The sequence below is a fragment of the Roseibium marinum genome, assembly GCF_002906165.1.
Lineage (GTDB): Bacteria > Pseudomonadota > Alphaproteobacteria > Rhizobiales > Stappiaceae > Roseibium > Roseibium marinum.
On record NZ_PPCN01000010.1, the window covers coordinates 173,015 to 229,397 of the forward strand.

At 59.5% G+C, this 56,383-nt stretch carries 52 protein-coding genes (2 of these 52 cut by a window edge); 22 read left to right on the forward strand and 30 right to left on the reverse strand.

Annotated elements, in window-relative coordinates; genetic code table 11:
* A protein-coding gene (locus CLV41_RS20485) for a GH36-type glycosyl hydrolase domain-containing protein (protein ID WP_103224289.1) crosses the window boundary here: on the reverse strand, positions 1 to 3,227 show its beginning. It extends 5,371 nt beyond the left edge of the window; 3,227 of the gene's 8,598 nt are visible here — the first part of the coding sequence; its start codon is at positions 3,225 to 3,227; its stop codon lies beyond the left edge, outside the window.
* Between the two features lie 429 nt (positions 3,228 to 3,656).
* Here CLV41_RS20485 and CLV41_RS27615 point away from each other — a divergent pair, with 429 nt between their 5' ends.
* Positions 3,657 to 3,851, forward strand: a complete 195-nt coding sequence (locus tag CLV41_RS27615; RefSeq protein WP_146048616.1) for a hypothetical protein — start codon at positions 3,657 to 3,659, stop codon at positions 3,849 to 3,851.
* 243 nt (positions 3,852 to 4,094) lie between these two features.
* Positions 4,095 to 5,093, forward strand: coding sequence for a tRNA dihydrouridine(20/20a) synthase DusA (gene dusA / locus CLV41_RS20495; RefSeq protein ID WP_103224291.1), 999 nt, complete (start codon positions 4,095 to 4,097; stop codon positions 5,091 to 5,093).
* Positions 5,094 to 5,118: 25 nt separating this feature from the next.
* Here the strand turns inward: dusA and CLV41_RS20500 are convergent, their stop codons facing one another.
* From CLV41_RS20500 to CLV41_RS20515, 4 genes are all read right to left on the reverse strand, one after another.
* A complete protein-coding gene (locus tag CLV41_RS20500) occupies positions 5,119 to 5,832 on the reverse strand; it encodes a retropepsin-like aspartic protease family protein (protein ID WP_103224292.1) in 714 nt (237 codons plus the stop codon).
* Positions 5,829 to 6,011: a DUF1289 domain-containing protein gene (locus tag CLV41_RS20505; RefSeq protein WP_103224293.1), complete on the reverse strand. Its 183-nt coding sequence runs from the start codon at positions 6,009 to 6,011 to the stop codon at positions 5,829 to 5,831. Before CLV41_RS20505 ends, CLV41_RS20500 begins: the two co-directional genes overlap by 4 nt.
* Before the next feature lie 71 nt (positions 6,012 to 6,082).
* A complete protein-coding gene (locus tag CLV41_RS20510; protein ID WP_103224294.1) occupies positions 6,083 to 7,270 on the reverse strand; it encodes an alpha/beta hydrolase in 1,188 nt (395 codons plus the stop codon).
* A gap of 34 nt (positions 7,271 to 7,304) precedes the next feature.
* Positions 7,305 to 8,177: an adenosylcobinamide-GDP ribazoletransferase gene (locus CLV41_RS20515; RefSeq protein WP_103224295.1), complete on the reverse strand. Its 873-nt coding sequence runs from the start codon at positions 8,175 to 8,177 to the stop codon at positions 7,305 to 7,307.
* Positions 8,178 to 8,309: 132 nt separating this feature from the next.
* Between CLV41_RS20515 and cobT the strand changes: the two genes are divergently transcribed.
* Positions 8,310 to 9,335: a nicotinate-nucleotide--dimethylbenzimidazole phosphoribosyltransferase gene (gene cobT, locus CLV41_RS20520; RefSeq protein ID WP_103224296.1), complete on the forward strand. Its 1,026-nt coding sequence runs from the start codon at positions 8,310 to 8,312 to the stop codon at positions 9,333 to 9,335.
* Between the two features lie 20 nt (positions 9,336 to 9,355).
* Here the strand turns inward: cobT and CLV41_RS20525 are convergent, their stop codons facing one another.
* Positions 9,356 to 10,912, reverse strand: a complete 1,557-nt coding sequence (locus CLV41_RS20525) for a sensor histidine kinase (protein ID WP_103224297.1) — start codon at positions 10,910 to 10,912, stop codon at positions 9,356 to 9,358.
* Positions 10,913 to 11,043: 131 nt separating this feature from the next.
* On the opposite strand from CLV41_RS20525, the gene CLV41_RS20530 reads away from it, so the two are divergent.
* The 4 genes from CLV41_RS20530 to CLV41_RS20545 all read left to right on the forward strand — a co-directional run bounded on the left by CLV41_RS20530 (position 11,044) and on the right by CLV41_RS20545 (position 13,445).
* The gene (locus tag CLV41_RS20530; RefSeq protein ID WP_103224298.1) at positions 11,044 to 11,682 is read left to right on the forward strand and encodes a uracil-DNA glycosylase family protein; all 639 of its coding nucleotides are present in this window, start codon (positions 11,044 to 11,046) and stop codon (positions 11,680 to 11,682) included.
* Positions 11,683 to 11,852: 170 nt separating this feature from the next.
* Positions 11,853 to 12,341, forward strand: a complete 489-nt coding sequence (locus CLV41_RS20535; protein ID WP_103224299.1) for an Lrp/AsnC family transcriptional regulator — start codon at positions 11,853 to 11,855, stop codon at positions 12,339 to 12,341.
* Positions 12,342 to 12,498: 157 nt separating this feature from the next.
* The gene (locus CLV41_RS20540) at positions 12,499 to 12,903 is read left to right on the forward strand and encodes a hypothetical protein (RefSeq protein WP_103224300.1); all 405 of its coding nucleotides are present in this window, start codon (positions 12,499 to 12,501) and stop codon (positions 12,901 to 12,903) included.
* 2 nt (positions 12,904 to 12,905) lie between these two features.
* Positions 12,906 to 13,445: a hypothetical protein gene (locus tag CLV41_RS20545; protein WP_103224301.1), complete on the forward strand. Its 540-nt coding sequence runs from the start codon at positions 12,906 to 12,908 to the stop codon at positions 13,443 to 13,445.
* A 73-nt stretch (positions 13,446 to 13,518) separates the two neighbouring features.
* Here the strand turns inward: CLV41_RS20545 and CLV41_RS20550 are convergent, their stop codons facing one another.
* On the reverse strand, positions 13,519 to 14,169 hold the full coding sequence (locus CLV41_RS20550; RefSeq protein ID WP_103224386.1) for a TetR/AcrR family transcriptional regulator: 651 nt from the start codon (positions 14,167 to 14,169) through the stop codon (positions 13,519 to 13,521).
* A gap of 170 nt (positions 14,170 to 14,339) precedes the next feature.
* Between CLV41_RS20550 and CLV41_RS20555 the strand changes: the two genes are divergently transcribed.
* The 4 genes from CLV41_RS20555 to CLV41_RS20570 all read left to right on the forward strand — a co-directional run bounded on the left by CLV41_RS20555 (position 14,340) and on the right by CLV41_RS20570 (position 19,470).
* A complete protein-coding gene (locus CLV41_RS20555) occupies positions 14,340 to 16,376 on the forward strand; it encodes an NADH:flavin oxidoreductase (protein ID WP_103224302.1) in 2,037 nt (678 codons plus the stop codon).
* Between the two features lie 145 nt (positions 16,377 to 16,521).
* On the forward strand, positions 16,522 to 17,757 hold the full coding sequence (locus tag CLV41_RS20560; protein WP_103224303.1) for an aromatic ring-hydroxylating oxygenase subunit alpha: 1,236 nt from the start codon (positions 16,522 to 16,524) through the stop codon (positions 17,755 to 17,757).
* Between the two features lie 4 nt (positions 17,758 to 17,761).
* The gene (locus tag CLV41_RS20565) at positions 17,762 to 18,835 is read left to right on the forward strand and encodes a hybrid-cluster NAD(P)-dependent oxidoreductase (protein WP_103224304.1); all 1,074 of its coding nucleotides are present in this window, start codon (positions 17,762 to 17,764) and stop codon (positions 18,833 to 18,835) included.
* Positions 18,836 to 18,969: 134 nt separating this feature from the next.
* Positions 18,970 to 19,470, forward strand: a complete 501-nt coding sequence (locus CLV41_RS20570) for a DUF302 domain-containing protein (protein ID WP_103224305.1) — start codon at positions 18,970 to 18,972, stop codon at positions 19,468 to 19,470.
* 31 nt (positions 19,471 to 19,501) lie between these two features.
* Here the strand turns inward: CLV41_RS20570 and CLV41_RS20575 are convergent, their stop codons facing one another.
* Positions 19,502 to 20,383, reverse strand: a complete 882-nt coding sequence (locus tag CLV41_RS20575) for an NAD(P)-dependent oxidoreductase (protein ID WP_103224306.1) — start codon at positions 20,381 to 20,383, stop codon at positions 19,502 to 19,504.
* 116 nt (positions 20,384 to 20,499) lie between these two features.
* Positions 20,500 to 20,667, reverse strand: coding sequence for a hypothetical protein (locus CLV41_RS27850; RefSeq protein ID WP_170107268.1), 168 nt, complete (start codon positions 20,665 to 20,667; stop codon positions 20,500 to 20,502).
* 99 nt (positions 20,668 to 20,766) lie between these two features.
* Between CLV41_RS27850 and CLV41_RS20580 the strand changes: the two genes are divergently transcribed.
* A complete protein-coding gene (locus CLV41_RS20580; protein ID WP_103224307.1) occupies positions 20,767 to 21,657 on the forward strand; it encodes a LysR family transcriptional regulator in 891 nt (296 codons plus the stop codon).
* A gap of 7 nt (positions 21,658 to 21,664) precedes the next feature.
* On the opposite strand, the gene CLV41_RS20585 is transcribed toward CLV41_RS20580, so the two are convergent.
* From CLV41_RS20585 to CLV41_RS20600, 4 genes are all read right to left on the reverse strand, one after another.
* Complete coding sequence (locus CLV41_RS20585; RefSeq protein WP_103224308.1) at positions 21,665 to 22,831, reverse strand: trans-sulfuration enzyme family protein; 1,167 nt, start codon at positions 22,829 to 22,831, stop codon at positions 21,665 to 21,667.
* 50 nt (positions 22,832 to 22,881) lie between these two features.
* On the reverse strand, positions 22,882 to 23,793 hold the full coding sequence (locus CLV41_RS20590; RefSeq protein WP_103224309.1) for an ABC transporter permease: 912 nt from the start codon (positions 23,791 to 23,793) through the stop codon (positions 22,882 to 22,884).
* Complete coding sequence (locus CLV41_RS20595) at positions 23,790 to 24,503, reverse strand: ABC transporter permease (protein WP_103224310.1); 714 nt, start codon at positions 24,501 to 24,503, stop codon at positions 23,790 to 23,792. Before CLV41_RS20595 ends, CLV41_RS20590 begins: the two co-directional genes overlap by 4 nt.
* A gap of 179 nt (positions 24,504 to 24,682) precedes the next feature.
* Entirely contained in the window at positions 24,683 to 25,459 is a 777-nt protein-coding gene (locus tag CLV41_RS20600; RefSeq protein WP_103224311.1) for an ABC transporter substrate-binding protein, read from the reverse strand.
* 502 nt (positions 25,460 to 25,961) lie between these two features.
* Here CLV41_RS20600 and CLV41_RS20605 point away from each other — a divergent pair.
* Complete coding sequence (locus tag CLV41_RS20605; protein ID WP_103224312.1) at positions 25,962 to 26,609, forward strand: glutathione S-transferase family protein; 648 nt, start codon at positions 25,962 to 25,964, stop codon at positions 26,607 to 26,609.
* A 38-nt stretch (positions 26,610 to 26,647) separates the two neighbouring features.
* Here the strand turns inward: CLV41_RS20605 and CLV41_RS20610 are convergent, their stop codons facing one another.
* The 7 genes from CLV41_RS20610 to CLV41_RS20640 all read right to left on the reverse strand — a co-directional run bounded on the left by CLV41_RS20610 (position 26,648) and on the right by CLV41_RS20640 (position 32,836).
* Positions 26,648 to 27,925, reverse strand: a complete 1,278-nt coding sequence (locus tag CLV41_RS20610; RefSeq protein ID WP_103224313.1) for a molybdopterin molybdotransferase MoeA — start codon at positions 27,923 to 27,925, stop codon at positions 26,648 to 26,650.
* Entirely contained in the window at positions 27,922 to 28,443 is a 522-nt protein-coding gene (gene mobB, locus CLV41_RS20615; RefSeq protein ID WP_103224314.1) for a molybdopterin-guanine dinucleotide biosynthesis protein B, read from the reverse strand. The genes CLV41_RS20610 and mobB overlap by 4 nt, the downstream gene beginning before the upstream one ends.
* 2 nt (positions 28,444 to 28,445) lie before the next feature.
* Positions 28,446 to 29,093 (reverse strand): molybdenum cofactor guanylyltransferase MobA, encoded by a 648-nt coding sequence (mobA, locus tag CLV41_RS20620; protein WP_103224315.1) that lies wholly within the window; start codon positions 29,091 to 29,093, stop codon positions 28,446 to 28,448.
* A 393-nt stretch (positions 29,094 to 29,486) separates the two neighbouring features.
* Positions 29,487 to 30,656: a benzoate/H(+) symporter BenE family transporter gene (locus CLV41_RS20625; protein ID WP_103224316.1), complete on the reverse strand. Its 1,170-nt coding sequence runs from the start codon at positions 30,654 to 30,656 to the stop codon at positions 29,487 to 29,489.
* A 148-nt stretch (positions 30,657 to 30,804) separates the two neighbouring features.
* A complete protein-coding gene (locus tag CLV41_RS20630) occupies positions 30,805 to 31,263 on the reverse strand; it encodes a BLUF domain-containing protein (protein WP_103224317.1) in 459 nt (152 codons plus the stop codon).
* A gap of 204 nt (positions 31,264 to 31,467) precedes the next feature.
* Complete coding sequence (locus CLV41_RS20635; RefSeq protein ID WP_103224318.1) at positions 31,468 to 32,058, reverse strand: GNAT family N-acetyltransferase; 591 nt, start codon at positions 32,056 to 32,058, stop codon at positions 31,468 to 31,470.
* 97 nt (positions 32,059 to 32,155) lie between these two features.
* Positions 32,156 to 32,836: an SDR family NAD(P)-dependent oxidoreductase gene (locus tag CLV41_RS20640; RefSeq protein WP_103224319.1), complete on the reverse strand. Its 681-nt coding sequence runs from the start codon at positions 32,834 to 32,836 to the stop codon at positions 32,156 to 32,158.
* A gap of 364 nt (positions 32,837 to 33,200) precedes the next feature.
* Between CLV41_RS20640 and apbC the strand changes: the two genes are divergently transcribed.
* Positions 33,201 to 34,349, forward strand: coding sequence for an iron-sulfur cluster carrier protein ApbC (gene apbC / locus CLV41_RS20645; RefSeq protein ID WP_103224320.1), 1,149 nt, complete (start codon positions 33,201 to 33,203; stop codon positions 34,347 to 34,349).
* A gap of 356 nt (positions 34,350 to 34,705) precedes the next feature.
* Positions 34,706 to 35,944: a multidrug effflux MFS transporter gene (locus tag CLV41_RS20650; RefSeq protein WP_103224321.1), complete on the forward strand. Its 1,239-nt coding sequence runs from the start codon at positions 34,706 to 34,708 to the stop codon at positions 35,942 to 35,944.
* Positions 35,945 to 36,001: 57 nt separating this feature from the next.
* On the opposite strand, the gene moaA is transcribed toward CLV41_RS20650, so the two are convergent.
* On the reverse strand, positions 36,002 to 36,991 hold the full coding sequence (moaA, locus tag CLV41_RS20655) for a GTP 3',8-cyclase MoaA (RefSeq protein WP_103224387.1): 990 nt from the start codon (positions 36,989 to 36,991) through the stop codon (positions 36,002 to 36,004).
* Between the two features lie 292 nt (positions 36,992 to 37,283).
* Between moaA and CLV41_RS20660 the strand changes: the two genes are divergently transcribed.
* Together CLV41_RS20660 and CLV41_RS20665 are read left to right on the forward strand one after the other, a co-directional pair.
* Positions 37,284 to 38,720, forward strand: coding sequence for a cryptochrome/photolyase family protein (locus tag CLV41_RS20660; RefSeq protein WP_103224322.1), 1,437 nt, complete (start codon positions 37,284 to 37,286; stop codon positions 38,718 to 38,720).
* Positions 38,721 to 38,783: 63 nt separating this feature from the next.
* Complete coding sequence (locus CLV41_RS20665) at positions 38,784 to 39,149, forward strand: gamma-butyrobetaine hydroxylase-like domain-containing protein (protein WP_103224390.1); 366 nt, start codon at positions 38,784 to 38,786, stop codon at positions 39,147 to 39,149.
* 291 nt (positions 39,150 to 39,440) lie between these two features.
* On the opposite strand, the gene CLV41_RS20670 is transcribed toward CLV41_RS20665, so the two are convergent.
* The 5 genes from CLV41_RS20670 to CLV41_RS20690 form a co-directional block, all read right to left on the reverse strand.
* Positions 39,441 to 40,034, reverse strand: coding sequence for a L,D-transpeptidase (locus tag CLV41_RS20670; protein WP_103224323.1), 594 nt, complete (start codon positions 40,032 to 40,034; stop codon positions 39,441 to 39,443).
* Positions 40,035 to 40,411: 377 nt separating this feature from the next.
* Positions 40,412 to 42,049, reverse strand: a complete 1,638-nt coding sequence (locus tag CLV41_RS20675) for a fumarate hydratase (protein WP_103224324.1) — start codon at positions 42,047 to 42,049, stop codon at positions 40,412 to 40,414.
* 182 nt (positions 42,050 to 42,231) lie between these two features.
* On the reverse strand, positions 42,232 to 42,789 hold the full coding sequence (locus CLV41_RS20680) for a YceI family protein (RefSeq protein ID WP_103224325.1): 558 nt from the start codon (positions 42,787 to 42,789) through the stop codon (positions 42,232 to 42,234).
* 24 nt (positions 42,790 to 42,813) lie between these two features.
* Positions 42,814 to 43,398, reverse strand: a complete 585-nt coding sequence (locus CLV41_RS20685; RefSeq protein WP_103224326.1) for a cytochrome b — start codon at positions 43,396 to 43,398, stop codon at positions 42,814 to 42,816.
* A 68-nt stretch (positions 43,399 to 43,466) separates the two neighbouring features.
* Positions 43,467 to 44,051: a YceI family protein gene (locus CLV41_RS20690; protein WP_103224327.1), complete on the reverse strand. Its 585-nt coding sequence runs from the start codon at positions 44,049 to 44,051 to the stop codon at positions 43,467 to 43,469.
* A 530-nt stretch (positions 44,052 to 44,581) separates the two neighbouring features.
* On the opposite strand from CLV41_RS20690, the gene CLV41_RS20695 reads away from it, so the two are divergent.
* From CLV41_RS20695 to CLV41_RS20705, 3 genes are all read left to right on the forward strand, one after another.
* A complete protein-coding gene (locus CLV41_RS20695) occupies positions 44,582 to 45,301 on the forward strand; it encodes a glycerophosphodiester phosphodiesterase (RefSeq protein WP_103224328.1) in 720 nt (239 codons plus the stop codon).
* Positions 45,302 to 45,657: 356 nt separating this feature from the next.
* Entirely contained in the window at positions 45,658 to 46,743 is a 1,086-nt protein-coding gene (locus tag CLV41_RS20700) for a FecR family protein (RefSeq protein ID WP_103224329.1), read from the forward strand.
* Positions 46,744 to 46,981: 238 nt separating this feature from the next.
* Positions 46,982 to 49,693, forward strand: a complete 2,712-nt coding sequence (locus tag CLV41_RS20705) for an EAL domain-containing protein (protein WP_103224393.1) — start codon at positions 46,982 to 46,984, stop codon at positions 49,691 to 49,693.
* 7 nt (positions 49,694 to 49,700) lie between these two features.
* On the opposite strand, the gene CLV41_RS20710 is transcribed toward CLV41_RS20705, so the two are convergent.
* Both CLV41_RS20710 and CLV41_RS20715 read right to left on the reverse strand, forming a co-directional pair.
* Positions 49,701 to 51,158, reverse strand: coding sequence for an NAD-dependent succinate-semialdehyde dehydrogenase (locus CLV41_RS20710; RefSeq protein WP_103224330.1), 1,458 nt, complete (start codon positions 51,156 to 51,158; stop codon positions 49,701 to 49,703).
* Positions 51,159 to 51,373: 215 nt separating this feature from the next.
* Positions 51,374 to 51,781, reverse strand: coding sequence for a winged helix-turn-helix transcriptional regulator (locus CLV41_RS20715; RefSeq protein WP_103224331.1), 408 nt, complete (start codon positions 51,779 to 51,781; stop codon positions 51,374 to 51,376).
* Between the two features lie 70 nt (positions 51,782 to 51,851).
* Between CLV41_RS20715 and CLV41_RS20720 the strand changes: the two genes are divergently transcribed.
* Both CLV41_RS20720 and CLV41_RS20725 read left to right on the forward strand, forming a co-directional pair.
* Positions 51,852 to 52,652 (forward strand): Rossmann-fold NAD(P)-binding domain-containing protein, encoded by an 801-nt coding sequence (locus tag CLV41_RS20720; protein ID WP_103224332.1) that lies wholly within the window; start codon positions 51,852 to 51,854, stop codon positions 52,650 to 52,652.
* Positions 52,653 to 52,775: 123 nt separating this feature from the next.
* A complete protein-coding gene (locus CLV41_RS20725; protein WP_103224333.1) occupies positions 52,776 to 53,795 on the forward strand; it encodes an Ldh family oxidoreductase in 1,020 nt (339 codons plus the stop codon).
* 40 nt (positions 53,796 to 53,835) lie between these two features.
* On the opposite strand, the gene CLV41_RS20730 is transcribed toward CLV41_RS20725, so the two are convergent.
* Both CLV41_RS20730 and CLV41_RS20735 read right to left on the reverse strand, forming a co-directional pair.
* Positions 53,836 to 54,189: a helix-turn-helix domain-containing protein gene (locus tag CLV41_RS20730; protein ID WP_208987634.1), complete on the reverse strand. Its 354-nt coding sequence runs from the start codon at positions 54,187 to 54,189 to the stop codon at positions 53,836 to 53,838.
* A 218-nt stretch (positions 54,190 to 54,407) separates the two neighbouring features.
* Positions 54,408 to 56,383: the final stretch of a translocation/assembly module TamB domain-containing protein gene (locus CLV41_RS20735; RefSeq protein ID WP_103224335.1), read on the reverse strand. It continues 2,371 nt past the right edge of the window; 1,976 of the gene's 4,347 nt are visible here — the last part of the coding sequence; its start codon lies off the right edge, out of view — the gene reads right to left on this strand; its stop codon occupies positions 54,408 to 54,410.

The window sequence follows — 56,383 nt, forward strand, 5'->3', positions numbered from 1 at the left end:
CCGGCGGCCTGTCTGCGCCCGATCCAGCCGAAATCGCGGGCGGTGACCGTCGCCAGCAGATAGAGCCCGATATTGGTCGGAGATGTACGGTGGGCAATTGACGGGCGCGGCTCTTCCTGAAAATTGTCGGGCGGCAGGTGACTGTCACCGGCGGTGACGAAACTTTCGAAATAGCGCCAGGTCCGGCGGGCGATCAGCCGCAGCGCCTGCGCATCCTGCGGGGTCAGCGCCGCGTCGGGCCGGGGCTTCGGCCTCTGACTGACGCGAAAGGCGATGAATGGCGCGGCAAGCCAGAGCAGGGCAAAGGGCAGTATCATCGGCAACGAAGCGGGGGAGGCCATGCCGGCCAGTCCGGCTGCGGCCAGCCCCAGCAGGATGCCGGGCGTCATGGTTCGGGCGAAACCGCGCAGGTCGGGGCGCGGCGCCTTGGAGGTGGCGGCGGCCGTTGTCCATTCCAGCAGATGCCGCCGGGAAACCGCCAGCCGCCAGAGCGTGCGCACGATGGCATCGAGCGAGCGCCAGGCGGCATCGGAAAGAAATGCCGTCGCGAGTGCGGTCTGCAGCAGTGCCAGCATCAGATCTTCGCGCACCAGCCTCAGATGCGTGCGCAGGTGCAGCCCCGCCCGGTGCGGCACAGCCGCCACCGCCGCATGCATGAACGCCGGAAGCATCAGAACCACCAAGACCAGCCCGGTCGCCAGCGCGGCGGCCTGCCCGGGCTGCAGCCAGCCCAGGATCAGCGCCACCAGGGTTGCCGGCGCCAGCAACGAGCGCCGCAGCGTATCCAGTACCTTGAGCTGTCCCAGCGCGCCCAGACCGGCCTGCGGCCGGAGCCAGGGCAGAAGCTGCCAGTCACCCCGGCACCAGCGGTGGATGCGGCGGGCGGCAAGGTCCTGCCGGTCGGGAAAGGCCTCGACCAGTTCCACATCCGAGGCAAGCCCCGCCCGCGCAAAGATGCCCTCGAGCAGATCGTGACTCAGCAGGGTGTTCTCCGGCACGCGCCCGGCCATCACCGTCTCGAAGGCGTCGAGATCGTAGATGCCCTTGCCGGTGAAGGAGCCCTCGCCGAAGAGGTCCTGATATATGTCCGACGCGGCGGCGGCATAGGGGTCCATCCCGCCCGGCCCGGATGTGGCGCGCTGAAAGGCCGTGCCGGTTCGCTCGGTGGGCAGGGAGGGGGTGACCCGCGGCTGCAGGATGGCGTGGCCCGCGCTGACCCGGCGCAGATCCGGGTCGATCACCGGACGGTTCAAAGGATGGGCCATCTTGCCGATCAGCCGCAACGCCGCGTCGCGCGGTATCCGTGTGTCGGAATCCAGCGTCAGGACATAACGCACGCCCGAAGGTACGGCGGGAGTGCGGCCATCGGCTGTACGGTAGTCGGTGTCCATTGCGCCGCGCAACAGGCGGTTCAGTTCGTGCAGTTTGCCGCGCTTGCGCTCCCATCCCATCCAGATGCGCTCGACCGGGTTGTAGCGGCGCTGACGATGCAGGTGAAGAAAACGCGCGCCGGAGGGGCCGGGTCCGTAGCGTCGGTTGAGTTCGGCAATCTCTCTACCGACCAGCTCCACAAGCGCCGCGTCGTCCGGCATGTCCTGTTGCGGCGCGTCCAACCCATCGGTCAGAAGCGCGAAGGTGACATCCCCCTGTGAACCCGACAGATAATGGACTTCCAACCCTTCGATCTGCTCGCGCAGATCGCTGGTATCGGTGAGGAGCGTCGGTACAACCAGCAGCGTGCGCAGCGAGACCGGAACACCGCCCTCGAGCGCCAGTCCCGGCAACGCGGCGGCAGGCACGGTCCAGCCGATCAGGCGGTCGACCAGAAGCTGCGCGACGGCGCTGGCGGGGATCAGTGCCGCGAGGGCCCAAAGGACCAGAAACGAGCCGGACGCATCCGTTCCCGCCAGACTGGCAAGCGCCCAAAGACCGAGCGCGAGCAGCCCAAGTGTGACACCCATGACACTGCCGGCATAGGCTGACAGGCCGGGGCGAAAGCTGATTCTCCGCCATCCACTTCGGCGAAAACCAATCTGGCGCTCAAAGGCTGTCCGGCCCTCGGCCAGCAGATGCCAGCCGGGATCGGTTCGGCGCAGGATTTCCATATCGGCGAGCGGCGCATCGGACGGTCCCGGTCCCGGTGCCGCGTTTGCGGCCTCAAGCACAAGTTCTGCCACTTGCGTTTCGCTATTGTCGCTGTGGCGGGCAAGGTCCTCGATGGCCGTGCGGTAGAGATTGCGGCTGGCGAAATCCATGACAGAGAAGCCAGGATGTGCCCGCAACCGCGCATCGACAAGGCTGACTTCTTCGAACAGAACCTGCCAGTCCATCTCGGAAATCGTCCGCAAGCTTGTGATGACGTTGCGCACCGTGACGTTGGAAGCCCCCTGACGTTCCTGGGCGTGCTGCACCACCAGATCGATGTCTGTCCCTTGCGACGCCAGACGCTCCTCGAGCCATGCGATGGCCGGAGTGCTGAGCGGATCGCAGTCACGCAGCCGTTTGGCCAGCTGCGCGGCAAAGGCTTCGGAAAGCCGGCCATCGGGGCCGTCATCCACATCAGCGAGCAGGCGGGGTTGCACGATGCCCGCGCCCAGAGACTGGTCCGCAAGATGATCGGCCGCGTGGCGCTGCGTGTGAGCCAGGCAGATCTGATCCGAGAGACGCCGCAGGTTTTCCAGCAGCACGAGGCGCAGGGTGATCGGAACGGCCCATAGCTCGCCGATGATAAGCGGCTGCACCTGTTGATAGGCACGCAGAAACCGCGACAGCGCGGGCCCGTCGAGATGGCTGTCGGTATGCGCGACATAGGCCCAGATCAACCCGAACACACGCGGATAGCCGCGAAACGGGCCATGGGCAAGCTTTGGCAGTATCCGGTAATAACTGGGCGGCAGATCGGTGCGGCATTCGCGGATCTGCGCGTCGACTTGATGGTAATTGTCGAGAAACCACTGCGCGGCGGGCACGATCGGGCGGCCGGCGGCCAGTTCGAGGCTGCAGGAGCTGCGGGCGGCCAGCAGGGCGACCGCGTTGTCGTCCAGGCGGCGCTGCAACGGAGCAACACGCGGCGGGGACGCGGAGACGATCTGTTCCCGCGCGAGGCTTATCGCGTGCTGCTCCAGCCGATCGAGGCCGAACAGCTCCGCCCGCACGGGGTTTACATCATTCCAGGGACTGACGATGTCTCGGCGAAGCAGGGACCATTCGGGCAGCCAACCGCTCATCAGAACGCCTCCGGGGTACAAAATGGCCACACACCGACCAGAGAATGCAAGGCCTTGCGCGCAAATCCGCGATGGTGGAAATATCCGCGTTGCAGTGCCGCTGCCGGAGCGGCGGCCATCCGTCCTGCAAGCGGTTCAGGCGGTGCGTTGTGCTTTCCAATTCGCTCAGAAAGACCGGCGCCGCGAAGCCCGGTCAGTTTTGTTCGGCCTTCGGTTTCGTCTCAACGGTCAAACCCGTGTTGAAGGACGGGACCGGGACAAACTCGGGTTTCCTCTGTCTTTGTTTGGTGTCTTGTCCGCCGCGACGGCTTTTACCTTTTGCCATGTCTGTTTCCTAAAATGTTTGAAGCCGCGACATTGTCGCCGAATGTCGATGTTCGCCGAAGGTCATGGCCGATAGGTACTGCTTTCGGCACGTGCGGCGGGCCCATGGACAGCCCTGATGAAGTGTTTCAAAGAATTTGCGATGCGGAGCTGATTGACATCAGTCACAGGCAAATTCTTTCAGATAGATGCTCGACAATCGGGTTTTGCGGCGGTTTTGAAATGAACAGCGCCCTGGTCTTCAGCGTCTTGCGCCACATCGCCAGGAGCAAAGCCAGCAAGACCAATCCCGCTGTTTGACGGCTTCGCGTCGATCGGCCGGCAACGCGGCGGCACCAGAGGTCGATAACGCCGGCCGGATATGCGAAACCTTCCGGCATTCTGATGTGGGTAAAGTGGGAGACCCATGCCCTGTCCGGCATTTCCGGTGTCAAGTGGCATTGGCAGTTACACTTTGAAAAATGAAATGAAATGAGTCACATATCACTAAAGCAGGCGGTATCAGTCGATCTAATCGCTATGTGGTTTAGGAAAACTATATAAATGATTGAAAAATATGGAATATTTTCCATAGCTCCCATGATGGATTGGACGGACCGGCATTGCCGTGCGTTTCACCGGCATCTGACCCGTCATGCGCTGCTGTATACGGAGATGGTGACGACGGGAGCGGTGATCCATGGTGACCGGGAGCATCTGCTTGGGTTTTCGGATCTTGAGCATCCGCTCGCCTGTCAGCTCGGCGGATCGGATCCGGCGGAGATGGCGGAGGCGGCGCGGATTGTCGCCGACTTTGGCTACGATGAGGTAAATATAAATGTCGGCTGTCCCTCCGACCGGGTCCAGTCCGGCCGTTTCGGGGCCTGCCTGATGCATGAACCGGAGCTGGTGGCGGCCTGTGTCGCGGCGATGAAGACGGCGGTGGATATTGCGGTCACGGTCAAATGCCGCATCGGGGTTGACGACCAGGACCCGGAAGAGGCGTTGGACCGGATGGCCGATGCCGTCTTTGACGCCGGAGCCGATGCGCTTTGGGTGCATGCGAGAAAAGCCTGGCTGCAGGGGTTGAGCCCGAAGCAGAACCGCGATGTCCCGCCGCTCGATTACGAGCGCGTTTTGCGGCTGAAGGCGCGGTTCCCGGACCGGTTCATCGGCCTCAATGGCGGCCTGCAGAGCCTCGATCAGGCGGCGCCCTTTCTGGAGACCGTCGACGGCCTGATGTTCGGCCGGGCGGCCTATCACACGCCGCGGATCCTGGGTGAGGTCGACCGGAGGCTTTATGACAGCAATTTGCCGGATGTTTCGCCCCTCGATGCCGTGCGGGCGCATATGGCCTATATGGAAGACCAGCTTGGCCGGGGCGTGAAGCTCTCCCATATGACGCGGCATATGCTGGGGTTGTTCCATTGCCGCCCGGGAGCGCGCTCCTGGCGGCGGATCCTTACCGTCGAGGCGATCCGGCCCGGCGCCGGGCTGGAAGTCGTCGAAAAGGCGCTGGCCGCGATGAATCCGGCGGAACTCGGCGCCGAGGCGGCGGAATAACCGCGCTTGCCACGAAACACCTGCCTCAGGGCGTGATGATCAGCTTGTCGCCCTCGATCCGCCAGCTTTGCAGCCGGTCGAGCGCGCTCATGCCCAAAAGACTGCCGTCCAGCGTGCCCTGACGAGCGACGAAGCCGCGAATATCGCGTAAGCTGTGATTGCCTATGGTGATCGCGTCGATCTTCACCGGCGCGACAAGCGTGCGGCCGTTCGCTGTGGAAACCGGCACGGTGAAGGACAGATCCTCGGCCCTGTATCCGGCGCGGCGCGCGTCCTCGAATGTCAGCACGACGGCGCTTGCCCCCGTGTCGAGCAGGAACTGCGTTCCAGCGCCATTTGTGCGCCCGTCCACGACGAAATGACCGGTCGCGTCGCGCACGATCAGGATCGAGCCGTCCGGCTGCGAAACCGCCATTCCCGGCGCCAGTGCGCCCAGGACGCGGTAGCCGGCCTGCACCAGATCGGCGCGGTAGGTGTAGCCGACGACCAGAACGAGACCGAGGCCTCCCCAGAAAACCGTGCCATGAATGATTTCGCGCACTTTCGGCTGTCCGAAAAGGAAACTTGCCAGGAACACGAAGGCAAGGGCGGACAAGGCCACGATCCGGGGACCGCTGCTGTCGAAGTTGACGTTTTCCGGATCTGTCGGATCGCCGAAAAAGGCATAAAAGGCCATGGCGGCCATGAGGATCACCAGCACTACGGCGACCAGGCCGCGGAATTGCCGAGGTTGTCTCATCGGCGGGCGCCCGCCCGGATGCCGGCGTCGCGGCGCCTGTCCAGATCCGCCATGATTTCAAGGCGTTTGTGTTCGCTGAAACCCGCCCAGCCGGCGATCTCGTCAAGCGTGCGATGACAGCCTGTGCATAGGCCGTTTTCCCGGTCGATCTGGCAGATGTTTATACAAGGTGACTGCATCAAGCGGATATGGCGGCTGATTGTGGCTTTGCCAAGACAGAAGATGGCTCAAACTTGCGGAAAAAGCGATGTCACAGACTGCCGCCCGTGGCGAGTACGACCGGTGCGGCGATGATCCGGATCGGCAGGGTGAGTGCCGTTTGCGCGGTGTTTCCGACGAAACTGCCCAGATCACCGCCGAAGGTGCGGGTCCCGTCGATACTGGATTCGCTCGTCAGGCTGCCGTTGGCGAAGGCGCGCTGAAGTTCGGGCGCGAACTCGGCCAGGATCGCGAATTTGGAATGATGGGCCGAATCCTCCGCCTCAAGGTCGGTGACATTGATGACGATGGCGCCCAGTTTCGCCAGTTCTTCATCGTCGGAGAAGGCCCCGAGGCGGTCTACGCCGCCGGAGAGCGCGCGCGACAGACGCAGCGCCCGGTCGTCAGTGGAAACGATGACGACATACGGCTTGTCGACTTTGCCGAGCCTGCGCAGGTGCGACTTGAACAGGTCGATATCGATATCCGGCGCCGCCAGAACCACGTAGTGGATCTTTTTCTGGATCTTGTGCCGCAGGGACGGCGGCATCTGGCGGATGGTTTCCATCAACAGGTAGTTGCCCATGGAATGAGCGAGAATGCTGACCTCGTCGGCGTCGCTCTCTGCCAGCTCGATCAGGGTCTGTTCCAGCGCGTCGCGGGCAATGGCGGCGCTGTTCAGGTCGTAAAGATAATCCTTGAGTTTTCCGCGAGAGGCCCAGGTGAACAGCACCGGCACGGCGCCGTTATCCGCGTCGTGCACGAATTGCGTGAGGCGATAAAGGCTCTCGGCGAACAGCGTGTTGTAGCCGTGGATGAACAGGAAGACTTCTTTCTTGCCTCGGGGCCGCGTCGCGAGTTCCTGATTGAGCCGGGATTTGAAGGCCTGAGCGGACGGCAGATACGCCGCACTTCGGGCGACGAAATCGGTTTCTGGATTGCCCGGAAGGCTGGCCGGCCATTCGATGACGCCGGGCTTATGGGCCGGCGGGACGGAGATCCGGGCTTCGGCGTAGCTGACCCCGACTGAGCGCTCGCCACTGAAATAGGTGTCCGGCCGCTCGTCCCGCGCCCGTGTGGCGACGATGAGAAGGTCATGGGCTTTGGCGCCGTCGGCAGGGGCGCTGTTGAGCGCCAGCGCACCGATTTCCGGCCGGCCCGAGCAGGCGCCGAGCAGCGCGACGGATGCCGTCAGCACGATCAGGACGCGCATCACTGGAAGCCGGAAAATCGATACCATGGGCAAGTTTCGCCTCGAAACGGGATCCGGTGTCTTACGGAACCATCAGCACTCCCAGCAGGAAACCCAGCCCGCCGAGTTGTTGCATGGCACCGAGAACATCCCCGGTGACGCCGCCGATCTTGGCGCGCGCCAGACGACCGGTAGCATAGGTGGCACCGGCTGCAAACAGACAAGCGAGAGAAAATGCCGTTAAGGAAAGTAACAGCGTTGCCGGGATCAGCAGCGGGATCGTCACCAGGGCGGCCTGATGGACCGTTTTTTCCTCAGGCTTGCCGAACCTTGCCGCCAGTCCTTGCGGGCGCGCCAGCGGCAGGAGATGCCATTGCCAGACAAGCAGCGTTCGGCTGAGCGCTTCACCGGACAGAAACAGGAGCGCCGCATCGGCGGGGCCGAACCGCTGCCAGAGTGCCGTCAGCAGCGCGACACGCAGCACGGCGGAAAGCACCAGTGCCAGCGCTCCGAACGCGCCAATGCGGCTGTCCTTCATGATCTCCAGGCGCTTTTCGTGGGTCGCTCCGCCGAAAAACCCGTCTGCGACATCGCTCAGCCCGTCTTCATGCAGCGCGCCGGTGATGATCGCCAGCAGTGCCGCAACAATGGCAGCCACGGCAAGGCCGGGCAGATGCGTATATCCAAGCAGCATGCCGCATCCGGCCGCGGGAAGCGCGATGACGAAACCGGCAAGCGGCGCGGCCCGCGCGATCCGGGCAAAATCGGGCGCGGCACCCGGATCGTCGAGCGCGTTGATCTTCGGCACGGGCAGGCGGGAGAAGAATCGCACGCAGGCGGCGGTGTCCGCGGCGAAATCCGGCAGGTCTTTCAGCCGGCCCCTGACTTGATCCCAAGTTTTGTCCGCGCCGGATTTGGCCTCACTATCAGGCGTTTGGTCGGTTTCACGGTTCATCGGGCCGGTCCTGAGCTTGAGTTTTCGCCAAGCCTCATTATAGATCAGCGGCTAAGCGAGACCAATGACCGGCAGTACGCCGGTCCATACAGGCTCTAACACTTTAAGATCCAGACCGGGAACCTGAAATCCATGTCTCTTTCCGACACCGCGCTTCCCTTCGAAGATATCCGCAACCTCGTCAAGTCGATGCCGGGTCCGGATGACGAGGCGGTGGGGAAAGTGAAGGCGCGCGACGCACAGCTGACCAAACCTGCCGGTTCGCTGGGACGTCTTGAGGACATCGCCGAGTGGCTGGCGGCCTGGTCCGGCAACGCGCCGCCGAAGATCTCCCGGCCGATGGTCGCGATTTTCGCAACCGCTCACGGCGTTGCGGAGGAAGGCGTTTCGGCTTTTCCAAGTTCAGTCAATCGTCAGATGGTGGAGAACTTCGCCGCGGGCGGCGCGGCCATCAACCAGATCTGCCGCACCTACGATGTGGGGTTGAAGGTCTTCGACCTTGCCGTCGACATGCCGACCCCCAGCATCACGCGCGAAGATGCCATGGACGAGGCCAATTGCGCCGCGACCATGGCCTACGGCATGGAAGCCCTCGCTGGTGGCATCGACCTGATCTGCCTGGGGGAAATGGGTATCGGCAACACGACCGTTGCCGCAGCCGTCCTCAACGGCCTGTTCGGCGGCAGGCCCGAAGACTGGATCGGCCGAGGAACCGGCGTGGACGATGAAGGCCTGGCCCGCAAGCGGGACGCGGTTCAAGAGGCTGTTGCCCGTTTGAACGGCGAGAAGGACCCTCTGGAGATCCTGCGCAGGACCGGAGGGCGGGAAATCGCCGCGATGGCTGGTCTCATCATTGCCGCGCGTTTGCAGCGCGTGCCGGTGATTGTCGATGGATTTGTAACGACCGCCGCGGCGGCGGTGGTCTATGCGATGGACCCGGCCGGATTGGACCACTGCCTGTTTGCCCATGTCTCGGCGGAACAGGCCCATGCGAAAGCCCTGGATCATATGGGCAAGCACGCCCTGTTCGATTTCGGAATGCGCCTTGGGGAGGGAACCGGGGCAGCTCTCGCGGCGGGCATTGCCAGGGCGGCCGCCGAAATGCATTCCGGCATGGCGACTTTCGCCGACGCGGGCGTCTCCGTAAAAGCGGACTGACTAGAAACGGGCGGAGACCGTCAGGCGGAGCGGGATTTCCGGTCGCTCTGGCCCGGTTTCTGATCGTCCGGATCGACCCAGTCGACATCCGGCGCATAGTTCATCACCCGGGCGCGGGGCAGCGAGACGATCACCTCCGTGCCCACGTCGGGCTTGGACTTCAGGTTGAAATCGCCGTCATGCATGGCAATGAGAGCCTGGACGATGGAGAGCCCGAGGCCGGTTCCGGGCTCGGCGCTCTTGATTGCATGTGATCCCTGGCCGAAAGCCTCCAGCACGGTCGGGATCTCGTCCTCCGGAATACCGGGACCGGTATCCTTTATGGAGACAAATTGACCTCCGTCGGACGTCAAGCCGACCTTGATGCGCACCTTGCCGCCGACAGGCGTGAATTTCACCGCATTCGACATGAGGTTCAGCACCACCTGGCGCAGGGCGCGTTCGTCGGCCCAGACCTTTGGCAGGTCCGGCTCATGGATATGATGCAGCACAATGGATTTCGCCTCGGCGCGCACCTTCATCATGCTTCCGCATTCCTCGACGATATCATCGAGGAACAAGGGTTCCTCATGCAGTTCGTGCCGTCCGGCCTCGATCCGCGACAGATCGAGAATTTCATTGATCAGGTTGAGAAGGTGCTGACCGGAACCGTGAATGTCCTCCGCGTAGGAGCGGTAATTCTTGTTGTGCATCGCGCCGAGCACTTCATCCTTCATGATCTCGGAAAAGCCGAGAATGGCGTTCAGCGGCGTGCGCAACTCGTGGCTCATGGTCGCTAGAAAGCGGGACTTGGCGATATTGGCGGCTTCCGCGCGCCGCCGGGCTTCGTCCGACATCGCGTTCGCGGTTTCCAGCTCGGCAATCAGATGATCCTTCTCGGCCCGGTACTCCAGCATGGTGTTGGCGTTCTTCAGAAGCTGGTTGCCGAGAATGAAGAAAAACCCCTGGGCGCCGATCGCCATCGCCGCGAGCGTGTAATGGATCGGATCCACCTGCTTCAGAAAACTGACCGTGACCACAAGCGTCATCGGTATGGTGCTCGCCAGAAGGCATTTCGGCAAGGTGGCCGACTGCATCGTGTTCATCGCGACGACGATCAGCAGCGTCGCGAAATGAAAGATGACAAAACCTTCGCCGGATTCGGCGGTCTGGGGCAGCAGAAAGAAGGAGGCCCAGCTGCAACCGTAGATGAAATCGCCCATTGTGAAGCGTTTGCGCCAGTAGACCCGCGCTTTCTGGTCCGAGGGCGCTTTTTCGTAGGCATGACTGGCAACCACCATCACGATGTGGGTGCCCAGCGTCATGGCGAACCATGCGCCGATGAAAACCGGGTCGATCCACAGCACGGAAATGGCCGCGACGATCAGCGCCAGCAGGGGAACCGCATAGGCAGCATTGATCCGCGTGTCGGCGAAAAGATGCTGGCGTTCAAGGTCGAAGGTGGTGTGGCGGTATTCGGGAGCGCCGAGGCGGCTGCGCACGTTTTTCATGCCGCGCGCCATTTCCCGGCGCCGCATGGCTCGCTGCTCGTTGATGGCGAATTTTTCTTCGCCGCTCTCTGACGAAAGAGATTCCATTAGCCGCCCGGAAGTATCGATTTCATTATTGTGTTACTGCGTGTTTAGTCACTCTGACTCACCATTCCTTAAGATCGTCCTCAGGATCGTGGTAAGCGAAAGGTTAACCGGTCGGTTCAAGGTGTAAATTGTTGTCTGAGAAGAAGAATTCGGAAGATCTGGAAAATCTGGTCAGGCAGGTGCGTGCCTGCCGGGCCTGCATTGAAAATCCACGGAAGACGCCGCTTCCCCATGCTCCCCGGCCTGTCCTGCAAGTGTCTTCCACGGCCAGGATCTGCATATGCGGGCAGGCGCCCGGAACACGAGTACATCGCAGCGGCCAACCCTTTACCGACCCTTCGGGCGACCGTCTCCGGGACTGGCTGGGGATCGGTGAGGACGTCTTTTATGATCCGGCGCGTATCGCCATCGTCCCGATGGGATTTTGCTTTCCGGGGCTGGATGCGAAAGGCGGCGATCTGCCGCCAAGGTCCGAATGCCGGAACATCTGGCACGACAGGCTGTTTGCCGCCATGCCGCGCATCGAACTCGTCCTGACGATCGGCCAATACGCACAGGCTTACCATCTGGGGGCGGGGAGGCGGAAAACGCTCACGGAAACCGTTACCCACTGGCGCGATTATTTCGAGGCGGAACGGGAGGCCGGTCAGCCGGCGGTGCTGCCGCTTCCCCATCCATCCTGGCGCAACAATTCCTGGCTGAAAAAGCATCCCTGGTTCGAAACCGAATTGCTTCCGGTCCTGAGAGCGGAAGTCGCGCGCCTGATTTGAATTTGATCTGCGCGCCAGTTGCTCCTGTTTCGAATAAAATTCTCAATTCGCCGCGAATTGACAAGCCTGTTGAAACTCCGTTACGTGTTTTTCTCCAAATGGGAAATCATTTCCCAAGCTCCTGGCCGGAGCAAGTTGCCAATTGTGCTGCCGAACTCTGGATATAGCTCATGATCGACCGCATCGACCGCCGCATTCTGTCCATCCTGCAGGAGGACTGCACCGTTCCTGTCGCCGAGATCGGCCGGCGGGTCGGCCTGTCGACGACGCCATGCTGGCGCCGCATCCAGAAGATGGAGGAGGAGGGCGTGATCACCGGCCGGGTCGCTTTGCTCGATCCCGCGAAGATCAATGCCAAGGTGACGGCGTTCGTTGCGATCACCACGAACCAGCATTCCGAGGACTGGCTGAAAAAATTCGCCGACGTGATCCGGGAATTTCCCGAGGTGATGGAATTCTATCGCATGGCAGGTCAGGTCGACTATCTGCTGCGTGTCGCCGTGCCGGACATCGAAGCCTACGATACCTTCTACAAGAAGCTGATCGCGAAGATCGACATTTCCGACGTCTCCACGACCTTCGCCATGGAGCAGATCAAGAACACCACCGCACTGCCGCTCGCCTATGTGGCGACGGAAAAACCGAAGGCGGATACGTGAAGTCAGGGAGATAAATCGAGTCGTTGTCAAACCCCGGATTTCGGGGCCCGGTTTTGAGAACCGGAGTTTTCTGCCGATACTGCTATTCATCTCATGGGTGAGATTTTCACCCGGCACAGCTCATGATACACTGATCGTCCTCATGGGGGCAAAACAAATGAACTATCAAGTGTTCGCATTCTTGATTGTTTTTCCGGTCAGTATGGTTGTCCAACAGGTGACAATATCACCAGCACAGTCCCAGGAGACTTCGCCTGGCACGTCCGATACGTCTCCCGATGGTCAGAACAACGCATTAGACAAAAAGCCTGAAGCAAAATTCAAATTATTGACCAAAGAGCAATCCTCTGAAATTCTGATCCAGAAAGCTCAAGAGAAATTTGAGGAATGTATAGAAAAGCATAAGAAAAACGGGACTTTGAATTTATTCACGTCAAATCTTTGTAAGCCTGTTGTCGAACTTCAGCCGGCTGACAATTATACCGCTCAAGAATCGCCTTGGAATGATTTTAGAATATTCAGGAATTTTGAATTGTTACTTGAAAGAGAAGGCAGGGTCTGATCGTGGCAACTATTTTGCTTTGGCCTGTGGTGTGTCTGGGCATAGCGTTTTTGGTCTGGATTCTGGTTTTCTTTTTCCTTGAGAAAAAGATGCGTTCCAAGGTCCTCGTCGTGCTTCTCGGATTGACTTCACTTGGCGCCACAGTCGGAACGCTCGGCGGCTTGAGCCGTGAGGCGGCAGTAGGCGAGATAATGGCTGCGTCTCTCGGTTTGCTTTCCGGACTGGTGGTCTGGATTTTCGCCGCAGATATGAGCAAGGGAACCAATGCCGGTACGATTGTATCGGTCTGCGTCCTGGCCTTTTCGCTGTCGCTGTTTGTGGCGTATTTCGAAGCTTCCAACCGACGCGCCGCACCGGAGAGGTACCTGTTCTGGAGATCGCACTGCGTTGAAATATATAGCAATCACAATGTTATCGAGAATGCTCTGACGTTCAATATTGCATCTGAAGCCTTTGGAGAAATTTGCGCGAATATTTTTAAATATGATCGCTCGCTATTGATCCTGAACGAGAGCGCTCCACCCGCGCCAGCCCAGCCTTAAGTCTTTTGTATGTGTTCGTATGAACGCGGCAAGGGCCGACGTTGCGGATTAGGTCAATCTGTCGCGAATATCCCTATCCGGCCGCTTCCGGCAGCGGATGCCGGGAGAGAAACCGCGCGAATTCCGCCTCGGTTGCCTGCCGGCCGGTGAAGATCTCCGCATAATAGGGCATCCGCTTCAAACGCGGCTCGAGCGGTTCGTCGGGACCGTCCTTCTTCATTGAAATATAGCCGATCTGTGTCTGGTAGACTGTATTGGCCCGGATGTTCGCGTAACCCGGTTCATAGCCGAAGCGCTCGAACATGGCCTGCAAGGCCTCCAGCCGGACCCGGTCGGCTTCCTCCAGCATTCCGGCAAGGTTCCCGTCCGTGTGGGCCCAGTTACGCACCGCGAATTCAAGGCGTGAATCGAACATGTCCGGCAGGAGCCAGAGGTCGAAGACATTCAGAACCGCCTCGGTGATGGTCTCCGCATAATCCTCGGTGCGCCTGACGAGATTGCCGGTGTTCCGCGCCTGCCAATAGGTGATCAGGGCATTCAGCAGGTCGTTGCGGTCGGAAAAATGGCCATAGAAACTGGTGCGCGACAGTCCGAGCCGCTCTGCCAGCGGCATCACCTTGACGGCATCTATGCCGTTTTCCAGAAGCGCTTCGTAAGCCGCCCTGATCCAGATCTCTCGCGTACCGCGCCATCCGGATGTCTTGTCGATCAAAGCTTCTTTCATGCCCTCGTTTTTACCAAGCCCTCCGAACGCCCGCAAATGAAATTGACACCTATGTTTTCAAAAACGACATGAATGTCGTTTTTGTGTCTTTTCACGAGCCCGGCAGACAACCTACTCTTGTAGACAAGCCGGCCCGGGGAATGTGAGAGGCCACGCCCAGAGGAAAACGCATGTCGAAAGATCCATTGCTGCAGCCCTACAGGCTGAAATCCCTGACGCTGAAAAACAGGATCATGATCACCTCTCACGAACCGGCGTATCCGGAAGACGGTATGCCCAAGGACCGCTACCGCGCCTATCACGAGACCCGGGCGAAGGCGGGTGTCGCCCTGACGATGACGGCCGGATCCGCTGCCATATCCAGAGACTCGCCACCTGTCTTCAACAATATTCTTGCCTATAAGGACGAAGTCGTTCCCTGGATCACGAGGATGACGGATGCCTGCCATGAGCATGGCTGCGCTGTGATGATCCAGCTCACGCATCTGGGCCGGCGCACCGGTTGGAACAAGGGAGACTGGTTGCCGTCGGTCTCTCCCAGCCACAAACGGGAGCCGTCGCACAGGGCATTTCCGAAAAAACTGGAAGACTGGGACATCAGCCGGATTGTTCAAGACTATGCGGACGCCGCCGAACGGATGAAGGCGGGTGGCATGGACGGTATCGAACTGGAGGCCTACGGCCATCTGATGGACCAGTTCTGGTCTCCTCTGACCAACACCCTGGAGGGGCCCTATAACGGGTCCCTGGAAAACCGGATGCGGTTTTCGCTGGAGGTGATCGACGCCATTCGCAAGCGTGTGGGGAAAGACTTCATTCTCGGCATTCGGTTCACCGCCGATGAGCAACTGGACGGCGGGATCACGCCGGAGGACGGGCTGGAAATCGCCCGCCGCCTCAAGGCCACCGGCCAGATCGATTTCCTCAATGTCATCCGCGGCCATATCGATACCGATCCGGGCCTGACGGATGTCATTCCGGTGCAGGGTATGCGCAACGCGCCGCATCTGGATTTTGCCGGGCGGATTCGCAAGGAGATCGGCCTGCCGACCTTCCATGCCGCGAAGATCCCGGATGTCGCGACCGCGCGTCACGCCATCGCCGAAGGCCTTCTGGATATGGTCGGCATGACCCGCGCCCACATCGCGGACCCGTTGATCGTCAGGAAGATCACGGAAAAGCGGGAAGGGGACATCCGTCCCTGCGTCGGGGCGACCTATTGTCTCGACCGGATCTATCAGGGAGGCGAGGCGCTTTGCATTCACAATGCGGCAACTGGCCGCGAACTGACGATGCCTCATGAAATCGAGCCGTCAAAAATCAGCAAACGGGTTGTCGTTGTCGGCGCCGGGCCGGCGGGCATGGAGGCCGCGCGCGTGGCCGCCGAGCGCGGTCATCAGGTCACGGTTCTGGAAGCCGCGCCGGATGCCGGCGGACAGATCCGCCTGACGGCCCAGTCGGCACGCCGCCGCGAGATGATATCGATCATCGACTGGCGCATGGAACAATGCCTTTCGCGCGGTGTCAGCTTCCGTTTCAATGTCTTCGCGGAGGCGGCGGACGTCCTTTTGGAAAATCCGGATGTTGTCATCGTCGCCACGGGCGGACTGCCGCATACCGAAGTGCTTTCGCAAGGCAATGACCTGGTGGTTTCCTCCTGGGACATTATCGCCGGAGATGTGAGACCCGGAAACCGGGTGCTGGTCTATGACGATGCCGGCGATCACCCTGCGCTGCAGGCCGCCGAACTCATTGCGGCCACCGGTGCTCATGTCGAGGTCATGACGCCGGACCGGTCCTTTGCGCCTGAAATCATGGCCATGAACCTTGTGCCCTATATGCGCGCGCTGCAGGAAAGGGATGTCCGTTTCACGGTCACTTACCGCCTGAAGGCGGTCCGGCGCTCGGGCAACCTCCTCACCGCTGTGATCGGCACCGATTATTCGGCCCATACGGAAGAACGGGACTTCGACCAGATCGTCGTCAATCACGGCACAGTACCGATGGACGGCCTCTATTTCGATCTGAAGCCGCGCTCGAAAAATCTCGGGTCCGTTGATCAGGCCGCGCTGATTATCGGCAGGCAGCAGCCGCTGGAGGCCAATCCGGACGGGGCGTTCGCGCTTTTCCGCATCGGTGACGCGGTCTCGGCGCGCAATACCCATGCGGCGGTCTATGATGCCCTGCGGCTGGTCAAGGACATCTAGAAATGCTGCGTTGCACGAAAATATTCGAGGCCGCGTCCAAACTGCATAAGCCGATGCCGTTTTTGGCTATGGTCCTGGCGGAGGGAGAGCCTAACTTCCGGTCTTGAATTGAGCCGCAAGAGTCGGCTGGATAGGATGTGTCCCCATGCTAAGCGATGCAGATGTTCTCTCCCTCCTGATGGGCCGCCGGCCAGGGTATTCCCTGCCGCAGGCCTTTTATACCGACGGGGATATCTTTCAGTCGGATATGAAAAACATCTGGCACAGCGAATGGATCTTCGCCGCGCCCTCGGCGGAGCTTCCCAAATCCGGGAACTACATCACGCTGCAGATAGGCGCCTATTCGGTCATCATCGTCCGGGGGGCGGACGGCGCCATCCGCGCATTCCACAATTCCTGCCGTCACCGCGGCAGCCGCATCTGCTCCGCCACCAAGGGCTCCGCGCCGAAGCTTGTCTGCCCCTACCACCAGTGGACATACGAGCTTGACGGCAAGCTGCTCTTCGCGCGCGAGATGGGGCCGGATTTCAAGCCGGATGAGCACGGACTGAAACCTGTCCACTGTACGAACCTGTCCGGCATGGTCTTTATCTGTCTTGCCGATGTCGCGCCCGATACCGCCGAACTGCAGACACAGGCCGCCCGGTATTTCGGCCCGCATGACCTGGCCGGACTGAAGGTTGCCCATAGCTCGACCATCATCGAGAAAGCCAACTGGAAGCTGGTGATGGAGAACAACCGGGAATGTTATCATTGCTCCGGTTCCCATCCGTCCCTGTGCCGCACCTTCCCCGATGACCCGTACCTGGTTGGTGGTGACGACGCGGCGACATCCAATGTCGGCAAGGCGCATGTGGAGCGCTGCGAAAAAGCCGGTCTGCCGGCGAAATTCATGATTTCTCCGTCCGAACAATGGCGGTTCGTGCGCATTCCGTTCCTCGGCAATGCGGTCAGCTACACGATGGACGGCACGGCCGCGGTCTCAAGGCGTGTCGGCTCCGTTCCGTTCGACAATGCCGGGTCCTGCCTGTTCTTCCACTTTCCCAATACCTGGAACCACTTCCTGTCCGACCAGGTTCTGACATTCCGCATGCTGCCCGTCGGACCGATGGAGACCGAAGTCACCACCACCTGGCTGGTGCACAAGGATGCCGAAGAGGGTGTCGATTACGATCTGGAGCGCCTGACCGAGGTCTGGATACACACAAACGACGAGGACCGGCGGATCGTTGAGGAAAACCAGATCGGTATCAATTCACCCGCCTATGAACCCGGTCCCTATTCCGCGACCCAGGAAAGCGGCGTCATTCAGTTCATCGACTGGTATGCGCGCGCGCTTGAAAAGAGACTGATCCGCCGCTTCCGCGTGGCGGCGGAGTAGAGACATGATCCCGATGCCCGGGCGCGAAACGCCTGTCTGGACCGATAGCGAAATCCTGGAATGCGTCAGCGTGCTGCCGGAAGCGCCCGATGTGAGGACCTTCACCTTTCGACCGCCCTCCGGCGCAACCTTCCTCTACAAGGCCGGCCAGTTCATTACCCTGGACTTGCCGGTTCCCGGCGGCAATGTGCAGCGGACCTATACGCTCTCCTCTTCACCGGTATCGAATGCCTATATCTCCGTGACCGTTAAGGCCCAGCAGGGAAGTATCGGCACCAGGTGGATGCTGGACCATCTGGTGCCCGGAATGCGGGTCCGGGCTTTCGGACCGGCGGGGCTGTTCCATCTGCCCGTCAATCCGGACGGCAAATACCTTTTTGTCTCGGCGGGGTCCGGCGTCACGCCGATGATGTCCATGGCAACGACCCTGTTTGAACGTGGTGAAGACCCCGATATCTGCTTCATTCAATGCGCCAACCGCCCGGCCGATCTCATCTTCCGCAAGAAGCTGGAATACATGGCGAGCCGTGTGAGCGGGCTTCAATTGCATTTCGTCGTGAGCAAGAGCGATCCTTACGAGGTCTGGACCGGGTATCGCGGCCGTTTCAACCAGTTGATGCTTGGTCTCATGTGCGCCGACTATCTGGAACGGGAGGTCTATTGCTGCGGTCCGGACGGGTTCATGGATGCCGTGCGCGAGATCCTGAACGCGCTGGGCTACGACATGGACCGCTATCATCAGGAAAGCTTCCAGGCTCCTGCGGAAACCAACGCGGAATTGACCGAATTCGACGACGTCGTGCCGCAGGAGGACGTCCAGGCGCAGATTGTTTTCGCAGGCTCGAAAGTCTCGGCATGGTGCTCGCAGACAGATACGGTTCTGGCGGTTGCCAAGGGTGCGGGCCTCAACATTCCCTCCGGCTGCACCTTCGGCGTTTGCGGAACCTGCCGGATCAAGAAGCTGTCCGGCGACGTGCATATGGTTCATTCCGGTGGCATCAGCGAGGACGATGTCGAAGCCGGCTACATCCTCGCCTGCTGCTCCAATCCGATCGGCACGGTCGAGGTGGAGGTTTAGCTCTGCCTGACTTTTACCTGCGCGGCGATCCGCGAAAACGCGGTCAATTGTGAAATATGCAAGAAATGCGATATGTCAATTGCTCCCGGCTGCAGGAAGCGTATCCTTGAGGCAGCATCAAGGGAGGACATCGCATGCTGGAAAAATTCGGGAAGATCGTTCAGACACTTTTCCTGGGAGCCGCTTTGATGACCGGCGTAACATCGGTCTCAACAGCCCAAAGCATTCCTGAAGGGGTGACCGCGTATGAAATCGAAGGTGCCTTCGACGATATTCGCTTTGACTTGGAAAACGCCATCGTCAACCGCGGTCTCGTAATCGACTACGTCTCGCATATCGGCGATATGCTCGCCCGGACGGGGGAGGATGTCGGCGGCAATAAGCAGATTTTCTCCAATGCCCAGGCGATGCTGTTCTGCTCGGCCAACCTGTCGAGAAAGGCAATGGAAGCGGACGCGGCGAATATCGCCTATTGTCCTTACACCCTGTTTGTCTATGAAACGCCGGACGCTGCCGGCAAGGTCACGGTTGGTTTCCGCCAGCTTTCCGCCTCCGGCTCTAAGGAGTCCAGGGCCGCCATTGCCGATGTCAATGCGCTGCTCGATGAGATCGCCAGGGAAGCTTCCGGGCAGTAAAGAGCAGCGATGGGCAAGGCGGCCGGCAGGATTATTTCTTGTCGGCATTCTCCAGCCGGGCAATCAGGCTGGAGGTGTCCCAGCGCTTGCCGCCCATCGCCTGAACCTCGGCATAGAACTGATCGACCAGTGCCGTGACCGGCAGGCGGGCGCCGGTATCATTTGCTGTCTTCAGGCAGATGCCGAGATCCTTGCGCATCCAGTCGACGGCAAAGCCGTAGTCGAACTTGCCCTCGTTCATCGTTTCCCAGCGGTTTTCCATTTGCCAGGACTGTGCCGCGCCACCACGGATCGCCGAAATGACGCGCTCGACATCCAGATCCGCCTTTTTGGCGAAGTGAATGGCTTCGGAAAGTCCTTGAAGAACACCCGCGATGCAGATCTGGTTGACCATCTTGGTCAACTGTCCCGCGCCGCTTTCCCCCATCAGCCCGACGAATTTGGCAAAGCATTCTATAACCGGCTTCGCCTTGTCGAAAGTGTCCTGGTCACCGCCGCACATGACGGTCAACGCACCGTTTTCGGCACCTGCCTGTCCACCGGAAACCGGGGCATCGACAAATCCGCAACCCTTGTCCCTGGCAGCCGCATAGAGCTCGCGGGCGACTTCGGCTGACGCCGTGGTGTTATCGACGAATACCGCGCCTTGCTTCAGGCCGTGAAATGCACCGTCCGCACCGGTGGTGACGGTGCGCAGGTCGTCGTCATTGCCGACGCAGGAGAAAACGAAGTCGCAACCTTCCGCGGCATCCTTCGGTGTTTCGGCAAAGCCGCCGCCAAATTGCTTCGCCCATTTTTCCGCCTTGGCTGTGGTGCGGTTATAGACCGTAACGTCATGGCCTCCTTTGGCTTTCAGGTGGCCTGCCATCGGAAAACCCATGACTCCCAAACCGATGAATGCAACCTTTGCCATCAAGACGCTCCCTTTTCAAAAGAAGGCCCGGTGAACACCGGGCCGTTGAATAAGTTGTTCGTCTTGGTTTTAGGACATTCGGTGCGGTCTGTCAGCCGGTGAGGCGTAGGTCCGGATCAGTCTCTCAGGGCCAGAAGCCGGACGAAACGGCGCAGCCAGCCGACAAGGGATCCGTTTCCATTGCCTGATACGGCTTCAAGGCGTCGCTGAGTGACCGGGTCGGGACGGGTGCTTGCGGAAAAGCGGGTTGCTTCCTGAAAGCTTCGTGCGTAAATATCCAACATGGCCTTACATTCCTTTCTGGTGTGCTTGACAAGAATGTGGCTGTATCCTGTCTTTGAATCCAGTCAGGAAGATTTCCGAAATGTAAGGTGAGATTACAGATGGATTGGCGTTCCCTGCCTTCGCTCAACAGTTTGAAGACCTTTGCAGCCGTCGCGGAGACCAGAAATCTCTCCGCCGCGGGGCGCGAGCTGAATGTGACGCATGCGGCCGTCAGTCAGCAGGTGAAGAGCCTCGAAAACTTTCTCGGGCTGCAGCTTGTCATGAGGGAAGGGCGCGGGATCGCGCTGTCTCCGGAAGGCGAACAGCTCTTTGAAGGACTGAGCCGTGGCTTCGAGGCGATCGTGGAAACGGTTGAAGAATTGCTGCGAGAGGACATCTCACGCCCGCTCAACATCACAGTGACGCCGTCCTTCGCCATCAGCTGGCTGATGCCGCGCATCAACGATTTCCGCCTCAAGCATCCGGATATCGAACTCATGCTCAACCCGACTGCGGAGGTGGTCGAATTGAAACCTGGCGGCGTCGATCTGGCGGTCCGCTTCGGCAAGGGAGACTGGCCCGGCCTTGAGTCGGAGCTCTTCATCTGCACGAATTTCGCCGTAGTCGGCGCAAGTTGCCTGATAGGAGACAAACGCATTGAGAAGCCGGAAGACATCCTCGAGTTTCCGTGGCTTTCCGAATATGGCACAAACGAACTGACGATGTGGATGGAACGTCAGGGGGTGGTTCCGTGCTGCAAGCTCAATATCACCCATATGCCGGGTTACATGGTGCTCGAAGGGGTCCGCAGGGGCGAAGGCATTTCAGCGACCGCTAAAATGTTTCTCGAAGCCGATATTGCCACCGGAAATCTGAAGGTCTTGTTCGAAGAGGGCGTTTATCCGGGAACCGGCTATCATCTGGTGACACGGCACGGTGTCAAACGCCCGCCCCTGAAGGCCTTCATGAGCTGGTTGCGAACCTTGCGACCGGATCTGACGGACTGCTGACAGGCCTTCAGATCACCGACAGCGCCTGATCGAGATCGGCGATCAGATCGTCGATATGCTCGATGCCGACGGAAATCCGCAGCAGGTTTTCAGGAATGCCGGAGCCTTCTCCCTCGATCGTGAAGCGGTGTTCGACAAGGCTTTCGGTTCCGCCGAGCGAGGTTGCCCTCTGGAACAGGTCGAGCGCGCCCGCGACCTTCAGGGCTTCTCCCTTGCCACCGTTGATCTGCGCCGATAGCAGCGATCCGAAACCGCCGGTCATCATGGATTTGGCAAGTTCGTGCTGCGGATGGCTGGCAAGTCCGGGGTAGAGGACTGTCTCGACTTTCGGGTGCCCGTCCAGAAACGCCGCCAGCTTGCGGGCGTTGTCATTCATGCGCTCGACGCGCAGCGACAAGGTTCTGAGGCCACGCAACAGGAGCCAGGTCTCGAAGGACCCGAGCACGGCACCCGCCAGCTTGCGTTCTTCGCGGACGAATGCCCAGGCCTCGCTGTCCGCATCGGCGGTGGTCACGACCCCGCCGAGAAGATCGGAATGGCCGTTGAGGGCCTTGGTGGCCGAATGCATCACCAGATCCGCGCCAAGGTTCAGCGGCTTCAGGATCAACGGCGTCGCGGCGGTGGCATCGACACACAAAACCGCGCCCATTTCTTTGCAGCGGGCGGCTATGCTCCGGATATCGGCGACTTTCAAAAACGGATTGCTTGGCACTTCCAGCCAGACAAGATCCGGCTTTGTCACCGAAATTTCCTCCAGGAAGATCTCAAGCTCACTGGCCTCGGTTTCGACAAGGGCAACGTTGCTGCGCGCGCAGAGCTTGCGCAGGAAAAGCGTGGTGCCCCAGTAAATTCCGGACTGGGCAAGCAGCGTACCGCCGGGTCTGACCGTGCGGGCAATGGCGGCGATTGCCGCCATGCCGGAAGCGAACAGGCGGCTTTCGGCGCCGCCCTCTAGCGCCGCGATCAGGCCTTCGGTCTTGACGAAAAGGTCGTTGTCGTCGCGGCTGTAGAGGTGGCCGGGATTGCGAAGTTCATAAGATTCGTCCCGCACGAAGGTCGTCGCCGTCTGGATTGGGGGCACAACCGCGCCGGTTGCCAGATCGAAACCGCCGCCGCCATGGGCGAGCAGACTGTCGACATGAAGATCAGGAGCGGACGGGGATGTCTTGGACATGATGGATGATCCGGTTGAAAGGCGCGAGGAAGGCGGAAAACGGCGATGGATTACCGTTTCAGATGACGGGTGAGACGTAACTCGATCCGGTCCCAGATCCGGCGGAGAACCTCCACCATCATGAGGTAGACCACTGCAGCCCAGATATAAGCCTGGAAATCGTAGGAGCGCGAATAGGCCCGTCTCGTTTCACCCATAAGGTCGAAGATGGTGACGATGGAGGCAATCGCGGAACCCTTGATCATCAGGATGATCTCATTGCCATAGGGGCGAAGCGCGACCATCAGCGCTTGAGGAAGGATAACCTTGAAAAACGTTACCGGTCTTGAAAGGCCGAGCGCGGCAGCGCCTTCCCATTGGCCCCTCGATATGTTCTGAACCGCGCCGCGAAGGATTTCCGCCTGATAGGCGGATGTGTTCAGCGCGAATGCGAATAAAATGCAGTAGAACGCATCGCGGAAGAACCACCATAGCCCGAGGGATTGCAGCTCCGGCCGGAACGAACCGAAGCCATAATAGATGAGAAAGGTTTGGGCCAGCAGGGGCGTGCCGCGAAAAAAATAGACATATGCATATGCGGGTACTGAAAGGAGTTTCCATTTGGAAGCACGGGCCATTGCCAGTGGGAGGGAAAGAGCCGCGCCAATCAGCAAGGACAGGCTGACTATCTGCAGCGTAACAAGAAAACCGCTGATGTATTGTTTGACGTAGCGGCCCATGAAACTGTCGAATTCATGGGTTTCCAGGCGCCGCAACGCATATTCGCTCCAACTGCCACTGAGATACGGCAACAGAAATTCCAAGATAGGCTTTTCGAGGTTTCCGAGCAGGTAGATTATCAGATAACCGAATGCGATCGCCCAGAGCGCCACGAGGACATGACCGGCAATTCTGGCGGTTGACCAAGGGCGTTTTGCCAACGGAGGCGGCTTCAGGAGGGCTTGCTGATCGTGAGTCGTCATTTGAGCAACTCTCCCCGCTTCGACCAGTGTTCGATCCTGGTCAGTCCCGCAGAAGAAATCATGGCCAGGATCAGGTAGAGCAGGCAGGCAATGCCGAAAAACAGAAAGGGCTCTTTTGTATTTCCCGCTGCCACTCCGGACATTCGGAGAAGATCGTCGAGGCCAATGACCGAAACGAGAGCTGTTTCTTTCAACAGGATCAGCCAAAGATTTCCGAGGGCGGGCAGGGCAAGCCGTATCAACTGCGGAAAGATGATAAACGCCATGGTCTTCTTGCGCGTAAGTCCGAGTGCGAAGCCGCCTTCATATTGCCCGAGCGGTATGCCGCGAAATGCCGACAGAAAGGCTTCGGAGGCGTAAGAAGAAAACACCAGCGACAAGGCCACCATTCCCGCGACGAAGGAATTCACCTCGACATAGGTGTCGTTTCCTAGGAGCTTCAGACCTTCGCGGATCGCGGTCTGGACACCGTAGTAGACTAGAAACAGGGTCAGAAGTTCCGGCAATCCGCGAAAGATCGTGGTGTAGATATTCGCCGATAATTTGAGGCTCGGTTCCTGGGAATTTTTCGCAAGCGCGACCAGAAAGCCGAGCAACAGGCCGAAGGGCAGAGAAGCCAGGGCCAGGGAAACCGTGATGAGCAGGCCGCGTGCGATTTCATCGCCCCAGCCTTGTCCTCCAAAGGACAGCAGCGTCAGAGCTTCATCCATAAGCCGGCGCTTCTTTCTTATTCGTGTTTGTTGGATCGACCACCCTACAGCCAGTAAAACCATCCTGCAGTCGCCTGGACCACGCAAAGGCAGGAAAGGCTATTCATGCTTAAAGTCTGACTGGTCAGGGCGCGGCGTGCAGGTCGCACGCCGCGTTTTAAATATATCCTGCGGACTGATCAGCCGCCGTAGACGTCGAAGGTGAAGTACTTGTCGCTGATTTCCTGGTACTTGCCATTGGCCAGGATGCCTTCGATAGCCGTGTTGAACATCTCCTTGAGGTCGCCGTCGTCCTTGCGGATGGCGATACCCGCGCCTTCACCGTTGATGACCGGATCCGGGGTGAGCGTGCCGAGCAGCTTGCAGCAGGCGCCGTCATCGGTCGCCAGCCAGTCGGAAAGCACCACGACGTCGTCGATCACACCGTCGATACGGCCGCTGGCAACATCCAGCTTGTACTCGTCAGGTGTCGGATAAAGCTTCAGATCCGCTGAGGGCAGCTTCTCTTCGGCGTAGTTGGAGTGCGTCGTGGAGGACTGGGCGCCAAGGGCGACGCCCTTGAGGTCGGCGTCGGAGGTGCCGGCGATTTTCGAGTCCTTCGGCACGGCGATTGCCGGCGGGGTGTTGTAGTATTTGTTGGTGAAGTCGACCTTCTGCTTGCGCTCTTCGGTGATCGACATGGAGGCGATGACGGCATCGAACTTACCGGCCTGAAGAGCCGGGATCATGCCATCCCAATCCTGGGTGACGAATTCGCACTCGACCTTCATCTCTTCGCAAAGCGCCTTGGCGATGTCGACATCGAAGCCGATCAGTTCGCCATCGGCTGTCAGAGAGTTGAAGGGAGGATAGGCGCCTTCGGTGCCGATGCGCACCTTGGACCAGTCTTTCGCCTCGGCGCCGCCAATGGCAGCCAGAACTGCAACAGCGGCCGCAGCAATCCGCAATACACGCATATTTGGTTCCCCTATTATTTTCTTCGCGGCGCAGGCGGGTTCCTCCCGCCTTGTTGCCCGATAACCCTATTCCATACACTTCGGCCTAAATTTCAAGCATGCCTAGAAAAAAACACAGCGTGGATGTGTGTTTTTTTGCGTCCTGCACGTGCGTGTCGAAAGGGAAGGCATCGGCAGGCTGTGAAAATCTGCTGCAATGTAGAGGAAACGGACTTTGGCGAGAGGGGGGGGCGTGTCTGGCACTCTGCCCGATCTGGAGAACCTGAGTTAGCGAGCGGGGCACGGCTTTTGAAATGCCTGATTGTTTTTATCGGGACGCCTCTCGCCGAAAGATTCCGGGGGAATCCACCTCGCTTCCTGCATATTCATCAAAATTTTTCTTGATATACATGAACTTATTGAATTTGTTGCTGTGCGTATAACTCCGTAGGATTACCAACCGCACGCAAGTCCTTCCCAACGGGACGAAAACGCGCCGGACTTCCTATCACAGGGGCATCAAATGGCAGAGTTCGAACTGTTCATCGGTAACAAAAACTACTCTTCCTGGTCGTTCAGGCCGTGGATCGCACTGAAACAGAAAGGAATTCCATTCAAGGAACATCTGGTGCCCTTCGATTTCGCGCGGGGCAACCCCAAGTTTGCCGCCTTTTCGCCGAACATGAAGGTACCGGTGCTGAAGGACGGTGACCTGACGGTCTGGGACAGTTTCGCCATTTTGGAATATGCGGCCGAGGTCTATCCTGAAAAGGGCTTGTGGCCGGAAGAACTGACCGCCCGGGCCAGGGCGAAAGCCGTTTCGGCGGAAATGCATTCCGGGTTCGTTGACCTGCGCAGTGCCTGCCCCATGAACATGCGCCGTCCGGTCGAGAAACTCGCGGTCAACGAAGGCGTCAAGGCGGATGTTGCCCGGATCGTGCAAATCTGGAGCGAAACCCTGGAAGAATCTGGCGGGCCGTTCCTGTTCGGCGATTTCACCGTCGCCGATGCCATGTTCGCGCCGGTTGTCAGCCGGTTCGCAACCTATTGCCTTTCCGATGACCCGGTTTTCCGCCGCTACAGCGACGTGATGACGTCGACACCTGCCTGGCAGGCCTGGGAGGCGGATGCCCTGAAGGAGACCTGGGTGGTGGACGTGGACGAAGTCTGATTGCCGCAGGCGGAATGCCGCTCACAACGCGACACGGACTAACGAATGCCGAAACCGGCAAAGGGCAGGAAAGTCACCGGATCACCTTTCCTGACGGTCCGGATGTCTTCGGGAATTTCGATCAGGCCATCCGCCTCGCGCAATCCCGTGATCAGGCCGGACCCGTCGCGCCCGAATTTCCGGACGACGGGTCGGCCGTTACCGTCATTATCCAGATAGCCCCGGTAAAACTCCCGCCTGTCCGGTTTCTTGTTCGCAACTTCGAAACCCGCCGGTATCTGAAACCGCTGCGGTTCGAGGAAAGCGCCTCCCGCCATCACGCTGATGACGGGCCGGGCGTAAAGCAGGAAACTGACCATGGCCGCGACCGGATTGCCGGGAAGGCCCAGAATAGTGCAAGCGCCTATCTTGCCGAACATCATGGGCCGGCCGGGCTTGACCGCAAGCTGCCACATGTGGCGTTTTCCCAGCCGGTCCAGGGCCTTGTGGATATGATCCTCTTCTCCACGGCTCGCTCCCCCGGTGGTCAGCACCACATCGAAGCGGCCTGACGCTTCGCTCAGCGCGGCTTCGACCACAGACGCGTCGTCCCTGACGATCCCCAGGTCTTCGGCTTCGACCGGAAGACCGGCGCACAGCCCCCGCAGCAGAAAATGGTTGGCGTCATAGACGTCGCCAAGCGCAATCAGGTCTCCAGGCCGGCGCAATTCATCGCCTGTCGAAACCAGCGCCACCTTGAGTTTGCCGAAGACGCTGACGTCGGCCGTGCCGGTCGAAGCAATCGCGGCCAGGTCCTGTGGACGCAACCGGTGACCGGCTTCCAGAATCGTGGTCCCTTGCGCGATATCTTCGCCTGCCTTGCGGCAATTGGCGCCTTTTCTCAATCCCTGCGGCACAACGACGAAATCCTGCCCGTCCTGCCGGTGGGTCTCGCAATCCTCCTGCATGGCAATCGTGTCGGCGCCCGGCGGCATGACCGCACCGGTGAAAATCCGTGCGGTGGATCGCGGCGCCAGTAGGTCATCGCTGGCATGACCGGCGGCGATCCTTTGCTGAAGCCGGAAAAATCCCCCGACTTCGTCGAAATCGGAATGGCGGAAAGCATAGCCGTCCACGGCGGAATTATCGGCCAGCGGGACGTCGCGCGGAGCCGTGATGTCTTCGGCGAGGATGCGCTCCAGTGCCATTTCAAGCGGCACGGTTTCCGCGGTTGTAACCGCTGAAACCCGCTCCTTGAGGAGTGCCAGGGCTTCAAGGTGAAGGAGCATCTCCTTGCCATGAGCGAAACAGTCGTCGAGAAGGTGGGGGCCGGTCATGGGACGGGTCTTTTCAGGTCGAGATGAGCCTGGATGAAATCCGCCATTTCCTCCACGTCGTCGAGATGGAAGACCGGCAATGTCTCATCCGGCACGGTGTGGTCGGCGGCAATTGCCACGATGTTCGGATCGGAGACCGAAAGCGGCTCCCGGTCACCCGATGCACTGCGCCGGGCTTCGATCTTCGGATGGGCTTCGCGCTTGTATCCTTCGATCAGGATGAGATCGCACGGGGCGATGCGGGCAAGAATATCCTCCAGCGGCGGTTCGTCGTCCCCCCGCAGTTCATGCATCAGGGCCCAGCGGCGGCCTGAAACCAGGGCAACTTCATGCGCGCCTGATTCCCGGTGCCGGTAACTGTCGGCGCCGGGCCTGTCGATATCGAAATCATGATGGGCATGCTTGACCGTCGAAACCTTGAAGCCCCGGCGGGTGAATTCCGCCACCAGACGGGTCACAAGCCCGGTCTTGCCGGAATTTTTCCAGCCGGTAATGCCGAAAACGGGTGTGTCGTTCATCGTCACCTGGGGCTCATTGCTTCCTGAACCTTCGCAAGGTCTTCAGGTCTGTTTGCGTTGAAAAAGGGGTCCAGACCGGTCGCCGGGTCGGCGCTGAACGAGACTTCCACGCTGTCATGACGGTCGACGAAGGCGAGCACCTTTCCGCTTTGGCCGCTCGTCAGCCAGTCGTGAAGATCCTCGTAGAGAGCAACCGGCCACAGGCCGAAAACGGGATGCAGCCGGTCGGAAGAAGAGGCAAGGGCGATGACCGGTTCCCGGGCGGGGACGGCGGAACACAGGCGGTTCACCAGCGTAAAGGGGAAAAACGGCGTGTCTCCGGCAACCGACACGACGTGGGTGATGCCCGGTCTGTTCTGTTTGGCGTAGGTCAGCCCCGCGAGGATTCCGGCGAGAGGTCCGGCAAATTCACCGACAGGATCTGCAACGACCGGCAGATCGAAAGGCGAAAAGCGGTCCGGATCGCCATTTGCGTTCAGAATGATTTCCGGGACCTGCTGTTTGAACCGCTCGACAACCATGTCCAGCATCGTCTTGCCGCCGAGGTCCATCAGGCTCTTGTCGCCGCCGCCCATGCGGCGGGACTGTCCTCCGGCAAGAATACACCCGAGGACCCGGTCCGCACTCAACACCCCGTGCTCCGTCTTCATGCCGCCGATAGTCTCCTTTGCACATCTTGCCGTCCCGACAGGACCTCAGCCTAGGGTGTGGACTCATAAAATTATGCTTTCAGGTCGTTCAGAAAATGATTGGCGCCAAGGCGCAAGATCGCAGGAAACCTTTTTGGTTTTCAAGATTTTGCAACGCCGGAGACAATCGCTTTCTGAACGATCCGAAGGACATCAATCCGGCTGCGAAGAGCCGCGTCAAAGCCTTTGCTCCATGCACCAGCATGGCTCTTCAGGCTTTTCCTTGCTCTACTTTGTCGGATTGATGCCTGAAAGTACAATTTTATGGGTCCGTACCCTAGAGTGATTTGCATTCGAACTGAACCGCTTGATCGCAAATCGTTCCTGCAGGGTCCATCGCCCGAAGGCAAGGCGTCAGGTGTCCGAACAGGCCTTTGTCAGCGCCATGAACGCACCTCCGGCAAGAAGGCCCCAGAAGGCTCCCGAGACACCGAAGAAACTGACGCCGGAGGCAGTGACGGCGAAGGTGATGATCGCACTGTCCCGTGTGCCAGCCGCTTTGGTGGCCTCTCCGATGGAAAATGCAAAGGCGCTCAACAGGGCAAGGCCCGCGACCGCCTCGATCAGGATTGAAGGTGTCGCGGCGACAAAGGTCATCACCAGCCCGGCAAACAGGCCGAAAAGGATATAGACGGCTCCCGCTGCCGCGGCCGCCCAGTAGCGCTGGCCTGGGTCCTTGTGCGCATCCTCTCCGGCGCACATGGCCGCCGTGATCGCGGCCAGATTGACCGCATGCCCACCAAAGGGGGCGGACAGGAGACTGAAAACGCCGGACAGAGTGAAAAGCGCGCCGCTGTTTGGCTGATAGCCATAGGCCCTCAGAACCGCGATCCCGGGAATGTTCTGCGAGGCCATGGTGACGATGAAAAGGGGAAGAGCGATGCTGACCATCGCTTCGAGAGAAAACACCGGCGTGATCAGGATCGGTGAACTGATCAGCTCAGCCGACGAAAGGTCGATAGGGCCGCTGATATAGAGGGCGATCGCGAAGGTCATGATCATCGCCAGCGGCACGGCATAAAGCCGGGCGAACCGGAAGGCCACCGCCCATGTCGCGATGATTGCAAGGCCGCTCACCGGCAGTTCCGCGACGGCCCGCACCGGCGCGAGGCACAGTCCGAACAGGACGCCGGCCAGCATGGCGTTGGCAAGCGGCGCCGGAATGGCGGCCACAGCTCTGCCGAATGGGCGTATCAGTCCGGCAAGCACAATCAGCACGGCACAGACGATAAAGGCGCCAACGGCGGCGGCGAAACCGCCTTCAGGCGCGCCTGCCGAAGCCAGAAGCGCGGCTCCCGGCGTGGACCAGGCTATGCTTACGGGAATTCGCGTCTTCAAGGACGCCACGATGGCACATAGTCCCATCGACAGGGACAGCGCCATCAGGCCGCTGGTCGCTTCCGCCGCATTTGCCCCGGAGGCTGCCAGTCCCTGGATCACGATGGCGAAGGAACTTGCAAAGCCGACGATGGCGGCAAGCAATCCGGCTGACAACGACTGGATGGCAGGTGGCCGAAATGACATGTGTGCATCCTTTGAAAACGGGCACACAATATCCGCGTTGTCGGCAAACGGAACAGGTATTCAAACCGGGAAATCGGATCGATTGGATCTTTTCCCGCAACTTTCTTGCTGCCGGATCATTCCCGAACCGGCTTGCGTCCGTCCCTGGTCAGATCATCAGCATGTCGTTGGTCAGCCGGCCTTCCAGCAGTTCCGTGGCAAAATGGCCGAACGCCAGATAGGCTTCATCGCGGGTCACGTCGCCGGGATGATCCAGAAGCGGACGAAGCACGGCATGCTGCGAGGCGGCGATGCCGTCGGTCAGGTCGCGGAAGAACATCAGCGAGTTCGGGAACAACCTGAACTCGGCCGGTTCGTGAACGATGCCCTCGATCGCGTGAAGACGCGGATCGTTCATGACACAATAGACCGTGTCGAGCACCTGGCCCGGCCGGCCTTCCAGAACCTGGACGATATGCTGGTCGACAAGCAGCAAGGCTCCGGTGACGCCGGCCTTGCGGTTGATGCGGCGGATGCGCAGCAGCGTCTTGTCGATCTCGTCAGGCAGGGGCAAGCGCATTTTGTCCCATCTGATCTTGCTTCGGTAGCAGGCGCGGTAGAGTTCCATGGCATGTTCATCCTTGAGCCGATGTATCCAGCCTGCGCGCCAATCCCTCACATTTGCTTAAAATTAAAATCAATTTGGAAGCATTTCCCGCAAGGGAACGCGAGTGTTTCTTGATTCTTGGAAAACCTGTGCTTTATCGACCTTCCATCAGGCAAAGAAAGCTGTGTAAAACTACGAATACTCTTCGTCAGCCGGAAGTGCGCCTCAGCGGTTTTCCTCCAGCCTGAAATCCAGACCGGCTTTCACGGCCGGCCATTCATGCGGCAAGATCGAATAGACCGCGGTGTCCCTTAGGGCACCGTCTGCCGTGCGCTGATGTGAGCGCAGGACCCCGTCGAGTTTCGCCCCCAGCCGCTCGATGGCGGCGCGGCTCTGACGGTTCATGAAATGCGTGCGGAATTCGACCGCGATGCAGTCGAGGTCTTCAAAGGCATGGGCCAGCAGCATGCGTTTGCATTCGGTGTTCACGCGCGTGCGCTGAACCGCCTTGCGGTACCATGTGGAGCCGATCTCAATCCGTTTATGCACCGGGTCGATATTCATGTAGGTCGTCATGCCGACTGCCTTGCCGTTCGGTGTCAGCACCGCGAAGGCAAGCATGGAGCCCTTTTCCTGAAGGTCGAGGCGCCGGTCGATTTCCGCCGGAACGGCGCTTGGCTTGGGAATGGATGTGTACCAGGCCTTCCAAAGGTCTCCCTCGGCGGCGGCTTCCGCCAGATCCGGGCCATGCGCCTTGGATAGCGGCGCGAGGATCGCATAGGTTCCGGTCAGGGTGACGGGAAGAGGCCAGTTCATGCGTTTTCTCCAACTGTAATCATCTGGACAGGATGCTCCGGCACTTCAGGAATGAACATCCTATCTGCTTCCATTTGTTTCGCCGTGAAAAGAGACCCTAGAAGGGCCGCTCTTCACCTGTCCACTTGAAGAACCTGCCCGTGCCGGAAAGGGTCAGGGTCTCGGCGATCTTCATGACGCCGTCCGCCACGTCGGCCGGAGGCGTGTCGGCGGCGGGACCGCCCATATCGGTTTGCACCCAGCCGGGATCGATCAGCGCCACGGGTATGCCTTCCTGTTCAAGCGCGGTGGCAAGTCCCTGCATGACCTTGTTCACCGCCGCTTTCGAGGCCCGATAGGCGAGAGTGTCGGACTTCCGGTAGCCCATCCAGGCCATCTGGCTCGATATTGTCAGTATTTTGGCCATACCGGACGATCTCAGATGTGGCAGAAAGGCTTGAGACACGGCAAGGGGCGCGAGCGTGTTGACGGAAAGCGTTTCGGCAAATCCGTCGAAATCCATGTCGGTCGGAGTTTGGCGAGACGGCCCGATGATCCCGGCATTGTTGATCAGAAGATCCAGACTTGCGGACAGTGCGGCCGCCGCGTCCGCGAGGGCCTTGCGGTCCCTGACATCGAAGATCAGCGGTTCGTATCCGGTGCCGAGTTTATTGGCCGTTTCCCGGGCCGCCTCGCCGGAGCGGACGGATCCGAACACCGTCCAGCCTCTTTCAAGCGCGGCACGGGCCAATTCAAATCCGATCCCGCGGTTTGTCGCGGTGATAAGGCATGTGGGCATGCGGGTGTCCTTGACACGGGGAGTTTTCCGGCGCTGCCGGAGGATGGACCTGACTTGTAAAGGTAGCCTGCGAAAAACGGCGCGCAAGACAAACATTGTCCCTATCTCAAAACCTGACAATGTGATTGAAATGGCAACCTGTTCAAACCGGGCGGTGCCGAAACAAGCCTTTGACAGATGTGAGAAGAACGGCTTGTCTTCCTGTGCCATGTGTCGGAAATTCCGTGAAAGTCCAACAATGCGAGCAGGAATTCGATCGCCCGCTGCCTTTTGACAGATCGCATCGATGGCGATCTCGGTATATGGCGGGAAACCGGATCGAGGGGCTTGTCCGCGCAAGCCGGTGAATTCAACGGGATGAAATATGAGCGACAGCATAAAAACCGCAGTCCTTGAACGCCTGGCGCAGATAAAGGGACCGGATCTCGAGGGCGATATCGTTTCGCTGGGCCTGGTGTCGGAAGTGTTCGTGTCCGATGGCCGCGTGGCGTTTTCCATAACCGTTCCGGCTGAACGGGCGCACGAACTGGAACCTTTGCGGCAGGCGGCGGAAAAAGTCGTCAGGGAAGTCGATGGCGTGGAAAACGCGATGGTGGCGCTGACGGCTGAACGGGCACCCGGAACCGGCCCCAGTCCCGCTCAGGCGCCGGCTCCACGTCCCGCCAGGCCGCAACCGGCTCCCGAGGAAAAAGCCCCGGCCAAACCCGGCGTTCCGGGAATCCGCCATATCATCGCCGTCGCCTCGGGCAAGGGCGGTGTCGGCAAATCGACGACCACCGCCAACCTGGCGCTGGCGATAGCGGCGAACGGCCGGAAGGTCGGTGTTCTGGACGCCGACATCTATGGCCCGTCCATCCCGCGTCTGTTCAAGGTGTCGGGCCGTCCGGAACAGGTCTCCGGCAGGCTGATGAAGCCGCTGGAAAGCTACGGCGTCAAGGTTATGTCCATGGGCTTCCTTGTGGAAGAGGAAACGCCGATGATCTGGCGCGGGCCGATGGTCATTTCCGCCCTGACGCAGATGTTGCGGGAAGTCGCCTGGGGAGAACTGGACGTCCTCGTGGTGGATATGCCTCCGGGCACGGGGGATGCCCAGCTGACCATGGCCCAGCAGGTTCCGCTTGCCGGTGCCGTGATTGTTTCGACGCCCCAGGATCTTGCACTGATAGACGCCCGCAAGGGTCTGAACATGTTCAGGCGCGTCGATGTGCCTGTTCTCGGGATCATCGAGAACATGAGTTATTTTCTTTGCCCGGATTGCGGCGGACGGCATGACATCTTCGGCCATGGCGGCGCGCGCGCGGAAGCGGAAAGGCTCGGTGTGCCGTTCCTGGGTGAAATCCCGCTGACCATGAAAATCCGCGAAACGTCCGACGCCGGCACGCCAGTCGTCGTTTCAGATCCCGATAGTGAGGTTGCCGCGGTCTACAGGAACATCGGCGCAAAGGTGTTTGAGGCGATCGAACAGGCCGCTGCCGCGCCGGACCGGGCTGCCCCGCAGATCGTATTCGATTAGAAAGGGTTACATACGGTTCCGTGACAGGCGGGCGCAGCCTGCCACTGAACCGTGGCTGCATGAACCCTGATCGGGATTCGGTTCGGGTTGGAGATACGGCCTGCGGTAAGACGCGAAACAGCGCGCATTTGAATGACGCGGCGGCATTGTACTGATTCCGCTGCGTGACATTCCGCGAGTGTTCGCGCGCGGTCTCCGGATGCGGACAGAATGGACTCGCGATTTTTTTTGCGCGACTTCATGAGTCATTGAGATAATTGAATTTTTTCACGCGCAGATCACGCAAGTTGCTTATATTTAAAAGCAAGTAGCCGCATTCCGGTGTCTTGAAAATACACAAAAGGTTATTTCCGGGCATGAGTACCCGACCGTCCCAGACTAGTGGGCCTGATAAAAAGCCCTCTCTGGCAGTGCTGATCGCAATCACAACCGTCACTCCTCTGGCCATGCAGATTTATCTGCCGTCACTCGCGGGAATGATGATCGTCTTTTCCGCGACCGCCGGAGAAATACAGCTTTCGATGTCGGCATTCTTCATCGCCGTCGCGGTCTCGCAACTTTTCTGGGGACCTTTGTCCGACCAATATGGCCGCCGGCCGATCATCATCGCCGGGATGGTTTTATTCGTGATCGGCAGCGTGCTGTGCCTGGTCGCCCCGACGATCGAGGCCCTGATTGCCGCCCGCGTCATCCAGGCAGCGGGCAGTTGCGCCGGAATGGTGCTCGGCAGGGCGATTGTGAGGGATCTCTACGGACCCCGGCAGGCCGCCAGCATGATCGGTTTTGTGACCATGGGCATGGCCGTCATGCCGACCGTTGCACCGGCTATCGGCGGTATTCTCGACCAGTTTTATGGCTGGCAAGGCGGGTTCGTCCTGTTGCTGGTCTTCGGTGTGGGTGTTTTATGGATGAGCATCTTCTCGTTGCCTGAGACCCACAAGGAGCGAACGGCCGTTGGCGCGAAACAGGTCCTCAGATCCTACGGGATGATTTTCAAGGAGCCCCTTTACTGGAGCTATGGCCTGACCGCGGCATTCAACGCGCTGACTTATTTCGCTTATCTCGGCGGAGCGCCTTATATAGCCTCCGGCCTTCTGTCCCTGAGCGCGGCGGAGATGGGAATTTATTTCATGGTTGTGGCAATCGGCTACATGGCCGGGAATTTCATTTCCGGCAAGTTCGCCGAACGCGTAGGCATCTTTCCGATGGTTCTTACCGGGACGCTCACCGGCGTACTTTCCGTTGCACTTATCGCCGGTTTTGCAGCTTTCGGCAGTCTCACCGCCATGGGCCTGTTCCTGCCGATGTTCCTGCTCGGACTCGGCAACGGCATTTGCTTGCCCAGCGCCCTGGTAGGAGCCATCAGCGTGCGCCCTGAAATGACCGGTTCGGCCGCCGGGCTGACAGCATCGCTGCAGGTTGGAACAGGCGCGATCTCGGGTTCGCTCGTCGCGTGGCTGTATGCGGACAGTTTCATGGCCGGAACCGCCTGGGGAATGATACTTGTCATGGCGCTGGGGTCTGGCCTCAGTGTGGTCGCGGCCCTGTCAATCCGCCACGTTTCCGCACGCCGGAGTTTCCTGCCGGCGGAATGACATCCGGCAAATCTTTTCTGAATGAATCTGTCGTCGGGACGAAACCGGAACAGCCTCTCAGCCGCCGGTCACGCTCATGTGGCGGGATACCGCTGGTTGCCGGCTGTTGCGGTCGATGATGAAATCATGACCCTTGGGCTTGCGCCCGATGGCTTCGTCGATCGCCGCGTTCAGCACATCGTTTCCTTCCGAAGCGCGAAGCGGGTCGCGCAGGTCCGCCATATCGTTCTGGCCGAGACACATGTAGAGCTGGCCCGTGCAGGTGACGCGCACCCGGTTGCAACTCTCGCAGAAATTATGGGTCATCGGCGTGATGAAGCCGAGCCGTCCACCGGTCTCCTCGACCGTGACATAGCGGGCGGGGCCGCCGGTCTTGTAGGGAATGTCGGTCAGCGTGAACGTTTCGGCAAGCCGTGCGCGAACGGTGGAAAGCGGCAGATACTGGTCGGTCCGGTCACCGTCGATTTCGCCGAGCGGCATGGTCTCGATAAGGGTCAGATCGTGGCCCTGATCGTGACACCAGTTCAGCATGGTGACGATTTCATGCTCGTTCACATCCTTGAGCGCGACCATGTTGATCTTGATCTTCAGGCCAGCCTCGGTGGCCGCCCGGATTCCGTCCATGACCTTGCCGAGGTCGCCCCAGCGGGTGACGGCCTTGAACTTCTGCGCGTCGAGCGTATCGACGGAAACGTTGATCCTGCGAACCCCGCAGTCATAAAGCTCCCCGGCGAAGCGCGAGAGCTGCGAGCCGTTGGTGGTGAGGGTCAATTCTTCGAGAGCACCGCTATCCAGATGGCGTCCAAGGCCGCGGATCAGGTTCATGATGCCCTTGCGCACCAGCGGTTCTCCGCCCGTCAGGCGAAGTTTGCGCACGCCCTTTTCTATGAAGGCCGTGCACAGCCGGTCAAGCTCTTCAAGGCTCAGGACCTCGCGCTTGGGCAGAAACGTCATGTCTTCCGCCATGCAGTAGACACAGCGGAAATCGCAGCGATCGGTGACGGAGACGCGCAGATAGGTCACCGCACGCCCGAACGGATCGATCATCGGGGCGAAGGGGCCGTGTCCGCCGGATTCCACCGGCCTCACAATTTCACCGTCTTTCACGTTCCGCTCTCCCTCAAACGTGCCTTTTCACCAATCATATGACGCCCCGGCCGGAAATATCAAATAAATCCGGACCGGCGCTCTCCGGTTTATATCTTGAGTAAACTTATCGGTTTACTTTTGTCAATTCCTTGAGTGTGGATCCCCGTGCATCACAGGATGACCCTCCGCTCCGATTGATCCGGTTGCTGCCTGTAACGTATGTCTTTCACAGAAAGAAAAAAGAGGCAGCATGACGACACTCGTCTGGTTCCGGCAGGATCTACGCACCAGCGATAATCCCGCACTTCATGAAGCCGCGAACAAAGGGCCGGTTCTTCCTGTTTTCATACTTGATGAACCCGATCAGTCCGGCGAAGACCATCCGCTCGGCGGCGCCAGCCGCTGGTGGCTGCATCACAGTCTTGCCGCGCTCAAACGGAATTTGCCCGGACTGGTGTTCCTGCGGGGCAATGCCCGGTACCTCATTCCGCATTTGGCCAGGCAAACCGGTGTCAGCGCGGTTCACTGGAACCGCTGCTACGAACCGCATGCGATTGAACGGGACCGGGACATCAAGAGCGCCTTGAAGGAAGAGGGCTTCGAGGTGAAAAGTTTCAAGGCCTCCCTGCTTTATGAGCCCTGGGAACTTGAAACCAGGGCGGGTGGGCCGTTCAAGGTCTATTCTCCCTTCTGGAAAACGGCGCGGCAACGCGAGATCGATGCTCCTCTTTCAGCTCCCCGGGAGCTTGAATTCCTTAAGTTCGACGAGGGTGAGGAATTGGAGAACCTGAAACTCCTGCCGCATTCGCCGAACTGGGCTGCCGATTGGCAAGACCTTTGGCAACCGGGGGAGGAAGGTGCGGAAAAGCGTTTGCGGTCTTTCCTGAAAGACGGTCTCGACGGATATGGCGAACTGCGCAACCGTCCCGACAGGCCGAATATATCGCGACTTTCCCCTCATCTGCATTGCGGCGATATTTCTCCAGGCAAAGTCTGGCACGAAACCCGGCGACGAATGTCGCAAGACGGCGCGCTGGCCGGAGACGGGATGAAATTTCTCTCCGAACTTGCGTGGCGCGAGTTCTCCTATCATCTGCTCTATCATTTCCCGCATCTGCCCAGCGACAACTGGCGGCCCGCCTTCGACGCCTATCCCTGGCGGGAGGCAGGAGACGATCTCAGGCGCTGGCAAATGGGTCAGACCGGTTATCCGATCGTCGATGCGGGCATGCGCGAGCTTTGGCGGACCGGCTACATGCACAACAGGGTGCGCATGGTCGCGGCCAGTTTCCTGATCAAGCACTTGCGCCTTGACTGGCGCCACGGCGAAGCCTGGTTCCGCGACACGCTTGTGGATGCGGACCTTGCCAGCAATTCCGCAAGCTGGCAGTGGGTGGCGGGCTCAGGCGCCGACGCCGCGCCATATTTCCGGATTTTCAACCCGATCACCCAGGGACGGAAATTCGATCCGGACGGGATCTACGTGCGCCGCTGGGTTCCCGAACTTGAAAAGCTCGGCAACGCTCACCTCTTCGCGCCATTCGACACGCCCCCGGAGGTCCTTGAGCGGGCAGGGATCACGCTCGGTGAAACCTATCCGCATCCACTCGTCGATCATGCCAGCGCCCGTCAGGCGGCGCTTGAGGGCTATGAGGCCGTGAAGCAGGCGGGACAAAACGCGTCTTGACGCAAGAGGCGGAGCGTGGTGAGGCATTCCCAGGCGCTCTGCCAGATCACAAAGGACCCGATCATGACCGACCAATCCGCCCCCTGGCCGACGGAACTGCGTGTTTCAGCGGACAGAAAGACGCTCACAGTCGCATTCGACACCGGAGAGCGGCATGAACTGGCGGCGGAGTATCTGCGTGTCTGTTCGCCTTCCGCGGAGGTTCAGGGACACGCTCCGTCGCAAAAGCGGACGGTCCCTGGGAAGCGCCAGGTCGGAATCATGAAGATCGAGCCGGTGGGCAATTATGCGGTCCGGATCCATTTCGACGACATGCACCATTCCGGCATATTCACCTGGGCCTATCTGCTGGAATTGGGGCAGGAGCGCGACAAACACTGGGGCGGATATCTGCGGGAACTCGAAGAAAAAGGGTTGGGCCGGGGGTAACTGAAGTTCCGCCATGATGGTTTTTGCTACAAAAAGCCGGGCTTCGGAGCCTACCTCTGATTTCTGACAAAGGTTTGTTTACCCCGTAGTCATCCCGTCCAAGCGTAGCGCGAGCAGGGATCGGAGAGCCACAAGTCGTTGTGTTCGGGAGAAATTTTCCATCGAAAGGCCCCGGCACCCCGATCCCGGATCTTTGCTGCGCTGCGTCCGGGATGACGATCTGAAGGTTAGTCGGAAAACAAAAAAGCCGGGCTTCGCGGCCCGGCTTTCCTGAATTCGATATGTGGCCGCTCAGCGTTGCACGATGATTTTCGCGCCGATCGACACATTGTTGTAAAGATGGATCACATCTTCATTGGCGAGGCGAATGCAGCCTGAGGAAACAGCGGAACCGATTGTCCAGGGTTCGGTTGTTCCATGGATACGGTAAAGCGTCGATCCGATATAGAGCGCCCGGGCGCCCATCGGGTTGTTCGGGCCGCCCGGCATATGCCCCGGAAGGATACGCCCTTTAGCACGTTCGCGCGCGCGCATCTGCGGCGGCGGAGTCCAGCCCGGCCATTCGGCCTTGCGGGAGACCCGGTGCGTACCGGCCCACTGGAAACCGTCCTTGCCGACGCCGACGCCGTATTTCATCGCCTTGCCGCCCGGCAGCACGTGATAGAGCCGACGCTCGGATGTGTCGATGATGATGGTACCAGGCTTATAAGGGCCATCATATTTGACACGCTTGCGCTTGACCGGTGACGGTCCGCCCGGATGGTATTTCGGGGTAACCCAGGTGTTTGTGCTGTGATCGAAAAAGCCGTAGCGCGGCGCTGCCTGTGCCGTCAGCGCAAATGCGCCCGCAATCACCGCAATCATTACAAATAAAAGTCTATTCATATTAATCCCCCATAAGCACCGGCCCACGCCTGAATGATGCTGTCTACAGAAGGTGACACTAAGAAATTAACCTTGCCGCACGGTTAATAACCATGGCGTAAAAAGGTCAAGAAAGAAATCTCACGTTGATGTGAGCGCTGGAGACTACGCCCGAATGTGCCTTAATTGCAACGGATTTCCCGTTTCGGGCGCGTGTCAGCCGGCCGCTCCCGTCACAGTTGCCGTCACTTGCGCTTCCTCGACCGGCCGGAGCGGGTTAGCAGAATCATCCGTACCGGAAAGAAAATGCAATTCCATGTTCGGCTGGCCCGTCCCGCACCGCACAGATCTTGCCGATAGTCTCCCGCCAAGTCCTGAAACGGATACAGGACTTTGCATCACCCCAGATTCAGTTCCTTGAAGAAGTCGTTCCCCTTGTCGTCGATCACGATGAAGGCCGGAAAATCCTCGACCTCGATCTTCCAGATGGCTTCCATGCCGAGTTCCTCGAATTCGACCACTTCCACCTTCTTGATACAGTCCTGGGCAAGGCGCGCCGCGGGACCGCCGATGGAGCCGAGATAGAAGCCGCCATGGGCCTGGCAGGCGCGGCGGACCTGGGCGGAACGGTTGCCCTTGGCCAGCATCACCATCGAGCCGCCCGCGGCCTGGAACTGGTCGACATAGGCATCCATCCGCCCGGCCGTGGTCGGACCGAAGGAGCCTGAGGGCATGCCTTCCGGGGTCTTGGCCGGGCCGGCGTAATAGATCGGATGGTTCTTGAAATACTCGGGCAGCGGTTCGCCGCTTTCCAGCCGCTCGCGCAACTTGGAATGCGCCAGGTCGCGCGCCACGATCAGCGGTCCGCTCAGCGACAGGCGGGTCTTGATGGGATGTCTGGACAGCTCACCGAGGATTTCCGACATCGGCCGGGTGAGATCGATCTTGACCACGTTGTCGGAAAGGTGGTCGTCGGTGACTTCCGGCAGGTATTTCTCCGGATGCATCTCCAGCTGCTCCAGGAAAATTCCGTCCCGGGTGATCTTGCCGACAGCCTGGCGATCCGCCGAGCAGGAGACGGCCAGCCCGATCGGCAGCGAAGCGCCGTGGCGCGGCAGGCGGATGACGCGCACATCGTGACAGAAATATTTGCCGCCGAACTGCGCGCCGACCCCGGTGGCCTGGGTGAGCTTGAGGATTTCTTCTTCCATCTCAAGGTCGCGGAAGGCGTGGCCGAGTTCGGAGCCCTGGGCGGGCAGACCGTCCAGATAGCGTGCCGACGCAAGCTTGGCCGTCTTGAGGTTCATCTCCGCGGACGTGCCGCCGATGACGATTGCCAGGTGATAGGGAGGGCAGGCGGCGGTCCCGAGGGTCAGGATCTTTTCCTTCAGGAAGTCGATCATGCGGTCATGGCTGAGCAGCGACGGCGTGCCCTGGAACAGGAAGGTCTTGTTGGCCGACCCGCCACCCTTCGCCATGAACAGGAACTTGTAGGCATCATCGCCGTCCGCATAGAGCTCGATCTGCGCGGGCATGTTGCTGCTGGTGTTCTTCTCCTCGAACATGGAGATCGGCGCGAGTTGCGAATAGCGCAGGTTTTTCTTGAAATAGGCATCGCGGGAGCCTTCGCCGAGAGCGGCTTCATCCGTGCCGTCGGTCCAGACCCGCCGCCCTTTCTTGCCCATGATGATGGCCGTGCCGGTGTCCTGGCACATGGGCAAGACACCGTGCGAGGCGATATTGGCGTTCTTCAGAAGATCGAAGGCGACGAACTTGTCATTCTCGGTTGCTTCCGGGTCATCGAGGATTTTCCGGAGCTGCGCCAGATGGCCCGGCCGCAGATAGTGGTTGATGTCCTTGAAGGCTTCCTCCGCCAGCAGGCGCAGGCCTTCCGGTTCCACCATCAGCACTTCTTCGCCGTTGAATTCCGCGGTTTTGACGAAGTCGGAGGTCAGCTTCCGGTAGGGCGTCTGATCCGCGCCCTGCGGAAAAAGGGCGCTGTGATGATAGGCGGGAGGGGTGATAGGAGCGTTCATCGGACGATTTTCCTGATCTGGCTGCCTCCGGTCTGCCGGGCAGCCGGAGGCGCTGGAACATTGTGTGCCGTTCTCATACGGCAAAAAGGCCCCGCACGCCAAGTGCCCGGGCCTTCGCAGTTCGTCTGATTGTCCTGAGCCCCGCAGGTGGCGCCTCGCGGCATTGTCTGGATGGCCCGGTCTTACCGGACCGCCGTCAGATCGAGAGTCACCGTCACGATATCGCCGACCGTGTCGGTGCCGACTGCCGTTCCGAGTTTGTAGTCGAGACGATTGACGGTCGCGGTCCCCATGGCGGTGGCCGTGTCGCCGTCGATGTCCAGGGTGAATTCCAGGTCCACCGGCTGCGCGACCCCCTTGATCGTCAGCAGGCCGTCCGCACGATAGCTGTTGCCTTCGACATGGCTGACGTTTTGCGTGGTGAATTCCGCGACCGGAAAGGCGTCGATGTCGAACCAGTCCTTGCCGGGCAGGGTGCCGTCAAACTGCGGATTGCCGGTGGATGCGCTCAAGGGTTTGATCTCGGTGGAGATTTTCGCCTGGTCCGGTGCCTCCGGATCGAAGTCGATGTCAGCGTCCCATGTGGCGAAAAAACCTTTCAGGGTTCCGGTCCCCTGCTTGACCTCAAAGCCGAGCTTGCTCCGCTCCGGATCCACATTCCATGTTTCCGACAGGGCCGGGGTGGAAAGTGCCGTAGCGGCAACATACGAAAGGGCATAGACGATTTTTCTCAGTGACATGGGAGAGTTTCCTGAAGTTGTAAATCAATTATCCGTCTTGCCGGGCGCTGCTGAGATCATCCGGTTCAATGTGTCGTCCCTGGAAATGAAATGATGCTTGAGCGCAGCGGCGACATGCACCGTGATGAGTGCGATCAGCAGGTAGGCGCCGTATTCATGCAGAAGTTTGAAAAAGCTTTCGGCCTCTTCCTGGCTGCCAAGGGCGGCGGGTACGTGCAGATGCGGTACTGGCAGCACGTTGAACAGGATCGTCGGTATGCCCCAGGGGGAGGCCGACACCATGAACCAGCCGGTGACCGGCAGGGCGAAGATCAGGGCATAAAGTCCGGCATGACCGAGATGCGCGGCGGCCTTTTCAAGAGGAGGCATACCGTCCGGCAGCCGCGGCGAAGGGTTGATCAGCCGCCAGAAAAGACGCAGTACCGCAAGGGTCAGCACGACGAAACCGATTGATTTGTGCAACTGAAAAAGCTGAAAAGTGGCCGGCTCGGTCTGCGGCAGCTGATGCATATACAGCCCGAGCGAGAGCATGCCGATGATCAAAAGGGCCATCGTCCAGTGGAAGGTGATGGCGATCCATCCGTAGCCCGACTTCGAATTGCGCAGCATGACACGTTCCTTGAAATGCAGGGACCGGCCAACCGGTCCCTGCCGCAGATCAGACGATTGCCTGTCTATCAGTTGGTTGCGTCACTTTTGAGCGATTCCGCGTGGAACGTCACGGTCACTTCATCGCCGATATAAGGCACATACATGTCCATGCCGTAATCGGAACGCTTCAGAACCGTGGAAACGGCGAAGCCGGCAGCTTCCTTTTTCGCCATCGGATGTTCGCCGAAGGTGGTGACGTCGACGATCAGTGTGGCCGGCTTGGTGATGTCCTTGATGGTCAGGTCGCCGGTTACTTCCAGCTGGTTTTCTCCGATCTCTTCGACTTTGGTGCTTTTGAAAGTGGCCTGCGGATATTTCCCGGCATCGAAGAAATCGGCGCTGAGGAAATGTGCGTCGCGGTCTGCAAAGAAAGTGTCGAGGCTGTTGACGTCGATCGTGAACTCTACGGAAGAGTTGGCCGGTGTCTCCTTGTCGATCAGCAACGTGCCGTCCCAGTCGCCGAAGCGGCCCTCGGTGGTGGAGTAGCCAAGATGGTTATAGGAGAAGGCCAGGTTGGCATGCGACTTGTCGAAGTCGAAAGCGACCGGCTCGGCGGCGGCTGTGCCGGCCAGAAGAGACAGGGCAAGGGCGGAAGCTGCAATACGGATCATGATCAAACCTCAATGGCGTTGTCTGGAGCGTTCGTTCATGAACGCTGTCATCCCTAGATAGACAAAATCGGCTTGAGTGCTATTTGACTGACTGTTCGCTATGGCTGAACAATGGCAGCAAGGCTGACCAAATTAAATAGGACGAATTATCGGTATAAATTTCAATGCCTTGGTGGTGTCATCGTCCTGGAATAGGTGGACGAATCGAAAACTGGCAACCAATATTAGCCGGGAAACGGACACGTTCGCCAATCAACCGCCGGTTGGTGGTTTGTTTAAGTAAATGAAATCATGAGCAAAGTTTAGGTGTCATCAATTCATCAAGAATTTCAGGCACCTGTTCTGCAACTTCCCAATAGATCAGCAGGCCTCCAATCGAAAAAGATTGGATGTCTGAAAGTTGATCGATCTAAAAGTGGTCGAGCATCTTGTCCAGGTTCAAATGAACCCGGACAAGATGCTCTGGAACGGCTGGCCGTCAGCCCCGGTATGCTCCAGACAACCGGTCTGGAGACACAGGAGAAATAAACATGAAACAAGCGGTCATTGTGTGCCATCGGGGAGCCAGTCTGGTGGCTCCGGAGAACACCATAGCCTCCCTTGAGAAGGCGATAGATCTTGGTGCTGACGTGGTTGAACTTGACGTGCGGTCATCCAGGGACGGCATCCTCTACGTCATGCACGACGCGGTGGTGGACAGGACGACCAACGGAACCGGCAGGATCGCCGACATGAATTCGGCGGAAATCGATGCGCTGGATGCCGGAGGCTGGTTCGCGCCCGCGTTTGCCGGCGAGCGGGTTCCGCGCCTGGACGCCTTTCTGGATACCTGCCAAGGACGGATCGTGGCCTATGTCGAGATCAAGGAAGGCGATCCGGCCGAAATCCGCGACATGCTCGCGGTCCGTGGCATGCTCAACGATGCCTGGACATTTTCGTTCGACCAGGCAATCCGGGCGGAAGCCCGTGCCAAGGTCCCCGACCTGAGGCGCCTGGTCTTGTATAAACATGTCGGCTCTGTAGACCGCGCCGTTGCCCAGGATGCGAAAATTCTGGAGTTTCATCCGGACAATCTCGAAATAGACCTGATAGCGAGCGCCAAGGAAGCCGGACTCATCACCCAGATGTTCTATGCCGGCAACGACCGGACCGTATTCGAAAAAGCGGTCCGCTGCGGTGTCGAACAGATGAACATCGATCACGTCGATGTCTTCCGGTCGGTGGAACGGGACCTGATGACACTGGTCTGAAGCGTTGCACCCCTCGACCGATGGCCTGCATCGGTCTGCGATGCGCTCCGTGCCAAACAGTCATAAATTGCGGTCAGACGGGGCCTTGCCAATTACGGTCGTATCGTCCGGACAAAATGCAGACCGGAAATTCCGACTGTGCGACTTCGGAACAGGGTTTATCCTGATTCATGTCGTCAGCCGGTCCCTGTTGAAAAAATATTTTTGCTCAGACGGTTATATAGACTAAAATATTGAAATATTCATTGGGTATTACTAGTTTGAAAATACTAATAATTTTCACCTTGGAACTTCACCATAGGTTAAAGGCTATGCTGCTACGGTAAGAGCGAGTTTATTCACTAGGTAAATTTGCCATGACTGTGCATGTGCTTGGTTGTCGTGCCAAACGGACGTTCCTCCACCTGAGCTTCGCGAATCCTGCCTTGGCGCTGGCGGGAGTTGTCCGTGTTTTTTCAATTCTCCTTTTGGTCTTTGCCGTTTTCGCCCCTGCGCATGCCGATGCGGAAGAGTGGGTCGTCAAGAGAGTTTCCGGAACGGCCTATTTTGTGGCGCCCGGGATCGATGCCTTTCGCGTCGGAAAAGGAATGGTTTTTCAAAAGGGCTATACACTTGGAACGCGTTCGGGGGCCCGGGTCCTTGTTGCCCGCGGCAATGAAAGCATCGCTGTGGGGCCGAACACGACTTTTGCAATTTCCCTCTATCGCAGCCAGGGGGCCAGAACGACGCTGTTACAGCGCAAAGGCACAATCGGCGTCGATGTCCAAAAAAGACAGCGCCCGCATTTCACTGTCGAAACTCCATTTTTTGCAGCTTTGGTCAAGGGTACGAAATTCGAAGTTCAAGTCGGCAACGGGCAGGCGAGGGTCTCGGTTGAACGCGGTATCGTCGCCGTGGAGGATTTTGCCTCCGGTGAAAGGACCGACCTGAAGGCAGGCCAATATGCCGCCAGTGCGCCCTCGACCAAGATCGGCCTTTCGGTCGGCGGAAGGACCAAACCGTCAGTACGGCCAGGGACAAGTCGCCCACCCGCTTTTGAAACACCACCGGTGGAAAACGTGCCATCCGCGACGACTTCCCCAAACACCGGCAACGGCCAATCGGATGACAAAGGAAATTCCAGCGGCAACGGCAACAGCAATGCCGGAGGCAACGGTAAGAGCAACGCCGGAGGTAACGGCAACAACAATGCCGGTGGTAACGGCAATGGGAATGCCGGTGGCAACGGCGACAGCAATGCCGGCGGTAACGACAATGGGAATGCCGGTGGCAACGGCAACAGCAATGCCGGCGGTAACGGCAATGGAAATGCCGGTGGCAACGGCAACAGCAATGCCGGCGGTAACGGCAATGGAAATGCCGGTGGCAACGGCAACAGCAACACCGGAGGCAACGGCAACAGCAACGCCGGCGGAAATGGCAACGGGAACAGCAAAAAGTAAATTGGTCTGAGCGGGGCTGGTCTGCGGAAATGACCGCTCCGGTCTACGGTATTCTTCAGAACATTCCGCGTTCAGTTGAATGCGGTCAAGATGCTCTGACACCACAAAATCTTTCAACACCCAGACCTTCATTCATTCCGGTTGGAGGTCTGTTGAACTGGAAAACGAACGCGGGCGGGCAGGGGTGCAAACCTGGCAGGGTGATTATAGAAAGCGTTTCCTTTACGCGTTTGTGGCCGTGATCTGTACGATTGCGGCGGTCGGGATCTTGCGCCTTGCAGGCGTGGGAAACGTCTTCGACCGCTTCTTGTGGGAAGTCAGGTTTCAGTTCGATCATCGGCCCGTTTCGGGAGATATCGTCATCGTCGACATCGACGCGAGGAGCCTGGACGAACTCGGTGTCTGGCCTCTGCCTCGCAGGATATTCGCACAGTTGACGGATCGGCTGATCGCGGAGGGCGCGCAGGAGATCCTCTTTGACGTGGACTTCAGCGGCACTTCGTCCAGCGAGGATGATCGGCTCCTGGCTGAAGCCTTCGAAAGAGCGGGCAATGTCAGTCTTGCGGTGTTCCGTCAGGCCGCGGCTTTCAACGGGGCTTTCGGCGAAATCGTCAATCAGCCGATTGAAATGCTTCTGGAAAACGCCTGGCCGGTCGTTGTCATGGTTCCCATGGAAAGCGACGGCCGGATATGGAACTCCCTCTACGGTTACGACATAGCCGGCATGTCCGAAATCTCCGCGGCGGCGTTTCTGGGTGATCATACGGGACAGACCGGGGGAACCTTCGGCCTCGATTACAGCATCGCACCTGACGAACTGCAGCGTCTCTCCCTGATTGACGTCCTGAACGGCACGGCGTCAACCGGCAGGCTGTTCGGCAAAAAGGTCATCATCGGCGCGAGCGCGCAGGAACTCAGGGATCTCTTTGCCGTCCCCGTTTACGGTGTGCTTCCAGGCAGTGTGATCCAGGCACTCGGAGCCGAGACCTTGATGCAGAACAGAGCCCTGGCGGTTGACGGGCAATTCGTCACGAGCCTGGTCGCGCTGACCGTCTTGTTTCTGCTGATGCTTACGAGAATTGAGGGGTGGAGCATCAAGATCCTGATCCTGATGCTGACTGCCATAGCGTTGGAGCTGGTCGCATTCCAGTTTCAAAAGTCCTTTCCGGTTCTTGTTCAATCCGCGAGCGCGCATTTCATACTCTTCTTTGCCGCGTTGATTGTCGTGTTCCGCGAACTCGGCTTCCACAAGCTGGGGTCTCACCTTGCGGGAGTCGGCCGGCGTAACAGCGAACGGATGCTTGGACAGGTTTTTGACGACAGTTTCGATGCGATCATCGTTCTCCGTGCGGACGGACGGATAACCGCCGCGAACCGGACGGCCCGGTCGCTCTTCCCAGCCGAAACACTCGTCGGCACCGCGGCCCGAAGGGTGCTGCCGCAGGAGCTGGCGGACGCGGCGCTGGCGGTTTTCGGAAATCGGTCTTTCGGCATGCCGGTGTCCACGACACTGTATGCAGCCAGGGAGAACGGCAAACGTCAATTCATCGAATATGTCGTGACCCGGTCGGAAAAGACAGTCGTCACGGAGGGTCGCCGAAGCGAGACCCAGATGCTTGCCTGCCTGACATGCCGTGATGTCACGGAGGAACGCGAGTCGGCCGAAAAACTGAAATATCTTGCCCGGTTCGAACCGATCACGGGCCTTTTGAATCGGAACGGTTTCGAAGAGGAACTTGAAAGCAGGGTCCAGGCTGCGCTGCAAGGCGGACATAACCTGTGTCTGGTCCAGTTCGCCATTGCCAATCTGGATCAGATCATGGCCTCGCTTGGATTTGCCTATGGGGATCGCGTCCGTCAGGCGGTTGCGTCCCGTCTGAAGAATCATGCCGCTCATGAAATGACATGGTCGGCTATCTCAACAGACGTATTTGCCGGAGTGGCCGCGTGTGAACCGGGCGAGGACCAGATTCAGGAACTGATCGAGACCGTGCGCAGCGCGGTCGGCGCGATGCTGACGATTGAAGGCGCAAGGATCACGGTTCGGCTCAAATTCGGCTATGTGCTCTCTGACGGGCGAACTTCGCCGGACAGACTTCTCAAAAATGCGGGGAACGCTCTTGCCAAGGTGCGCCGTGAAGGCAGCTCCTCGGTACTGGCTTTCCGGCCGGAACTCGATGAGACGCTTCTGCGGCGGTGTACGCTGGAGACGGAACTGCTCAAGGCAATTGTCCGCGATGAGTTGCAGGTGTACTACCAGCCACTCTTGAACCTGGCTGACAGGACCGTCTTCGGCGCTGAAGCACTCCTGCGATGGGATCACCCGAGGTTGGGGCCGGTTTCACCGGCGGAATTTATCCCGATTGCGGAGGAAAACGGATATATCCTCGAGCTTGGGGCGTGGGTCTTGAACCGGGCCATGAAAGAGGCTTCTTCCTGGAACCGGCCACTCGACCTTTCGGTCAATATTTCAGCCGTACAGATCAGTCAGGGCAACCTCGTTGCAACGGTCTCTGAGGCTCTGGAGCGTGCAAGATTTCCTGCCGAGCGGCTCGATCTTGAGGTCACGGAATCCCTGTTCATCGACGAAAACCTCGATCTGAAATTCTGCATGGAAGAATTGAGGGCACTTGGCTGCAGCTTTTCTCTGGATGATTTTGGTACCGGATATTCCTCGCTGGGCTACATACCGAAATATCCGTTTTCGAGGATCAAGCTGGACCGGTCTTTCGTTACGCCGACCATGGCGAGCAAGCAGGATACTGCTGTGATCGAGGCTGTGCTCAATCTCGCCAGGGGATATGGCCTGTCGGTTATCGCCGAGGGGATCGAAACCCCTGACCAGGCCGGCAAGCTTCTCGAGCTTGGCTGTCCGCTGGGTCAGGGATATCTCTTCGGCCGCCCGATGGATGCAGCCAGTTTTTCGGCGCTGCTCAAGAACGCTGCCTGAGACCTGTTTACCTGCCCAGGCCGCCGATGCAACTATATTTGACGTTCAGATAGTCGTCGAGACCGTATTTGGAACCCTCGTTTCCAACGCCGCTGTCCTTGAAACCGCCGAAGGGTGCGACCTCGGTCGTGATGACCCCTTCATTGACGCCGACAAGGCCGTATTGCAGCGCCTCCATCATCCGGAAACTGCGGCCCAGATCCTTGGTGTAAAAGTAGCAGGCAAGTCCGAATTCCGTGTCGTTCGCAAGTTCGATGGCTTCTTCCTCGGTTTCGAACCTGAACAGCGCCGCGAGCGGGCCGAAGGTCTCTTCACGGGCGACCTTCATATCCTTGCTGGCCCCGGTGATCAGTGTCGGCTCGAAGAATGTGCCCGGACCGTTTGAGGGATGGCCGCCGGTCACCAGAACGCCGCCCTTGGAGAGCGCGTCCTGAACGTGCTCGGCGACTTTCTTCACGGCGGCCTCGTTGATCAGCGGGCCTTGCGTAACGCCTTTTTCCAGACCGTTGCCGACTTTCAACTGCTCCGCCATCGCGGTTTTCAGCTTCTCGGCGAATACATCGTAGATGCCCGCCTGGACATAAATCCGGTTGGCGCAGACGCAGGTCTGGCCGGAATTTCGGAACTTGCTGGCAATCGCGCCTTCCACCGCTCGGTCGAGATCCGCGTCGTCGAAGACGATGAACGGTGCATTGCCGCCCAGCTCCATGGAAATCTTCTTCATGTTCCTGCCGGCGTTTCCGGCCAGCAATTTACCGACGCGGGTGGACCCGGTGAAGGTGATTTTGCGCAAGGCCGGGTTCTCGCACATCTCCTCGCCGATGGCCGGGGCATCGCCGGTAATGATGTTGATGACGCCTTTGGGGAGACCGGATTTTTCGGCCATCACACCGTAGACCAGCGCGGAGTAGGGCGTGAACTCGGCCGGCTTCATCACCATGGTGCATCCGGCGGCAAGCGCCGCGCCGAGCTTGCGGGCGATCATCGAGTTGGGAAAGTTCCACGGCGTGATGGAGCCCGCGACGCCAACGGGCTCCTTGGTGACCAGAATGCGCCGGTCGGCCCAGGGCGAGGGGATCGTGTCGCCGTAGATGCGCCTGCCTTCCTCGGCGAGGAAGCGGATGTATTTGACGCCAAGCGCGATCTCGCCCTTTGCCTCGGCGAGGGGTTTGCCCATCTCCGTTGTCAGAATGACCGCGAGATCGTCGATCTGGTCCATGATGGCGTCGCACAGATTGTGCATGTGTCCGGCGCGGGCTTCGGCGGTCAGAGCCTTCCAGCCCGGCAGAGCGGCGTCTGCAGCCGCGATCGCTCGCGCGGTTTCAGCGCGTCCGCACATGGGTACGGATCCGATCTTTTCACCGGTTGCCGGATTGACCACTTCGATCGTTTCGCCGCTATCGGCATCCAGCCAGGTACCGTCGATAAAAACCTGTTGTTTCAACAGCGAAGTATTCAATGACATGGGAGGCTCCCCGAAGATTGGGATGAGGTGGAGGGCAGATTGCTGATCTGAATAGCTGCCTTAGAGATAGAGGGCGAGCGCGGGCTCATGCAAGTGCTTTCTAGTTGAAAGAAGGCGCGCCGAGATCGTAGCAAAGGCAATTTGCAGGAAGCAGGAATGCGAGGTGGGGGAGCGCCATCCGTAGTCGCCTGATTTGGAGCAGATGGCCTTCTCCGTCAGTTTGTAGGTCGGCCGTCGAAGCGTGCCTGAGCCGTCTCTATTTCGGCCTTGCGCTGCCTGCTCCAGGTGGCCAGTGAAGCAACTTGCTCCGCGAAGGAACGGCCTAGCTCCGTCAGTTCGTAAGTTACACTCGGAGGAACGGTCGGCTCGACATGACGCAGAACGTGTCCGTCGCGCTCCAGGCGGCGTAGCGTCAAGGTCATCATTCTCTGCGAGACGCCGACCAGCGCACGCTCCAGCTCCCGATACCGCCGGGGGCCTGCGGACAGTTCAGCAAGCGCCATCACCGTCCACTGTTCGCCCAGCCGGTCAAGCGCAAGGCGTATTCCGCAGTCCTCGTGATCCGGCGAGCCGCAAGGTTCTATCGCGGCTTTCCCGCGAACATCGGTGTGCGTAGCGGACAAGATTGTGCCTCCTTATGTGTCTGACCGAAACGTCCTAAACCATGCCGGAACCTAACGGAAAGGGACGTCCATGATTTTGATAACCGGCGCATCGGGCCAGCTTGCATCACTTGTAGCACAAAGAACGAAGGAGGCCGGGCTTCCGGTTGAAACAGCCAGCCGCTCGCGAGTTGCTGACCGTGTGATGGATTTCGATCACACGGAGACGCTGGACTTCTCAGGCATCTCAACTCTGTTCCTTCTCTCCGCCGGCTATGCAGAAGATGACATTGTCATACGCAGGCACGGAGCGGTTCTAACAGAGGCACGCCGACAAGGCGTTACATATGTTGTTTACACAAGCCTGTCGGCGGCCAGCGATCATCTGGGTTTTGCGCTCGCGCATCGCTGGACTGAGCGCGCCTTGATCGAAAGCGGTCTCGGGTGGACGATCCTTCGTAACGGGCTTTATGCGGAGTTAATCGGTACACTTGCCGCGCCGCGCCAAGGGCGGATCACGGTGCCATTCGGCACCGCTGCGATATCCGCAGTAGCGAGAGCCGACCTGGCCGACGCGGCGTTCGAAGTCCTTCAAAATCCGAAGGCTCACGCGGGGCTCACCTATGAGCTTTCCGGCGTCACGCCATTTTCCGTACCTCATCTGGCACAGCGGCTTGCAGTTGCCTATGAACCGACAAGTCTTGCGGCCGAGCGTGAGCGGCTATCCACCGTGCCACTATTGCCATTCCAGGCCCCGATGCTCTTATCGATCTCGTCGGCCGCTATGGCAGGCTTCCTGAAGTCTGATGTTAGCGATCTTCTGAAACTCGTGCCGCAACCACGCGACGCTCTAACGGTCGCCTACGACACAGCACAGGTAGCAAACGGATGACGGGGGGGGTCCGGTGTTGGCGCGATCCGGCCGTCGGAGTTTAATTCCGATTTGCTATTTACCGGCCAAGGTGCGATCAGCTCATCGCTCACGGATCTTCAGCAGCAGAGACGGAAACCAAGAGTGACACGAACTGTTTCAATTGCCGAAGCCGAACGTCTGGCAGCCAAGGCGCTGATCGCCGCCGGAACCGCGCCGGAAAACGCCGCTCCTGTGGCCCGGGCGCTTGTCGCCGCCGAGGCTTCCGGCCAGCCGGGACATGGCCTGTCGCGCATGCCCTCCTATGTCGAGCAGGTTCGCTCGGGCAAGGTCCACGGGACAGCTCGCCCGTCCTGCGAGACCGTGAAACCGGGACTTGTGCGGATCGACGCGGGACACGGGTTCGCCTATCCGGCAATCGACCTCGCGCAGAAGATTCTGCCGGACATGGCAAGGCGGAGCGGCGTCGCTCTGGCCGCCATTCATCGCTCCCATCATTTCGGACAGGGGGGCGCTCATTGCGAGGTTCTTGCCCAAAAGGGCCTGGTTGCCATGGTGTTCGGCAATGCCCCCAAGGCAATCGCACCGTGGGGCGCAAGCCGTCCGATGTTCGGCACCAATCCGATCTGCTTCGCGGCCCCGGGACCGGCCGGCGCGCCTCCGCTGGTGATCGATTTCGCCGTCTCGCGTGTTGCCAAGGGAAAGATCATGGCCGCGTCAAGGACCGGCCGGCCGATCCCGGAAGGATGGGCTCTCGATGATCAGGGCAGGCCGGCGACCGACGCCGCCGCCGCGATGAACGGCACGATGGTTCCCATTGGTGAAGCGAAAGGGGCCGCGCTCGCGCTGATGATCGAGGTTCTGTCGGCTGCGCTCGTCGGCGCGCATTTCGGCTTTGAGGCGAACGGCCTGTTCGACGGCAAGGGCGCTCCGCCCAACCTTGCGCAAACCATCCTGGCGATCGATCCGGGGTTGGCCTCCGATAATGCCTATTGGGAGCGTATCGGTCTGCTGTTCAGCGAAATAGAGCAGACCGAGGGAGCCCGGCTTCCCGGCAGCCGCAGGCTGGAAGCCCGTGAGACTGCTGTCCGCGAAGGGTTGAGGATTCCGGAGGAAATTCTGCTGGATCTCCTCGCGCTTGCCGGGGAAGCGGAACTTACCTGAAGCGGTAGGCGATAAAGACCGATCATTCGGGGTTTGGGAGTTATTCCCCGTTCATCCGGTCTTGCAGCACCCCGATTTCATCCGCAAGCGCCTGGGCCTGCCGTTGAATGCGGTCAAGGGCGACCCGCATGCTATCCAGGTCCGTGCCCGAGGCATCTTCCGAAATCGGCGGTGTGCCCCGGCCGACAAGCAGCCATGTCGGGCTGACATTCAAGACGCCGGCGAGCAGAACGAGCTTGTTGGAACGCGGCTCGGAGCGGTCGCTTTCCCAGCTTTGCATTGTAGCCGTTTTTATACCGAGCCGGCGTGCCAGCTGGGCTGTGGACAGACTTGAGGCATCCCGGGCTTTGCAGATCCGCTCCCCCAAAGTGTAATCGGTGCTGCTGTTCGACATTGTCGCGCTCCCGTCACTAACGATCGTTTCCGCCGCCAGATATACGGTCCCCGCCGGTCCCGACGGAGAGTTTTTCCTGAATATGTGGTTCATGGTCCGCAACCTCGCACGGCAGGCCCGTGCATCGCAACACCTGGCCGGGACTTTGTCGGATTGAGAGCGTCGAACGGCGGGATCTTGCGATGCCCGTGATAAAAATGTCAGGGTGCATCAAGGGATCAGTATTCTTTTTCGAAGAAAATACCGGCTTTCGATGACCCGTCCGCTCCAACTTCACCGCGCACTTTCAGTCCGCGGTTCAGATCTATATCGACCTGCACGCGGCTCGAACTTGTCCCGGTTCCCTGTTCAACACCCAGGTAGATGTTGTCGTTTATATATTTGCCGACCGAGACCGACGGACCGTTTTCGCCATTGGTATTGACGTCGATCGCATCGAGCCCGAGCGACTTGCGGATCGAAGCAAGGGGACCGTTGTCGTTTCCGCCCGTCAGGGTGGCTATGGCGGCAGCCAGCCGCGCTATCTGGGTTGGCGAAAGATTGCCGACGCTCTTGCCGAAGAGCAGGAGAGCGAGAACTTCGTCCTGCGGAAGTTCCGGAGAGGATGTAAACGCGATTTGCGGGTCGTCCGCCGCGCCGCTGACACTCACGGTAATCGTCGTATCACTCACGGACGTTGTGGCAGCAAAATCGATGACCGGTGTCAGCGATCCCTCGAACGTGGCGGTGCCGTGCGAGAAGAGAAGACGGCGCGTCAGGATATCGAGTTGACCGCGCCTGAGGCTGAAAGCGCCGATCGCTTGCGGGGCGGTCGTCGTTCCAACGATCTTGAGCTCTCCCTGGAGTTCGGCATCAAGCCCGCGGCCGCGAACGAAGATGCGGCCAGGCGCGGAAAGCAGAATGTCGAGGCGCGGCGGAAAACGCCTCTCCTGGGTTCCGGTCTGCCGCGATCCGCCGCCGAGTTCCGCAGCCTGCTGCTGGACTGCCTTCGAGGCGTTCACATGGCGCACATCGACCGGAGGAATGGCGCCTGGCAGATTTTCAGGAATGGAAATGTCGGCCTTGTTGATCGTGACCTTTCCATCGATCAATGCCGAACCGGCCGGGGAAGCAAGAGGTCCGGAGATTTTCAGATCGGCATCGATGTCCGCGGTGACGAGACCGGGATCGACATACCGGCCATTGTTCAGCTTGAGGGCAATATCGGCGGTCAGGCCGTCTTTCATGCCGACCGTCCCCTCGGCGGAAAATGTGCCGCCGGTGGCGAGATCTCCCGCGATGCCGTTCAACACGGCCTGGTCACTGGACACCGATACGGTGCCGCCGATGTTCTGAGCGGTCAGGCCGGTCGTCAGGCTGGTTATTTTCAGATCGGCCGGCGTTGCCGTGATCTGGTAGGAAGGATCGGCGACGTTGCCTGTCACCGTACCCTGCAGGGAAATCGAGCCTTCGCCCCTGAGCCCGGCGTCCAGCAGGGGACGTCGCACCACGGCCAGGGGAACCGTGCCCTCAAGCGATATCGACAGAGCGTTGGGCCTCGAAAGTCCGATGGTGCCCGCGGCGGTCAGATTCAATCCGTTAGGATCGCTGACACGGGTGGTCTGCGTAATCTCGTTGGATTTCAACGAACCCGATGAAGTCAGGTCGAGAGCGGTCAGACTGTTGTTGCTGAGGTCACTGGAAGTGAGCGAGGCGCCGGTGACCGTCCACTCCGCCTCGGGCGACGATGCGCTTCCTTTGGCTGCCACACTGCCCGACAAGGTGCCGCCAAGACCCAGTGACGGCAAAAATGCATTTGCGAGGTTCAGCGGCACGGACTTCAACTTGGCCGTGAGGTCCAGCGACTGCCCGGCCTTGCCGGCTACCGACAGCGACCCGTTCCCAAGCCTGAGTTCCAGAGGGTCGATTATTGCTTCGCCGCCGCTATAGGAAATGGTGGTTGGCTGCTTGAGCGCGCTGGTGAGGCCCTGGTAGTGCAGGGCGAGTTCCTGAAGCGCCAGCACATAGGCACCGCTATCGAGTTCGCTGACGCGGGCCTTGAGGGTCAGTCCGTCGCGATTATCCCTGTCCATGGCCACTTGCGCCGTAATCGCGGTGCCGTCCCCGTCCGGTGTTACACTGATGTCGGCGCTGTGTATGGGGGTTGCATCCGTAAGCAGACCCGCGAGTTGGATATCCGCCGTAATGTTTTCCG

Excerpts from the sequence above, each read along its gene's own strand:
- CLV41_RS20560 (WP_103224303.1), top strand. The coding sequence starts at position 16,522 with ATGCTAAGCGATGCAGATGTTCTCTCCCTCCTGATGGGCCGCCGGCCA.
- CLV41_RS20665 (WP_103224390.1), top strand. The coding sequence starts at position 38,784 with ATGACCGACCAATCCGCCCCCTGGCCGACGGAACTGCGTGTTTCAGCG.
- CLV41_RS20505 (WP_103224293.1), bottom strand. The coding sequence starts at position 6,011 with ATGCAGTCACCTTGTATAAACATCTGCCAGATCGACCGGGAAAACGGC.
- CLV41_RS20710 (WP_103224330.1), bottom strand. The coding sequence starts at position 51,158 with ATGTCATTGAATACTTCGCTGTTGAAACAACAGGTTTTTATCGACGGT.
- CLV41_RS27850 (WP_170107268.1), bottom strand. The coding sequence starts at position 20,667 with ATGTTGGATATTTACGCACGAAGCTTTCAGGAAGCAACCCGCTTTTCC.
- CLV41_RS20570 (WP_103224305.1), top strand. The coding sequence starts at position 18,970 with ATGCTGGAAAAATTCGGGAAGATCGTTCAGACACTTTTCCTGGGAGCC.
- CLV41_RS20500 (WP_103224292.1), bottom strand. The coding sequence starts at position 5,832 with ATGAGACAACCTCGGCAATTCCGCGGCCTGGTCGCCGTAGTGCTGGTG.
- CLV41_RS20590 (WP_103224309.1), bottom strand. The coding sequence starts at position 23,793 with ATGACGACTCACGATCAGCAAGCCCTCCTGAAGCCGCCTCCGTTGGCA.
- CLV41_RS20650 (WP_103224321.1), top strand. The coding sequence starts at position 34,706 with ATGAGTACCCGACCGTCCCAGACTAGTGGGCCTGATAAAAAGCCCTCT.
- CLV41_RS20585 (WP_103224308.1), bottom strand. The coding sequence starts at position 22,831 with ATGTCCAAGACATCCCCGTCCGCTCCTGATCTTCATGTCGACAGTCTG.
- apbC (WP_103224320.1), top strand. The coding sequence starts at position 33,201 with ATGAGCGACAGCATAAAAACCGCAGTCCTTGAACGCCTGGCGCAGATA.
- CLV41_RS20550 (WP_103224386.1), bottom strand. The coding sequence starts at position 14,169 with ATGAAAGAAGCTTTGATCGACAAGACATCCGGATGGCGCGGTACGCGA.
- CLV41_RS20605 (WP_103224312.1), top strand. The coding sequence starts at position 25,962 with ATGGCAGAGTTCGAACTGTTCATCGGTAACAAAAACTACTCTTCCTGG.
- CLV41_RS20640 (WP_103224319.1), bottom strand. The coding sequence starts at position 32,836 with ATGCCCACATGCCTTATCACCGCGACAAACCGCGGGATCGGATTTGAA.
- CLV41_RS20535 (WP_103224299.1), top strand. The coding sequence starts at position 11,853 with ATGATCGACCGCATCGACCGCCGCATTCTGTCCATCCTGCAGGAGGAC.
- CLV41_RS20610 (WP_103224313.1), bottom strand. The coding sequence starts at position 27,925 with ATGACCGGCCCCCACCTTCTCGACGACTGTTTCGCTCATGGCAAGGAG.
- CLV41_RS20625 (WP_103224316.1), bottom strand. The coding sequence starts at position 30,656 with ATGTCATTTCGGCCACCTGCCATCCAGTCGTTGTCAGCCGGATTGCTT.
- CLV41_RS20510 (WP_103224294.1), bottom strand. The coding sequence starts at position 7,270 with ATGGTATCGATTTTCCGGCTTCCAGTGATGCGCGTCCTGATCGTGCTG.
- CLV41_RS20660 (WP_103224322.1), top strand. The coding sequence starts at position 37,284 with ATGACGACACTCGTCTGGTTCCGGCAGGATCTACGCACCAGCGATAAT.
- CLV41_RS20580 (WP_103224307.1), top strand. The coding sequence starts at position 20,767 with ATGGATTGGCGTTCCCTGCCTTCGCTCAACAGTTTGAAGACCTTTGCA.
- CLV41_RS20680 (WP_103224325.1), bottom strand. The coding sequence starts at position 42,789 with ATGTCACTGAGAAAAATCGTCTATGCCCTTTCGTATGTTGCCGCTACG.
- moaA (WP_103224387.1), bottom strand. The coding sequence starts at position 36,991 with ATGATCGATCCGTTCGGGCGTGCGGTGACCTATCTGCGCGTCTCCGTC.
- CLV41_RS20555 (WP_103224302.1), top strand. The coding sequence starts at position 14,340 with ATGTCGAAAGATCCATTGCTGCAGCCCTACAGGCTGAAATCCCTGACG.
- CLV41_RS20600 (WP_103224311.1), bottom strand. The coding sequence starts at position 25,459 with ATGCGTGTATTGCGGATTGCTGCGGCCGCTGTTGCAGTTCTGGCTGCC.
- CLV41_RS27615 (WP_146048616.1), top strand. The coding sequence starts at position 3,657 with ATGGACAGCCCTGATGAAGTGTTTCAAAGAATTTGCGATGCGGAGCTG.
- CLV41_RS20525 (WP_103224297.1), bottom strand. The coding sequence starts at position 10,912 with ATGGAATCTCTTTCGTCAGAGAGCGGCGAAGAAAAATTCGCCATCAAC.
- CLV41_RS20670 (WP_103224323.1), bottom strand. The coding sequence starts at position 40,034 with ATGAATAGACTTTTATTTGTAATGATTGCGGTGATTGCGGGCGCATTT.
- CLV41_RS20700 (WP_103224329.1), top strand. The coding sequence starts at position 45,658 with ATGACTGTGCATGTGCTTGGTTGTCGTGCCAAACGGACGTTCCTCCAC.
- CLV41_RS20630 (WP_103224317.1), bottom strand. The coding sequence starts at position 31,263 with ATGGAACTCTACCGCGCCTGCTACCGAAGCAAGATCAGATGGGACAAA.
- CLV41_RS20565 (WP_103224304.1), top strand. The coding sequence starts at position 17,762 with ATGATCCCGATGCCCGGGCGCGAAACGCCTGTCTGGACCGATAGCGAA.
- CLV41_RS20675 (WP_103224324.1), bottom strand. The coding sequence starts at position 42,049 with ATGAACGCTCCTATCACCCCTCCCGCCTATCATCACAGCGCCCTTTTT.
- CLV41_RS20540 (WP_103224300.1), top strand. The coding sequence starts at position 12,499 with ATGAACTATCAAGTGTTCGCATTCTTGATTGTTTTTCCGGTCAGTATG.
- CLV41_RS20515 (WP_103224295.1), bottom strand. The coding sequence starts at position 8,177 with ATGAACCGTGAAACCGACCAAACGCCTGATAGTGAGGCCAAATCCGGC.
- CLV41_RS20695 (WP_103224328.1), top strand. The coding sequence starts at position 44,582 with ATGAAACAAGCGGTCATTGTGTGCCATCGGGGAGCCAGTCTGGTGGCT.
- CLV41_RS20595 (WP_103224310.1), bottom strand. The coding sequence starts at position 24,503 with ATGGATGAAGCTCTGACGCTGCTGTCCTTTGGAGGACAAGGCTGGGGC.
- CLV41_RS20685 (WP_103224326.1), bottom strand. The coding sequence starts at position 43,398 with ATGCTGCGCAATTCGAAGTCGGGCTACGGATGGATCGCCATCACCTTC.
- mobB (WP_103224314.1), bottom strand. The coding sequence starts at position 28,443 with ATGAACGACACACCCGTTTTCGGCATTACCGGCTGGAAAAATTCCGGC.
- dusA (WP_103224291.1), top strand. The coding sequence starts at position 4,095 with ATGATTGAAAAATATGGAATATTTTCCATAGCTCCCATGATGGATTGG.
- CLV41_RS20690 (WP_103224327.1), bottom strand. The coding sequence starts at position 44,051 with ATGATCCGTATTGCAGCTTCCGCCCTTGCCCTGTCTCTTCTGGCCGGC.
- cobT (WP_103224296.1), top strand. The coding sequence starts at position 8,310 with ATGTCTCTTTCCGACACCGCGCTTCCCTTCGAAGATATCCGCAACCTC.
- CLV41_RS20635 (WP_103224318.1), bottom strand. The coding sequence starts at position 32,058 with ATGAACTGGCCTCTTCCCGTCACCCTGACCGGAACCTATGCGATCCTC.
- CLV41_RS20730 (WP_208987634.1), bottom strand. The coding sequence starts at position 54,189 with ATGTCGAACAGCAGCACCGATTACACTTTGGGGGAGCGGATCTGCAAA.
- mobA (WP_103224315.1), bottom strand. The coding sequence starts at position 29,093 with ATGAAGACGGAGCACGGGGTGTTGAGTGCGGACCGGGTCCTCGGGTGT.
- CLV41_RS20575 (WP_103224306.1), bottom strand. The coding sequence starts at position 20,383 with ATGGCAAAGGTTGCATTCATCGGTTTGGGAGTCATGGGTTTTCCGATG.
- CLV41_RS20720 (WP_103224332.1), top strand. The coding sequence starts at position 51,852 with ATGATTTTGATAACCGGCGCATCGGGCCAGCTTGCATCACTTGTAGCA.